This is a genomic window from Streptomyces albipurpureus (assembly GCF_023701525.1).
Lineage (GTDB): Bacteria > Actinomycetota > Actinomycetes > Streptomycetales > Streptomycetaceae > Streptomyces > Streptomyces albipurpureus.
Genome location: NZ_JAMQAW010000036.1, coordinates 225501 through 283171, shown reverse-complemented (window position 1 = coordinate 283171; position 57671 = coordinate 225501). Strand labels below are relative to the sequence as shown.

At 68.6% G+C, this 57671-nt stretch carries 41 protein-coding genes and 3 pseudogenes (1 of these 44 only partly in view); 30 read left to right on the top strand and 14 right to left on the bottom strand.

What is annotated here, in order from left to right:
- A protein-coding gene (locus NBG84_RS28270) for an ABC transporter ATP-binding protein (protein ID WP_250922449.1) crosses the window boundary here: on the top strand, nucleotides 1–661 show its 3' portion. 272 nt of this gene lie to the left of the window's left edge; the window shows 661 of its 933 coding nt (coding positions 273–933); its start codon lies off the left edge, out of view; it ends in the stop codon at nucleotides 659–661.
- A gap of 2 nt (nucleotides 662–663) precedes the next feature.
- The gene (locus tag NBG84_RS28265) at nucleotides 664–1443 is read left to right on the top strand and encodes an ABC transporter permease (protein WP_250922448.1); all 780 of its coding nucleotides are present in this window, start codon (nucleotides 664–666) and stop codon (nucleotides 1441–1443) included.
- A 70-nt stretch (nucleotides 1444–1513) separates the two neighbouring features.
- Here the strand turns inward: NBG84_RS28265 and NBG84_RS28260 are convergent, their stop codons facing one another.
- Nucleotides 1514–1705: a type II toxin-antitoxin system VapB family antitoxin gene (locus NBG84_RS28260; RefSeq protein WP_250922447.1), complete on the bottom strand. Its 192-nt coding sequence runs from the start codon at nucleotides 1703–1705 to the stop codon at nucleotides 1514–1516.
- A 42-nt stretch (nucleotides 1706–1747) separates the two neighbouring features.
- The gene (locus tag NBG84_RS28255; protein ID WP_250922446.1) at nucleotides 1748–2155 is read right to left on the bottom strand and encodes an ATP-binding protein; all 408 of its coding nucleotides are present in this window, start codon (nucleotides 2153–2155) and stop codon (nucleotides 1748–1750) included.
- Between the two features lie 176 nt (nucleotides 2156–2331).
- On the opposite strand from NBG84_RS28255, the gene NBG84_RS28250 reads away from it, so the two are divergent.
- From NBG84_RS28250 to NBG84_RS28225, 6 genes are all read left to right on the top strand, one after another.
- Entirely contained in the window at nucleotides 2332–3108 is a 777-nt protein-coding gene (locus NBG84_RS28250) for a GntR family transcriptional regulator (protein ID WP_250922445.1), read from the top strand.
- A gap of 128 nt (nucleotides 3109–3236) precedes the next feature.
- Nucleotides 3237–4091 (top strand): serine hydrolase, encoded by an 855-nt coding sequence (locus tag NBG84_RS28245; protein WP_250922444.1) that lies wholly within the window; start codon nucleotides 3237–3239, stop codon nucleotides 4089–4091.
- A 140-nt stretch (nucleotides 4092–4231) separates the two neighbouring features.
- Nucleotides 4232–5206, top strand: coding sequence for a serine hydrolase (locus NBG84_RS28240; protein ID WP_250922443.1), 975 nt, complete (start codon nucleotides 4232–4234; stop codon nucleotides 5204–5206).
- Between the two features lie 168 nt (nucleotides 5207–5374).
- On the top strand, nucleotides 5375–9127 hold the full coding sequence (locus NBG84_RS28235; RefSeq protein ID WP_250922442.1) for an ABC transporter ATP-binding protein: 3753 nt from the start codon (nucleotides 5375–5377) through the stop codon (nucleotides 9125–9127).
- A 390-nt stretch (nucleotides 9128–9517) separates the two neighbouring features.
- Nucleotides 9518–9862, top strand: a complete 345-nt coding sequence (locus NBG84_RS28230) for a hypothetical protein (RefSeq protein ID WP_250922645.1) — start codon at nucleotides 9518–9520, stop codon at nucleotides 9860–9862.
- A gap of 323 nt (nucleotides 9863–10185) precedes the next feature.
- On the top strand, nucleotides 10186–11640 hold the full coding sequence (locus NBG84_RS28225; RefSeq protein ID WP_250922441.1) for a S28 family serine protease: 1455 nt from the start codon (nucleotides 10186–10188) through the stop codon (nucleotides 11638–11640).
- 34 nt (nucleotides 11641–11674) lie between these two features.
- Here NBG84_RS28225 and NBG84_RS28220 read toward each other — a convergent pair whose 3' ends face one another.
- The 3 genes from NBG84_RS28220 to NBG84_RS28210 form a co-directional block, all read right to left on the bottom strand.
- Entirely contained in the window at nucleotides 11675–12307 is a 633-nt protein-coding gene (locus tag NBG84_RS28220) for a hypothetical protein (RefSeq protein WP_425608714.1), read from the bottom strand.
- 143 nt (nucleotides 12308–12450) lie between these two features.
- Nucleotides 12451–14292, bottom strand: a complete 1842-nt coding sequence (locus NBG84_RS28215; protein ID WP_250922439.1) for a glycoside hydrolase family 3 protein — start codon at nucleotides 14290–14292, stop codon at nucleotides 12451–12453.
- 566 nt (nucleotides 14293–14858) lie between these two features.
- Entirely contained in the window at nucleotides 14859–15761 is a 903-nt protein-coding gene (locus NBG84_RS28210; RefSeq protein ID WP_250922438.1) for a LysR family transcriptional regulator, read from the bottom strand.
- Between the two features lie 93 nt (nucleotides 15762–15854).
- Between NBG84_RS28210 and NBG84_RS28205 the strand changes: the two genes are divergently transcribed.
- Complete coding sequence (locus NBG84_RS28205) at nucleotides 15855–16838, top strand: EamA family transporter (RefSeq protein ID WP_285367834.1); 984 nt, start codon at nucleotides 15855–15857, stop codon at nucleotides 16836–16838.
- Here NBG84_RS28205 and NBG84_RS28200 read toward each other — a convergent pair.
- Together NBG84_RS28200 and NBG84_RS28195 are read right to left on the bottom strand one after the other, a co-directional pair.
- A pseudogene (locus tag NBG84_RS28200) lies at nucleotides 16741–17502 on the bottom strand (sugar phosphate isomerase/epimerase family protein); the annotation flags it as partial. The gene NBG84_RS28205 and the pseudogene NBG84_RS28200 overlap by 98 nt on opposite strands.
- A 507-nt stretch (nucleotides 17503–18009) precedes the next feature.
- Nucleotides 18010–19092, bottom strand: a complete 1083-nt coding sequence (locus NBG84_RS28195; RefSeq protein WP_250922436.1) for a LacI family DNA-binding transcriptional regulator — start codon at nucleotides 19090–19092, stop codon at nucleotides 18010–18012.
- Between the two features lie 355 nt (nucleotides 19093–19447).
- Between NBG84_RS28195 and NBG84_RS28190 the strand changes: the two genes are divergently transcribed.
- The 5 genes from NBG84_RS28190 to NBG84_RS28170 all read left to right on the top strand — a co-directional run bounded on the left by NBG84_RS28190 (nucleotide 19448) and on the right by NBG84_RS28170 (nucleotide 27005).
- Nucleotides 19448–20608: a Gfo/Idh/MocA family protein gene (locus tag NBG84_RS28190; protein WP_250922435.1), complete on the top strand. Its 1161-nt coding sequence runs from the start codon at nucleotides 19448–19450 to the stop codon at nucleotides 20606–20608.
- A complete protein-coding gene (locus NBG84_RS28185; protein WP_250922434.1) occupies nucleotides 20605–21828 on the top strand; it encodes a dihydrodipicolinate synthase family protein in 1224 nt (407 codons plus the stop codon). Before NBG84_RS28190 ends, NBG84_RS28185 begins: the two co-directional genes overlap by 4 nt.
- Nucleotides 21825–22670: a sugar phosphate isomerase/epimerase family protein gene (locus NBG84_RS28180; RefSeq protein ID WP_250922433.1), complete on the top strand. Its 846-nt coding sequence runs from the start codon at nucleotides 21825–21827 to the stop codon at nucleotides 22668–22670. The genes NBG84_RS28185 and NBG84_RS28180 overlap by 4 nt, the downstream gene beginning before the upstream one ends.
- Before the next feature lie 593 nt (nucleotides 22671–23263).
- Nucleotides 23264–25486 (top strand): SF1B family DNA helicase RecD2, encoded by a 2223-nt coding sequence (gene recD2, locus NBG84_RS28175; RefSeq protein ID WP_250922432.1) that lies wholly within the window; start codon nucleotides 23264–23266, stop codon nucleotides 25484–25486.
- 229 nt (nucleotides 25487–25715) lie between these two features.
- A complete protein-coding gene (locus NBG84_RS28170; RefSeq protein ID WP_250922431.1) occupies nucleotides 25716–27005 on the top strand; it encodes a citrate synthase in 1290 nt (429 codons plus the stop codon).
- A 1928-nt stretch (nucleotides 27006–28933) separates the two neighbouring features.
- Here NBG84_RS28170 and NBG84_RS41635 read toward each other — a convergent pair.
- The 4 genes and pseudogenes from NBG84_RS41635 to NBG84_RS28150 all read right to left on the bottom strand — a co-directional run.
- Nucleotides 28934–29535: pseudogene (locus tag NBG84_RS41635) on the bottom strand (heavy metal translocating P-type ATPase); the annotation flags it as partial.
- A gap of 28 nt (nucleotides 29536–29563) precedes the next feature.
- On the bottom strand, nucleotides 29564–30223 hold the full coding sequence (locus tag NBG84_RS28160; RefSeq protein WP_250922429.1) for a P-type ATPase actuator domain-containing protein: 660 nt from the start codon (nucleotides 30221–30223) through the stop codon (nucleotides 29564–29566).
- A 569-nt stretch (nucleotides 30224–30792) separates the two neighbouring features.
- Nucleotides 30793–31113: a heavy-metal-associated domain-containing protein gene (locus NBG84_RS28155; protein ID WP_250922428.1), complete on the bottom strand. Its 321-nt coding sequence runs from the start codon at nucleotides 31111–31113 to the stop codon at nucleotides 30793–30795.
- Between the two features lie 182 nt (nucleotides 31114–31295).
- A complete protein-coding gene (locus NBG84_RS28150) occupies nucleotides 31296–32162 on the bottom strand; it encodes a TetR family transcriptional regulator (RefSeq protein ID WP_250922427.1) in 867 nt (288 codons plus the stop codon).
- Between the two features lie 165 nt (nucleotides 32163–32327).
- On the opposite strand from NBG84_RS28150, the gene NBG84_RS28145 reads away from it, so the two are divergent.
- Nucleotides 32328–35009 (top strand): MMPL family transporter, encoded by a 2682-nt coding sequence (locus NBG84_RS28145; RefSeq protein WP_250922426.1) that lies wholly within the window; start codon nucleotides 32328–32330, stop codon nucleotides 35007–35009.
- 326 nt (nucleotides 35010–35335) lie between these two features.
- On the opposite strand, the gene NBG84_RS28140 is transcribed toward NBG84_RS28145, so the two are convergent.
- Both NBG84_RS28140 and NBG84_RS28135 read right to left on the bottom strand, forming a co-directional pair.
- Entirely contained in the window at nucleotides 35336–35533 is a 198-nt protein-coding gene (locus NBG84_RS28140; protein WP_250922425.1) for a helix-turn-helix transcriptional regulator, read from the bottom strand.
- A 208-nt stretch (nucleotides 35534–35741) separates the two neighbouring features.
- Nucleotides 35742–36653 (bottom strand): sugar phosphate isomerase/epimerase family protein, encoded by a 912-nt coding sequence (locus NBG84_RS28135; protein ID WP_250922424.1) that lies wholly within the window; start codon nucleotides 36651–36653, stop codon nucleotides 35742–35744.
- A gap of 100 nt (nucleotides 36654–36753) precedes the next feature.
- Here NBG84_RS28135 and iolC point away from each other — a divergent pair.
- The 12 genes and pseudogenes from iolC (at nucleotide 36754) to NBG84_RS28075 (ending at nucleotide 52475) form a co-directional block, all read left to right on the top strand.
- A pseudogene (gene iolC, locus NBG84_RS28130) lies at nucleotides 36754–37924 on the top strand (5-dehydro-2-deoxygluconokinase).
- A 298-nt stretch (nucleotides 37925–38222) separates the two neighbouring features.
- On the top strand, nucleotides 38223–39107 hold the full coding sequence (locus tag NBG84_RS28125) for a Cgl0159 family (beta/alpha)8-fold protein (protein ID WP_250922423.1): 885 nt from the start codon (nucleotides 38223–38225) through the stop codon (nucleotides 39105–39107).
- 16 nt (nucleotides 39108–39123) lie between these two features.
- Nucleotides 39124–40158, top strand: coding sequence for a 5-deoxy-glucuronate isomerase (gene iolB, locus NBG84_RS28120; RefSeq protein ID WP_250922422.1), 1035 nt, complete (start codon nucleotides 39124–39126; stop codon nucleotides 40156–40158).
- A 26-nt stretch (nucleotides 40159–40184) separates the two neighbouring features.
- On the top strand, nucleotides 40185–42179 hold the full coding sequence (gene iolD, locus NBG84_RS28115) for a 3D-(3,5/4)-trihydroxycyclohexane-1,2-dione acylhydrolase (decyclizing) (protein ID WP_425608713.1): 1995 nt from the start codon (nucleotides 40185–40187) through the stop codon (nucleotides 42177–42179).
- Nucleotides 42180–42222: 43 nt separating this feature from the next.
- Entirely contained in the window at nucleotides 42223–43725 is a 1503-nt protein-coding gene (locus NBG84_RS28110) for a CoA-acylating methylmalonate-semialdehyde dehydrogenase (protein ID WP_250922420.1), read from the top strand.
- Nucleotides 43726–43884: 159 nt separating this feature from the next.
- The gene (locus NBG84_RS28105) at nucleotides 43885–44484 is read left to right on the top strand and encodes a DUF4291 domain-containing protein (RefSeq protein ID WP_250922419.1); all 600 of its coding nucleotides are present in this window, start codon (nucleotides 43885–43887) and stop codon (nucleotides 44482–44484) included.
- Nucleotides 44485–44695: 211 nt separating this feature from the next.
- Nucleotides 44696–44944 carry a type II toxin-antitoxin system CcdA family antitoxin gene (locus NBG84_RS28100; RefSeq protein WP_250922418.1) on the top strand — a complete coding sequence of 83 codons (249 nt, stop codon included), beginning with the start codon at nucleotides 44696–44698 and terminating at the stop codon, nucleotides 44942–44944.
- Nucleotides 44941–45342: a PIN domain-containing protein gene (locus NBG84_RS28095; RefSeq protein WP_250922417.1), complete on the top strand. Its 402-nt coding sequence runs from the start codon at nucleotides 44941–44943 to the stop codon at nucleotides 45340–45342. Before NBG84_RS28100 ends, NBG84_RS28095 begins: the two co-directional genes overlap by 4 nt.
- Nucleotides 45343–45657: 315 nt before the next feature.
- Nucleotides 45658–48429, top strand: a complete 2772-nt coding sequence (locus tag NBG84_RS28090) for an alpha/beta fold hydrolase (RefSeq protein WP_250922416.1) — start codon at nucleotides 45658–45660, stop codon at nucleotides 48427–48429.
- Nucleotides 48426–49283: an ABC transporter permease gene (locus NBG84_RS28085; protein WP_250922415.1), complete on the top strand. Its 858-nt coding sequence runs from the start codon at nucleotides 48426–48428 to the stop codon at nucleotides 49281–49283. Before NBG84_RS28090 ends, NBG84_RS28085 begins: the two co-directional genes overlap by 4 nt.
- 362 nt (nucleotides 49284–49645) lie before the next feature.
- Nucleotides 49646–51301 (top strand): vWA domain-containing protein, encoded by a 1656-nt coding sequence (locus NBG84_RS28080; protein WP_425608712.1) that lies wholly within the window; start codon nucleotides 49646–49648, stop codon nucleotides 51299–51301.
- A gap of 298 nt (nucleotides 51302–51599) precedes the next feature.
- On the top strand, nucleotides 51600–52475 hold the full coding sequence (locus NBG84_RS28075) for a glycosyltransferase family 2 protein (RefSeq protein ID WP_250922414.1): 876 nt from the start codon (nucleotides 51600–51602) through the stop codon (nucleotides 52473–52475).
- Nucleotides 52476–52694: 219 nt separating this feature from the next.
- Here the strand turns inward: NBG84_RS28075 and NBG84_RS28070 are convergent, their stop codons facing one another.
- Complete coding sequence (locus tag NBG84_RS28070) at nucleotides 52695–54422, bottom strand: NAD-dependent epimerase/dehydratase family protein (RefSeq protein ID WP_250922413.1); 1728 nt, start codon at nucleotides 54420–54422, stop codon at nucleotides 52695–52697.
- Between the two features lie 249 nt (nucleotides 54423–54671).
- Between NBG84_RS28070 and NBG84_RS28065 the strand changes: the two genes are divergently transcribed.
- The 3 genes from NBG84_RS28065 (at nucleotide 54672) to NBG84_RS28055 (ending at nucleotide 57514) form a co-directional block, all read left to right on the top strand.
- On the top strand, nucleotides 54672–55754 hold the full coding sequence (locus NBG84_RS28065) for an NAD-dependent epimerase/dehydratase family protein (protein ID WP_250922412.1): 1083 nt from the start codon (nucleotides 54672–54674) through the stop codon (nucleotides 55752–55754).
- Between the two features lie 267 nt (nucleotides 55755–56021).
- Nucleotides 56022–56516 carry an NUDIX domain-containing protein gene (locus NBG84_RS28060; protein WP_250922411.1) on the top strand — a complete coding sequence of 165 codons (495 nt, stop codon included), beginning with the start codon at nucleotides 56022–56024 and terminating at the stop codon, nucleotides 56514–56516.
- Nucleotides 56513–57514: a mevalonate kinase family protein gene (locus tag NBG84_RS28055; protein WP_250922410.1), complete on the top strand. Its 1002-nt coding sequence runs from the start codon at nucleotides 56513–56515 to the stop codon at nucleotides 57512–57514. The genes NBG84_RS28060 and NBG84_RS28055 overlap by 4 nt, the downstream gene beginning before the upstream one ends.
- Nucleotides 57515–57671 lie beyond the last annotated feature (157 nt).

Sequence of the window (57671 nt, the reverse complement as noted above, 5' to 3'; positions counted from 1 at the left end):
CGCCCGGGACCATCTACGCGTTCTGGCGGCGGCCGGCCGACTGCCTACGAGTCGGGTGGATGAGGTGCTGGAGCAGACGGGGATCGCCTCCGTGGCGCGGCGCAGGATCAGCACCTTCTCCCTGGGGATGCGGCAGCGGCTGGGGATCGCGGCGGCGCTGCTGGGTGATCCGGCGGTGCTGATGCTCGACGAGCCCTCCAACGGGCTCGACCCCGAGGGGATCATCTGGATACGTGAGTTGATGCGGGAGTTCGCGGACGACGGCCGGGCGGTTCTGGTCTCCAGCCATCTGATGAGCGAGACGGCGGCCGTCGCCGATCACCTGGTGGTGCTCGGCAAGGGCCGGCTGCTCGCGGACACCGGGATACAGGACTTCCTCGACGAGTGGACGACACCGAGGGTGCGGCTGCGGACCACGGAGGGGGAGCGGCTGCGCGGGGTCCTCGTCCGCGAGGGATACCAGCCCGTCCAGGCCGATGACGGCCGCTGGACGGTGGAGAACGCCCGAGTGGAGGAGATCGGTCCGATCGCCGCCCGCGAGGGCATCCCGATCCTTGAACTCGCCGGTGAAGGAGCCTCGTTGGAGGCGGCCTATCTCGCGCTGACCTCGGGGGAAGCCGAGTTCACCACCACCACTTCGCCCCTGTCGCAGGAGGTCTGACCATGTCCACCATCCCTCTGACACCGATGAAGTCCCATGTCTCCCTCACCCCCTCGCTGCGCTCCGAGTGGTGGAAGATCGTGTCCGTCCGGGGCCAGTGGGTGGCGCTGGCGGCGGTGTTCCTGGCCACCCTTGGATTCTCGCTGCTGATGAGCGGCACCTTCACCGCCGAGCAGCTGGCTGCCCCGGAGTTCGACCCGCTGCGCTCGGCCTACTACGGCCTGAACTTCGGCGGGATAGGGGCGGTCTCGTTCGGCGCGATGGCGGCGGCGGGGGAGTACAAGTCCGGCGCCATCCGGCTCTCCCTGGCGGCGGTGCCCCATCGAGGGGTCTTCTACACGGCGAAACTCGCGGTCATCGGGGCGCTCGCGCTCGTGGTCGGACTGGCCACCAGTCTGACCTGCTTTCTGATCGGTCAGGCCCTGATGGACGAATACGGGGTGGGCCTGGGCGATCCGGGGGCGCTGCGGTCGGTGCTGGGGTGCGGGATCTATCTGGCGCTGATCACGCTGTTCGCGGCGGGGTTGACGATGGTGGCGCGCAGCGCGCCCGCGGTGATCGGCACCCTGATCCCGTTTCTGATGATGATGTCCTTCGTCATCGGCGACCTGGACGACGACGGCGGTATCGCGGAGTTCCTCCCGGACCGTGCCGGTCAGCAGATCCTCCTCCAGGACCCGACCGGACCGCTGAGCCCTTGGGCGGGGCTGGGAGTGCTGGCGCTCTGGACGGGGGCGGCGCTCTGGGCGGGGTGGGTGGCGCTGCGTCGCCGGGATGCCTGAGGGCCAGTGGCTCTGGGGCGGGGGTGCGGGGGTGGATCGCACGCCCTGCGCACCCGGGGCTCGTCGGGAGTCACTCACTCATGGCGGGCTGGGTGTCCAGCTCCAGCGGGGGCTGGACACCCAGCCGTCGCCGCCGTGCCACGACCGTTCGCAGGGCGAGGTTCACGGTGTCGGTCTTCGTCTTCGTCTTCGTCTTCGTCCCGAGCAGCGCGGCGGCCTCGCGCAACGCCTGGTCATCCATGGTCACCGCGATGTATGACATGTCTGAACTCCACCTGTGGTCAGTCTGGTTGGGCGCACCATCTCATATGATCTTGAGCTCGACCCATACGGTCTTACCCGCGCCATCGCGCCGGGGGCGGTAACCCCAACTCGTACCGAGGGCGCTGACGAGCATCAGCCCGCGCCCTCCCTGATCGTCGACCGCGGCTGATCGCCGCTCGGGAGGACGACTGCCGCTGTCGGTCACCTCCAGACGGAGTAGGCCTTGGCGGCGCGTGATCCGCACCCCGATTTCACCGGACGGCGCGGTCTTCGCGTGGTTGACGGCGTTGGTCACCAGTTCCGAGAGCAGTAGCTCGGCGGTGGCGATCACTTCGTCCTCGATCCGCCACTGTCTGAGCTGAGCGCGTAGGAGCGCGCGGGCACGGCTGGTACTGGACGGGTTGAGCGGGAGTCGCCAGGGATGCTCAGTGGGGTCGGTGATGGACATGAAGCCTCCGGCAGAAACGGCACGGGCAACATCTCTAGAGATGAGTAAGGTGGAGTCATGAGGTCGCGTCAATATGTCTCTAGAGATGTTCGAATGTCGTTCGTGAGCAGAGGCACCGGGCCCTGGCCGCCCGAAGGTGCCTAGGATGCCTAGGGATGATCAGAGGGGAAGCTTCCATGGTTAGCCAGGGCACCGGCCGACAGCCCAAGTACCAGCGCATCGCCAATGAGCTGAAGGCCGCTATCGCCGCTGGCCGGTACGGTCCCGGCGATCGGCTGCCCGGCGAGAACGACCTGATGGCCGCCCACGCGGTCGCCCGGATGACCGCTCGGCAGGCCCTGGGGGTGCTCCAGTCCGAAGGGCTCGTCGAGGCCCGCAAGGGAGCGGGGGTCTTCGTACGGGACTTCCGGCCGATTCGGCGCCGGGGCGTCGAGCGGCTCTCCGTACGGGAGTGGGGTGAGGGCCGTTCCGTGTGGGAAGCCGATATCGAAGGGCGTGAGCTGGCGGTCGAGCTGGTCTCAGTGACGGAGGAGCCCGCGCCGGAAGCGATCGCGAGGGTGCTCGGTCTGGCCGAGGGCGCGCCCACGTGCGTACGTCGTCGGCGCTTTGTGCTCGATGGGCGACCGGTACTGCTCGCGGCCTCCTACCTGGATGCCGTACTCGTGGCCGGAACCGCCATCACACTCCCGGACACCGGCCCCGGTGGCATCTACGCCCGGCTCGATGAGATCGGTCGCAAGCCGATCCGCTTCCGTGAGGAGATCCGCTCCCGGATGCCCACCTCCGAGGAGGCCGAGCAGCTGAAACTCGCGCCCGGCACGCCCGTACTCCGCATCTCCCGCACCGCCTACACCGATGACGACCAGGCGGTCGAGGTGAACGACATGGTGCTGGACGCCTCCGCCTATGTGCTGGAGTACGCGTTCAACGCCTCGGCGTCACAACACCCCTGAGCGGCGCAACGATGCCTCGGCGTCGTCCATGACACCGCGTCGCGGTGAACTACCCGCCCATCACCGTGAATTCGGCGGCGTTCACAGCTAGCCGTGTCTCAATGGTGCCTCCGACGAAGGGGGCAGTCATGGGCGCATCCGGATCACCTCGCCGTGGCCGGGCCGGTGCCGGGGTTGTGGTTCTCGCCGCGGGGGTGGCCATCGGGCCACTGGCCGCAGGGGCCGCGGAAGCCGCCGGAGCCGAGCCGGTCGTCGTCTGTGCGTCGTCGGATGTGCGACTCGCCTATGAGATGGCCCAAGGAGTGCTCGGTGCCGTGGAGGGGCGGTCGTCGACGGTGGCCGTCCAGTTCGACGACCGGCTTACCGACACCCAGTGTGAGCTGCGTGCCGATCGCTCCTTCGACTCCGCGAGTGTGATCAAGGTGGCCGTTCTCGGTGCGCTGCTGCGTACCGCGCAGAACGAGGGGCGCGCCCTGACGGCATCGGAGAAGTCCCAGGCCACCGCCATGATCACTGAGTCGGACAATGCCGCCACCACCGCTCTGTGGACCCAGCTCGGGATGACCCGGATCAAGCGGTTCCTGTCGTCGGCCGGGATGATGAACACCGTCCCCGGAGCCCATGGCTACTGGGGGCTCACCCAGACCACCGCTCGTGATCAGGGCACACTGCTCCGGCTGCTGAGTACGGAGAACAACGTGCTCAACCGCGCCTCGCGTACCTACGCGCTGCGGCTGATGGCCGAGGTGGTTCCGTCCCAACGCTGGGGCACCTCGGCCGGTGCGCCGTCCACGGCGACCGTGCGGTTGAAGAACGGTTGGCTGCCGCGGTCCACCCACGGTTGGCGGGTGCACAGTGTGGGTGCCTTCACCGGTGCGGAGTACGACTACACACTTGCCGTACTCACCGAGGACAACTCCGTTATGGCTGACGGAATTAGCACCATTGAGTCGGTTTCGCGCGCTATCCACCGGCAGCTGTGAAGACGGCTTTGTCACCAGTCGGCAACCGTTCGCGCCAGCAAGGATTTGTTGTACAACCATCCCGTCCCCCATGAGTCATCAGTGGCGGGTGCACCGACATAGACGCACCCCATCAGTTCAAGGGGACAGGGGAACCCTCCATGACTCAGCACCACATAGCCGGTCGTGCGCTGCGCAGATCGCGCGTTCTCGCTGCCGCACTGTCCATCGCGGCGCTCGCGCCCGCCCTCGTGGTCGGCACCGCCGCGCCCGCGGCGGCAGCCGCACCCGCGGTCTCCTGCACCGCGAAGACGGCCGGCCTCGCCGCCAAGCTCAAGAAGGACATCGACGCGGCCCTCAAGGGCCGCAAGGGCGCCGTCGCCATCTACTTCAACGACGTTGCCGGTAAGTCAAGTTGCACCCTGCGCCCGACCCAGAAGTTCGACTCGGCCAGTGTGGTCAAGGCGACCGTCCTCGGTGCGCTGCTGGTCGATGCGCAAAACGGTAAGCGCGCTCTCACCGCACGTGAGAAGACCCTGGCCACCGCCATGATCACCAAGTCGGACAACGCCTCCACCACCACTCTGTGGAAGCAACTCGGCATGACCAAGATCAAGCGGTTTCTGACGTCGGCCGGGATGAAGGAAACCACCGCCGGAGCCAATGGCTACTGGGGGCTCACCCAGATCACCGCCCGTGATCAGCAGATCCTGCTCTCGCGCCTCACCACCAAGAACACACTGCTCACCGATGCTTCCCGCACCTATGCGCTGAAACTGATGCGTGATGTGGTCTCGTCCCAGCGGTGGGGGACGCCGGCGGGTGCGCCGACGACGGCGACCGTGCAGTTGAAGAACGGTTGGCTGTCGCGGTCCACCCACGCCTGGCGGGTGCACAGCATCGGTGCCTTCACCGGCAAGGGCCACGACTACACCATCACCGTCCTCACCCATGGCAACAAGACCATGAACGACGGTGTGAACACCATCCAGGCCGTCTCGCGCGCCATTCACAAGGCGGTCAACCCGACGGCCAAGAGGTCGTTCGCACCGCCCGCAGTGCCGCATGAGGCCGTCCCCGCGACCCCCGAGCGGGCCGCCAAGGAAGCCATTCCGGCCAGTCCATCCCTGCGCTGACATCCCACGGTCATCAGTCGACACCTCCGTCCCGGCCACTGGAACCCCGGTGGCCGGGACGTTGTGTCCCACCCGGCTCCGGTGATGGTCCTTTTGTTACAGCGGGATGAAAAACGGCCTGCTCGGCGTTGGTGAGTTCCGGCGGAGCTCAATCAACGGGAGGCACCAGTGGCGGCGGCTGAGCAGGGCTGGGTACGGCGGCTAAGCGGTTACGCATGGCGCTATCGGCGCAATGTGGTGCTGGCGCTCGGCTCCTCGCTCGGGGGCATGGCGGTGATGGCCCTGGTCCCGTTGATCACCAAGGTCGTCATCGACGACGTCATCGGCGACCAGACCCGTTCCCTCGCCGTCTGGACCGGACTGCTCATAGCCGCGGCCGTCGTCGTCTACGTCCTCACCTACATACGCCGCTACTACGGCGGCCGACTAGCCCTCGACGTCCAGCACGATCTGCGGACCGAGATGTACGCGACCATCACCCGCCTCGACGGTCGCCGTCAGGACGAACTCTCCACCGGACAGGTCGTCGGCCGTGCCACCAGCGACCTCCAGCTCATCCAGAGCCTGCTCTTCATGCTCCCGATGACCATCGGGAACGTTCTGCTCTTTCTGATCTCCCTCGTGATCATGGCCTGGCTCTCACTGCCGCTCACCCTGATCGCGCTCGCCGTCGGCCCCGCCCTGTGGTGGATCGCCGGCCGCAGCCGCGTCCGCCTCCACCCCGCCACCTGGTACTCCCAGAGCCAGGCCGCCGCCGTCGCCGGAGTGGTGGACGGCGCGGTCTCCGGCGTACGCGTGGTCAAGGGCTTCGGCCAGGAGGACCAGGAGACCGGCAAACTGCGCGAGGCGAGCCGCAAGCTCTTCGCCGGCCGGTTGCGCACCATCCGGTTGAACTCCCGCTACACCCCCGCCCTCCAGTCCGTGCCCGCCCTCGGCCAGGTCGCCATGCTCGCCGTCGGCGGCTGGCTCGCCACCCGCGGACAGATATCGCTGGGCACGTTCGTCGCCTTCTCGGCCTACCTCGCCCAGCTGGTCGGTCCGGTGCGGATGCTCGCTGTCGTCCTCACCGTCGGCCAGCAGGCCCGCGCCGGTGTCGAACGCGTACTGGAACTCATCGACACCGAGCCCACCCTCCAGGACGGCACCAAGGAACTCCCCGCCGACGCCCCCGCCACCGTCGAGTTCGACGCCGTCACCTTCGGCTACGACCCTGACCGGCCCGTACTCGACGGCTTCTCCCTGGAGATCCGCGAGGGCGAGACGGTCGCCGTCGTCGGCGCTTCCGGCAGCGGGAAGTCCACCGTCTCCCTGCTGCTGCCCCGCTTCTACGACGTCTCCCACGGCGCGGTCCTCGTCGGCGGCCACGATGTGCGCGAGCTGACCCTGGAATCCCTGCGCGCCGCCATCGGACTCGTCCCCGAGGACAGCTTCCTCTTCTCCGACACCGTCCGCGCCAACATCGTCTACGGCAAGCCGGACGCCACCGACGAAGAAGTCGAGACCGCGGTCCGGGCGGCCCAGGCGGAGGGCTTCATCACCGCACTGCCCGACGGCTACGCGACCAAGGTCGGCGAACACGGCCTCACCCTCTCCGGCGGCCAGCGCCAGCGCATCGCACTCGCCCGAGCCATCCTCACCGACCCCCGACTGCTCCTCCTCGACGACGCCACCTCCGCCATCGACGCCCGCGTCGAACATGAGATCCATGAGGCCCTGCGGACGGTGATGGCCGGCCGCACCACCCTGCTGATCGCCCACCGCCGCTCCACCCTCAACCTGGCCGATCGCATCGCCGTACTCGACGGCGGACGCCTGGCGGACATCGGCACCCACGACGAGCTGACCGAGCGCTCCGCCCTCTACCGCAGGCTGCTCACCGACCCGGATGAGCTGGGCGGGGTCTCACCCGGCCACATCCCGGCGCTGGACGCGGAGCCGGTGCAGGACCTGACCGTACGGGAGGAACTCGACGCCGAGTTCGACGCCGAGCGGGGCATCACCCCCAGACTGTGGATACGCGACGAGAACGCGGGTGCGGGTCAGCCCGCCGTCGCGCTCGACGCCACCCCCGAACTGCTGGCGCAGGTCGCCGCCCTCCCGCCGGCCGATGACACCCCCGACATCGACGAGGCACACGCCGTGCGCGTCGAGCACACCCACGGCGAGCGCAAGGGGCTGCGGATGCTGCTCAGGGGCTTCGGCAGGCCCCTGCTGCTGAGCCTGCTCCTGGTCGCCATCGACGCCGGCATGGGGCTGCTGCTGCCCGTACTGATCCGCCATGGCATCGACCAGGGCGTGGAGCAGGTCGCACTGGGCGCGGTCTGGGTCGCCTCCGGTCTCGCCCTGCTGACCGTGCTGGTGCAGTGGGCCGCCCAGATCGGTGAGACCCGGATGACCGGCCGTACCGGTGAGCGGGTGCTGTACTCCGTACGGCTGCGGATCTTCGCCCAGCTCCAACGGCTGGGGCTGGACTACTACGAGCGCGAGCTGACCGGCCGGATCATGACGCGGATGACGACCGATGTCGACGCGCTCTCCACCTTCCTCCAGACCGGTCTGGTCACCGCCTTCGTTTCGGTGGTCACCTTCTTCGGGATCATGGGCGCGCTGGTCGTCATCGACGTGGAACTGGCGCTCGTGGTCTTCGCGACCCTGCCAGTGCTGATCTTCGGCACCTACTTCTTCCGCAAGCAGAGCGTGAAGGCGTACGAACTCGCCCGTGAGCGGGTCAGCGTGGTGAACTCCGACCTCCAGGAGTCCGTCTCCGGGCTGCGGATCGTGCAGGCGTTCCGCCGTGAGCGCCACGGCAATGAGCGTTACGTCGCCGGCAGCGACAGCTACCGGCAGGCGCGAGTACGCGGCCAGTGGCTGATATCGATCTACTTCCCGTTCGTTCAGCTCCTGGCGTCCATCGCCGCCGCCGCCGTACTGATCATCGGCGCCAACCGCATCGGCGCCGGCACCCTCACCACCGGTGCCCTGGTCGCCTATCTCCTCTACATCGACCTGTTCTTCGCCCCGGTCCAGCAGCTCTCCCAGGTCTTCGACGGCTACCAGCAGGCCGCCGTCTCGCTGAAGCGCATCCAGGAACTGCTGGACGAACCCACCTCCACCGTCCGCGCCGCCGAGCCCGCCGATGTCACCGCGCTGCGGGGCGAGATCGCCTTCGAGGACGTCGACTTCGCCTACGGGGACGAGGAGGAAGCGCTCGCCGGTATCAATCTGCGCATACCCGCGGGTCAGACCGTTGCCTTCGTGGGCGAGACCGGTGCCGGGAAGTCCACCCTGGTCAAACTGGTCGCCCGGTTCTATGACCCCACCAGCGGCCGGGTGACCGCGGACGGCACCGATCTGCGACAGCTGGATCTCACCGCCTACCGGCACCGGCTGGGAGTCGTACCGCAGGAGGCCTATCTCTTCGAGGGCACCCTCCGGGACGCCATTTCCTACGGCCGTCCCGGCGCGAGCGATGCCGAGGTGGAGGCCGCCGCCCGAGCGGTCGGTGCCCACGAAATGATCGCCACCCTCGACGGCGGCTATCTCCATGAGGTCTCCGAACGCGGCCGCAATCTCTCCGCAGGACAGCGGCAGTTGATCGCCCTCGCCCGCGCGGAACTTGTCGATCCGGACATACTGCTGCTCGACGAGGCAACCGCCGCCCTTGACCTGGCCACCGAGGCGCAGGTCAACCAGGCCACCGACCGGATCGCCGGCCGTCGCACCACCCTGGTCGTCGCCCACCGGCTCACCACGGCCGCCCGCGCCGATCGGGTGGTCGTCCTGGCCGACGGCCGGGTGGCGGAAGACGGCACCCACGATGAACTCCTCGCCCACAACGGTCGCTACGCCCGGCTGTGGCGCACCTTCATCGGCGCGGACGACCCCGATGACCTGGCGGCCGTCGGGTCGGTGGTGAGCTGACGGCGGCGACCAGCACGGCGGCGCCCCAGAGCCGTGTGGTCGCCTTGACCGGTCGACAGGGCGGTTGGGTCCGCCGCCCTTGCCGCACCCACGCATGTCCCTTTACCGCACTCCACCCATGTCTCGCGCAGTGGCCGGGTGAAGCGGGCGCGGAACCGACAACCTTTCGGCACCCCCAGGCGTCGTACGGGAGTACGGCATTAACAGCGAGGGGGAGTCATGGCGCTCAGCGGCATGGGAACAGGCACGAGCCGATCCACTCGAATACCGAGCACGTCCCGCGGGACCAGACCGGTGCGGCCAGTCCTGGCGCAGTTTCTCGCCGTGCTGATGACCCTGGTCGGGTTGAGCGCGTTCGGACCAGGCGGTCAGCGGGCCCACGCCGCCCCGATGCACTCCACGGCAGCGCTCGCCGCCCTCACCGCTCCCGGCGGTGTGACCGCCTTTGCCTCCGGCTGCTCCGGACGTCCGGCGAAGACCATTAGGTTCGCCACCGGTGAGCTGCGGGTCTACAAGAACCACCGCTACGCGTGCGCGGTAACGATCGCCAAGAGACCGGGCGTTCGGCGCATGATGTCCGTGTCCATCCAGCCGCGTGGTGGCCGTCCGGTGGTGGATCAGGGCAACTACCAGCGCAAGGCCGGACCGGTCACCGTGCATGCCCTGAACCGCTGCATCCGGGCCAGCGGCAAGGTCGCCGGAGTCGGCCGTTCCACGGGGTGGATCCTGTGCTGAGTCGCTGAGTCGCTGAGTCGCTGAGTCGGTGAGTCGGTGAGTCGGTGAGTCGGTGCGTTGCTTAGTTGGTGCGTTGCTGAGTGTTGCCGGGTTCGTCGTTCCGTGGCCTATGGGGGCCTCTGGGCGGGTGGCGTACCGTCGGCGCCCGTTGGTCATGCCTACTGATGTTCCATCACCTTTCGCCCGTAAGTTCACCGTCCACCGGTGGGCATACCGGCCGAATTTCCTGTTCAGGGCCCCTGGCGTCGCAAATTGGGTCTGGCGGGTCGGGTGTGACCAACGCTAGGTTCACGGCGACCCACAGATAAATCAGGGGAGGGTTAATGCGCAAGGCGCGCAAGGCGCTTACAGGTCTGGTGTCGCTCGGGGTGCTCATCGGCACCGTGGGCGCGGCGGAGGCGACTTCAGGGGCGGCGAGAGCCGCGGAGTCTTCGTCCACCACGACCGTGAGCACCGACATCAAGGATCGGATTCTGGCCATACCCGGCATGAGTCTGATCGAGGAGAAGCCGTATCCCGGCTACCGGTTCTTCGTCCTGAACTACACGCAGCCGGTGGACCACCGGAATCCGCGTAAGGGCACCTTCCAGCAACGGCTCACATTCCTCCACAAGGACACCACCCGTCCCACGGTGTTCTTCACCTCCGGCTATGGGCTGAACACCGTTCCGCGCCGCAGTGAGCCGACCGCGATCGTCGACGGCAACCAGGTCTCCCTGGAGTATCGATTCTTCACACCGTCGCGTCCCAACCCGGCCGACTGGTCCAAGCTGGACATCTGGCAGGCGGCCAGCGACCAGCACCGGGTCTTCACCGCACTGAAGAAGATCTACGACAAGAAGTGGCTCGCCACCGGTGGCTCCAAGGGAGGCATGACCGCCACCTACTTCGAGCGCTTCTACCCGCGTGACATGGACGGTGTCGTCGCCTACGTCGCACCCAACGACGTGGTGAACGACGAGGACAAGGCGTATGACCGCTTCCTCGACAACGTCGGGACCAAGGAGTGCCGCGACAAGCTGAACGCCGTCCAGCGCGAGGCTCTGGTCCGTCGCGGGTCGCTCTCCGCGCTCTACAGCAAGTACGCGGCGGACAACGGCTACACCTTCAAGACGGTCGGCTCCCTCGACCGTGCCTTCGAGGCCGTCGTCCTCGACTACACCTGGGCGTTCTGGCAGTACAGCCTGGTCGCTGACTGCGGCGCGATCCCGGCCGCCAAGACCGCGACCGACGACGAGTTGTGGAAGTCGATCGATGCGATCGCCGGCTTCTCCTTCTACACGGACCAGGGCCTTGAGCCGTACACGCCGTACTACTACCAGGCGGGTACGGAGCTCGGTTCACCGGACATCAAGCAGGCCCACCTCAAGGGCCTGAGCCGGTACAACTACCAGCCGCCGCGCCAGTTCGTGCCGCGGGACATCCCGATGCGGTTCAAGCCGTACGCGATGAAGGACATCGACCGGTGGGTGCGGAACAACGCCGACCAGATGATGTTCGTCAACGGCGAGAACGACCCGTGGAGCGCCGAGCCGTTCCGGCTGGGTCGGGGCAGCAGCGACAGCCATGTGTATGTCGTCCCCGGCGGCAACCACGGTGCCAATGTGGCCCGACTCGCGCCCGACGACAAGGTCGCCGCTACCGCGGCCATCCTGAAGTGGGCGGGCGTCGCTCCGGCCGCCGTCCAGCAGGATGAGTCAAAGGCCAAGCCGCTGGCGAGGTTTGACGCCACTCTCGACAAGAAGGACATCGAGCGCGAGCCCACCTTGCGACCGTGAGTTCCTGAGAGTCCTGGGGCTGTGCCCACCGCGGTCATACGCGGTGGGCACAGCCCACTGGCTTGTCCCCGCGCAACCGCACATAGAGATCCGTCCAGGAGGGGCACTGTGGACGTGTCGCCACGGCCGACTCGATCTTGAACTGTGGCTTCCGCTTACCGGAGCCATCGCAGGCGGTCTCTTTCACCCGACCACCGCCCGCCTTGTAGACGCAGTCAGCAACCAGGGTGTGCGGTCCTCCACCACCGCCCGGATCGCCCGGGTGCGGCGCTTGCAGATTGCGCATACAGGCGTAGCCCTGGCCCACATCGCCATCGCCGTCCTCATCGACGGGGGAGTAGCCCTGGGAGATGTGCACCACGAAATCCGTGACCGGAGGGCACGCGGGGCCGGTCGACGGTCGGCCGCCATGCCGGCCGATCACCCGTGCCACCGCCTTCTCGCTGGTACAGGGAACCTCCCGAAACTGCTCGTCACGGGAGCCGCAGTCACCGGGGCCGAGGAAGACCGTGCCATGGTGGGGGGCGGGTGAGGTGGGCGCGGCCGAACCCCTCGCCCGGTCGGCACCGTCGGCCGACTGCTGGCAACCCACAATGAGCGCCACTGGTATCAGTACCAGGGCGCTCAATGTGGACCTACGTCGGCCGGACCGCGGTCGCCTTGCCATGCGGAGCCCCGCCCCTTCACCCATGCGACCGTGCGGCCGTCGGATCAAGGGTGGCCCGTCCGGGCGGGCGATGCCAGCAGCACCGGCAGCCATAAGGCTTTCCGAGGATGACGCGTCTATGGCAACCTCGGAATCCTTCTACGTCAGTCGTCGTATGACAGTCCATAGCCGACGGGGTAGAGCGCCTGCGCCGGATTGTCCGCGCGCGGGATGGCCGCCGGAAGGCGCCCACCAGGCTCTCCACGACCCGCGAGCACTCGTGCGAGTGTCGGCAGTTCGGCATCCGCTCCACCGTAGGTGGCGAGCGAGGCCTTCACTCCGCTCAGATGCGCGATGTCATACGGATTGCCGATGGCGACGGTGACCACCGGGACCCCGGTGGCTACCAGCTGCTGCACCAGGACACGCTGGCGACTGGTGGCCCCCACGTTCGAGGTGAGCACCACGACGACGTCCTGGCCCGCGGCCCCCGCGACCGCCCTGGCGATGTTGGCGTCATCCCAGGTCTGGTTGCGGTGGTCGATGGTGACGGTCGACGGCGTGAAGCCCTGCGCCGTCAACTGCTCCGAGAGCAGCGCGACACTCGTACGGCTGGCGTTGTAAGGGAAGCCCGGGTTCTGGCCGGTGACCAGCACCTTGCGCTGCTTACGACGGGACAGCGGCAGGAAGTCGCCCTTGTTCACCAGCAGGGTCACCGTGCGCTCGGCGATCCGCTCCGCGGTGTCGAGGTGCTTGCGGATGCCGACCGTCCGGTCCACTCCGCGGTGAGTGACATAGGGGTTGCCGTCGAGCAGCCCGACCTTGTCCTTCATCCGCAGGATGCGGAGGATGGACTCGTCCAGCCGCGCCTCGGTCAGCTCACCGCTGCGTACCGCGTTGAGGACCGAGTTCCACGCCAGGTCCAGGTTGGGTACGAAGAGCAGCTGGTCCACGCCCGCCTTGAGGGCGAGGACGGGGACGCGGTCGTCGCCGTACTTGGTCCGGACGCCCCGCATATTGAGCGCGTCGGTCACGATGACCCCGTCGTAGCCGAGTTCTCCACGGAGAACACCGGTGATGATGGGGCGCGAGAGCGTGGCCGGGTCGTTGCTCGGGTCGAGCGCCGGGACCTGGAGATGTGCCGTCATGATCGACGACACCCCCGCGTCGATCGCGGCCCGGAACGGCGGAGCGTCGATCCGCTCCCATTCCTCACGGGTGTGGGTGATCACCGGCAGTTCGGTGTGACTGTCGGTTCCCGTGTCGCCGTGCCCCGGGAAGTGCTTGGCGGAGGTGGCGATGCCCTTGCGCTCGTAGCCGCGCACCTGAGCGGCGGTCAACCGGCTGACGTGTCGTGCGTCGGAGCCGAAGGACCGGATGTTGATGATCGGGTTGGCCGGGTTCACATTGACGTCGGCGACCGGGGCGAAGTTCTGGTGAATGCCCATGGCAGCCAGCTCGACGCCGGCGATCTCCGCTGCTGTGCGGGCATCGGAGACCGAACCGTTCGCGCCGAGCGCCATCGGACCGGGCAGCTGGGTGGCAGGCGGACCGACCCGGGTGTTCGGGCCGTGCTCCTGGTCGATCGAGATCACGATCGGCAGGGTGCCGTTGTCCTTGGCGATCTTCTGGATGTCGTTGGAGAGATCGACCAGCTGGTGCGGGTTGGTGATGTTGCCCGACCAGCCGAAGTAGATCAAGCCACCGAGGTGGTACTTCTGGATCATCTCGGCGACATTGCGGACGCCGATCTCACGGAGGTTGCTGTCGACGTGGTTCTGCGCGGGCGCCGTGGCGGACGACCCGTAGAAATACGGCACGAACAGCTGGCCGACCTTCTCCTCCAGGCTCATCCGGGCGATGAGCTGGTTGAGCCGCTTGGTCTGAGTGGCGCGGCCTTCGGCGGCTGCGGCGGGCATGGTCATGCCCGTCACGGCGCCGACAGTGGCCGCACCGACGGCGGCTGACGCGATGAGCGTGCGTCTGGAGAGGCTTCGGTCCTGCATAGGTGCTCCTTCCGGCCTTGCTTACAAGGGAGTTGAAGGAAACTTCCAGGGGAAACGGTCAGCCGGAAGATAACTGTCAGGACAAGAGTTCGGCAAGGGAAAGAAAAAGTGTGGTGTTACAGGTCCCTGATGTCTGATTTCTTCGTGGGGTTCACCGGGATGGGTGAGCCGTCCCCGGCATGGGCCCGCCACCGGTGCCGTCGGGAGGGGACGCACCGGTGGCGGCTGACCCTGCCGACCGCAGACGGCGGGAGAGGGGTGGACCGGACCCGCTCGCGCCGAGGCGAAGCGAACCGGAACCGTGCTGCGGACCCACCCGGCAGGGCTGGCTGAGTAGACGGCAAAGCGCGGGGGAGGGTTGCCTGCCGCACACGAAGACTCATCTGATGTCGGGGGAGAGATCCTGGTGAGTCGTGAGTCGTGTTGTGGGTGCGGGGTACGGGGTGCGGGGTGCGGGGTGCCGGGCGTTGGGTTTTGGGTTCTGGGTTTTTGGGCACGGGAGGGTGGCGGCGGCGGACCCTGGGGCGGTGTTGAGACGCGGTAGGTGGTCAGGGGTGCCCCGGGGGTCACTCCACCCCGGTGAAGCACTCGCGCAGCATCCCCACCGTCGCCGTGATGGCCGGCCGCCTCGCCGCCCCCACCCGCCACAGTGCGTACAGCCGCCGTCTCGGCAGTGGATCGAGGCTCACCGCCACCACGCCCGGCGGGAGCTCCCCACGCCCCAGACGAGGGATCATCGCCACTCCCAACCCCGCCGCCACCAGGGCCAGTTGGGTGTGGTTCTCCTCCGCCTGGTGCACCAGGTCCGGCTCGCGGCCGGATGCCCGTAGCGTCCGTACCAGCCAGTCGTGGCACACCGTCCCCGGCGGCTGGCAGATCCAGCGCTCACCCGCCAGATCCTCCCGCCGCGCCTTGCCCGCCGCCGCCAGTGGATGTCCCGTGGGTACCAGCAGATCGCAGAGGTCCTCGCCGAGGAACACCTGCTCCACCCCGTCCGGTGCCGGCAGCGGAGCGATGTCCCAGTCGTGGGCCACGGCGAGATCCGTCATCCCCCTGGCGACGAGGTCTATCGAGAGATGCGGGTCGACCTCCGTCAGCCGGGCGTCCAGGCCCGGGTGGCCCTCGGCGAGTCGGGCAAGCACCTCCGGAAGGAGTCCCCGGGCCGCGGAGGGGAAGGCGGCGATCGTCAGTCGGCCGGTCGGCGTGCCGCGGCGCTCCTCCAGGGTGGTCTCGGCGCGCTCGACTATGGCCAGCAACTCCTGGGCGGTCGCGGCCAGATGGCGGGCCTCGTCGGTGAGTACGACACCCCGACCCTGTCGTTCCAGCAGGGTCGTACGAGTCTCCCGCTCCAACTTGGTGATCTGTTGCGACACCGCCGAAGGCGTATACCCGAGTGCGGTCGCCGCGGCCGCGACCGAACCGTGCACGGAGACCGCGTGCAGGGCCCGCAGCCGTCCCAGGTCAAGCATGACGGCGCTCCCTCCCATTCGTAAGCAAAGCTCAATTCCACCATGAAGAAATGTGTGCTGGTGCTACATGGTTCGGTCCCTGATGCTCGATCTATGCGTCCCGCACACATCTGCCTGGCTGTGCTGATCACCGCGATTCTGGGAGTGAACTTCGTCGTCATCGAGATCGGGCTCGACCACTTCCCGCCGCTGCTCTTCACCGCCCTGCGGTTTCTGGTGGCGGCTGTTCCCGCTGTCTTCCTCGTCGGTCGCCCCACGGTCGCCTGGCGGTGGATCGTAGGGGTGGGATTTGCGCTCGGTGTGGGGAAGTTTGGCCTTCTCTTTATCGGAATGGACCAGGGGATGCCGCCCGGGCTCTCCTCGCTGGTGCTCCAGATCCAGGCCGTCTTCACGATCGTGTTCGCCGCCTCCTTCCTCGCGGAGCGCCCCGGGCGTGGCCGGATCATCGGCATGGCGGTGGCTCTCGCGGGGATAGCGGTCGCGGCCGTCGACGAGGGAGCGTCGGGCTCGATGGCGGCCTTCGCCCTGGTGATCGCGGCCGCGGCCTGCTGGGGCGTGTCCAATGTGCTGACCCGCAAGGCGTCCCCACCGGAAGCGTTCAACTTCATGGTCTGGGTCAGTGTCGTCCCGGTACTGCCACTGCTCATGCTCTCGCTGGTCTTCGAGGGGCCGAGCGAGGGGGCGGCCGCCCTGCGCGCCCTGGACTGGACCGGCGCCGGAACCGTGCTGTTCGTCGCCTGGATCTCGACCGTGCTCGGTTTCGGAGCCTGGAACTGGCTGCTGCGGCGCCACCCCGCCTCAGCAGTCGCCCCCTTCTCACTCCTCGTACCGGTCTTCGGCATGTCATCGGCCGCGCTACTGCTGGACGAGGCGATCAGCCCGCTGCGCTGGTGCGCTGCGGTGCTCCTGGTCGGTGGAGTCGCGCTTACTTCGCTGTCGGGAAGGTCGGCTGCACGGGCAGTGCCGACAGCAGGCCCTCCAGATACTCACGTCCCTGGACCAGCAGCCCTGGCAGCTCCGCCGCCTGGGGGTACCAGCGCTTCTCGTACTCCCAGCTCAACCACGTCTGCGGAGTAAGCGTGGACAGGCACTCGGCGAGCGGAACGACTCCGTTGCCCAGCGGCAACGGCATCAGGTCGTCAACTGCCGCCACATCCTTGACCTGCACATAGCCAAGGAAAGGAGCGAGATAGCCATGGGTGGTGAGCGGGTCCTCACCGGCCAGCCAGGGGTGCAGCACATCCCAGAGGGCGCCCGCGTTCAGATGCCCCACCGGCCCCAGGACCCCGGAGATCGCCTCCCCGGTGCGGTGTGAGTCATGGGTCTCCAGGAGCAGTCGCACACCCGCTCCCGCCGCGGTCTCGGCCGCCGCACCGAGCCTACGAGCGGCAGTTGCGTCCGCAACGGCGGGGTCCTGATCTGCGGCCCCGGGGAAGATGCGTACATAGGGTGCGCCCAGGTCCCGGGCCAACCACAGCAGCTCCCCGAGCTCCCGCAGGACCACCGCCTCATCGGCTTCGGCGGCGAGGTTGGTGTATCCGCAAACGGCCAGGACCTCCACGCCCGCGCGGCGGAACTCCTTGGCGACCGCCGCCCGCTCCGGCATCTCCAATCCGGGGTGCACCGGTTCGTCGGGGGCGACTCGGAGCTCCACCCCCTGGTAGCCGGTGTCGGCGGCGAGGGCTGCCACATCTGCCATGGCCATGCCCGGTACCCCGAGCGTGGAGAAGGCGAACTTCATGGCACTGGTCCTTCCGTCGGGGGCTCTGTTCGGCCCGGTGGGCTCCCAGCCGTGTACGGCCGGGAGGCGTTCGGCGATACGGCTGGGTCGGCGACCGCCTCGCCGGGGTGGCGACCGCGCGGCACTCGTCGTACCAGCGACGCGGCTCCACGGCGCCCAGCGGTACGTCTCCACCGGGCGGCTCTTGGACCGCGTACCCCGCATCCCGCCCGGCATCCGTCACCATCTGTGACATCTCGCCTGAGGGGCGGGGCCTTGCCACCATGATCAGCCCAGGAGCCCAGGAGCCCAGGAGCCCAGGAGCCCAGGAGCTGCGGTGAGGTGCGGGGGAGGTGTGCGGCGAGGCGAGGGGCGAGATGGAGAGGCCGGGCCGGTAGGCCGAGACGGTCGGTCTGACCGGGCCGGGTCAGACCGACGAGATCGCCGAGGCCGGGGCCTACCGGTCGACCACTCGCCGAGGCTCAACAATTCCCCCGCTCGGCCCCAGCGAGGGAACCGCCCCGCTCCTCACCCGTTCGGCCGTGCCGTCGACCCCCGAACCATCAACTCCGCCTCGACCGTCGCTATCCCACCCGGCGGCGGGGCCTCCTTGCCCATGGCCAACCGTCCGGCCCGGGCCGCCGCCTCGAAGAGCGGCAGCCGTACCGTCGTCAGCGCGGGGGCGGCATCCACCGAGAAGGGCAGATCGTCGAAGCCCGCCACCGAGATGTCCTCGGGGACGCGTCGTCCCTGATCGCGTAGGGCCGCACACACCCCGAGCGCCACGGTGTCGTTCGCGGCCACGATCGCCGTCAGTTCGGGGTCCCGGCGCAGTAGCTCGCGGGCCGCGTCAAAGCCTGAGCCCCGGCTGTATGTGCCGTGCACGGTCAGCCGTTCCTGGGCGCTCGTCGCCAGCCCCACCGCTGCCAGCGCCTCCCGATGGCCTTCGAGTCGGTCTCTGGTGGTGGTACGCCCCGGCGGCCCAGCCACATAGCCCACCCTGCGGTGGCCAAGGGCAAGCAGATGCTCGGTGAGTCGCCGCGCCCCGCCCCGGTTGTCGAAGGCGAGTACGGCGGGCGCCGGATGGTCGTCCGCGGCGCCGTCCGGGCCGGGCATCGGCGGGCGGCCGCAGAGCACCACCCTGGTCCCGGCCCTGGTGAGTTTCGCCAGCTTCGCGGACATCGCCGCGGTGTGTTCCGGGTCCTCCAGCGCGCCACCGGTCAGCACCACCGCCGCCGCGCGCTGTCGCTGCAACAGGGTGAGATAGGTCAGCTCGCGCTCGGCCAGGCCTCCCGTGTTGCAGACCACGGCGAGTTTCTCGCCGCCGGCCCTCCCCATGCCCTCCGGGCCCCCGATCTCGCTCTGCACGGCCCCGGCCATGATCCCGAAGAACGGGTCGGAGATGTCGTTCACCAGGATGCCGACGAGGTCGGAGGTCGCCGCGGCAAGGGAGCTCGCCGGGCCGTTCAGTACGTAGTCCAGTTCGTCCACCGCCCGCAGTACCCGCTCCCGGGTCGAGGCCGCGACCGGGTAGTTGCCGTTGAGTACGCGGGAAACGGTGGCCGGGGAAACCCGGGCCCGCGCCGCGACATCCGCAAGCGTGACTGTCATCGCTTCCCTCCGCGGGAGATGGGCCCGGGGCGCTTGTCCGGGCCGCTGTCGGCAGGCTAGCGTCATATCCGATAGAAAGCGCTTGCTGTCATCGCTTCGCGGGAAGTCGCTCCAGGAGGATTCCCAGGGGCCCCACCAGAGGAGCCGGCCTGAGGCAGGAAGGGGCGTCCTGAGCGAAAGGCTCCCGAAGCCCAGCGTCAGCGGAGCTCGGCACAGGCGGCCCGCGCTCGGCGCCTGGGAGCTCGTAACGACCGTTGAACAGGTGCCGCAAGCGCGCTGAGAGGCCTTGAGAGAACGCGGACCGAGCCCGGACCAGACCCGGCCGGGCGCGCCCGAGTGACCCGGAGGCTAGGTCGTGACACGCAGGACCGTGCGGATCGCCATGAACGGCGTCACCGGCCGGATGGGATACCGCCAGCATCTGGTGCGCTCCCTCCTCGCCATCCGAGAGCAGGGCGGGCTCGACCTCGGCGGCGGCGAGACGGTGTGGCCGGAGCCCGTCCTCGTCGGCCGTCGCGAAGACGCGCTCCGCGACATCGCGCGACGCCATGGCCTCACCGAATGGAGCACCGACCTCGACTCGGTGCTCGACGCCACCGGCTCGGGCCGCGTGGACATCTACTTCGATGCCCAGGTGACCCCCGCCCGCCCGGCGGCCCTCAAACGGGCCATCGCCGCGGGCAAGCACATCTACGCCGAGAAACCGACCGCCACCGATCTCGCCGGAGCCCTGGAACTCGCCCGGCTCGCCGATGAGGCCGGCGTACGGCACGGCGTCGTCCAGGACAAGATCTTCCTGCCGGGGCTTCGCAAGCTCAAACGGCTCGTCGACAGCGGCTTCTTCGGCCGGGTCCTCTCCGTGCGCGGCGAGTTCGGCTACTGGGTCTTCGAGGGCGACTGGCAGGAGGCGCAGCGTCCGTCCTGGAACTACCGGGCCGAGGACGGCGGCGGTATCACCGTCGATATGTTCCCCCACTGGGACTATCTGCTCCATGAGCTGTTCGGCCGGGTGACCAGCGTGTTCGCACAGACGGCCACCCATGTCCCGCAGCGTTGGGACGAACGGGGCGCGCCCTACCGGGCCACCGCCGATGACGCCGCCTACGCCGTCTTCCAACTCGACGGTGGGATCGTGGCCCAGATCAACTCCTCCTGGGCGGTTCGAGTGGCACGTCAGGAGCTGGTGGAGTTCCAGGTCGACGGGGTGCTGGGCTCCGCGGTCGCCGGACTGCGCCACTGCCGCGCCCAACACCGCTCGGCCACCCCCAGACCCGTGTGGAACCCCGATCAGCCGACCACGGAGCCCTTTGGCGACCAGTGGCAGGAGATCCCGGACAACGACGAGTTCGACAACGGCTTCAAAGCGCAGTGGGAACTGTTCCTGCGCCATGTCGCGCTGGGGGAGCCCTACCGCTGGGACCTACTGGCGGGAGCGCGCGGTGTTCAACTGGCCGAACTAGCCTTGAGGTCGTCGGCCGAGGGGCGCCGCTTGAACGTTCCGGAGCTGACGCTGTGAGCCTTGTGCTGCCCGACGCGAAGGGTCGGCTGCGCACCTATGTCCCGCGTCCCGAGCCCGCCGACTTCACCCGACCGGCTCGCCCCGACCCGCCGACCTCCGCCCCGGCGCCCGCCACCAGCCGTCTCCCTGCCGGCACCCCCGCTCCCTTCGCCTCCCGTACCGTCTTCGCCGCCGCGCATGTGGTCGCCGCTCCCTACGCCGACAACGGCCCCGGCGCCCCCGCAGTGGTGGACTGGGACGCGACCCTCGCCTTCCGCCGCCATCTCTGGTCGTACGGTCTCGGGGTGGCGGAAGCCATGGACACGGCGCAGCGCGGAGCAGGTCTTGACTGGCCGGCCGCCGCGGAGCTGATTCGGCGTTCGGCCGCTGAGGCCAGCGCGGTCGGCGGGCGAATCGTGTGCGGTGTCGGCACCGATCAGCTCCCTCCGGGGCCCGCATCGCTGGACGCCGTAAGAGCCGCGTACGAGGAACAGCTCACGGCGGTCGAGGAGGTCGGTGCGCAGGCCGTTCTGATGGCGTCCCGAGCGCTGGCCGCGGCGGCCCGTGGCCCTGAGGACTATCTCGCCCTCTATACGGAGCTGCTGCGGCAAGCCCGCGAGCCGGTGGTTCTGCACTGGCTCGGCCCCATGTTCGACCCGGCGCTACGCGGCTACTGGGGCAGTGACGACCTGGACGCGGCCAGCGCCGTCCTCCTGGAGATCATCGCTGCGGATCCCGCGCAGGTGGACGGCGTCAAGGTCTCGCTACTCGACGCTGGTCGGGAGATCGCCCTCCGGCGCGCGCTTCCGCGCGGTGTGCGGTGCTACACCGGCGATGACTTTCACTATCCGGAACTGATCGCCGGAGATGAGCAGGGTTTCAGCCATGCCCTGCTGGGAGTTCTCGACCCACTGGGGCCATTGGCGGCCGATGCCGTACGGAGGTTGGACCAGGGGGACACGGCCGGCTTCCGCACCCGTCTCGATCCGGCACGCCCCCTCTCTCGACATCTCTTTGAGCCACCGACGCACTGCTACAAGACGGGCGTGGTGCTGCTGGCCTGGCTCGCCGGCCATCAGACCCACTTCACGATGGTGGGTGGAACGCAGTCCGCCCGCTCGCTGCCACATCTGGCGCGCGCCTATGAACTCGCCGATGGACTCGGTCTCTTCCCTGACCCGGAGCTTGCCGAGACCCGGATGAGATCACTGCTCGGTGTGTACGGGATCGACGGATGAACGGCGACCACCGGGCGGGCCTCGACCGGTTCAGCATCAACCAGATGACCGTACGCCAGCTATCGCTGCCCGATCTCGCCGCTGTCTGCGGGCGGCTCGGTGTCACCGGCGTCGGCCTCTGGCGCGAACCGGTGCGCTCCTACGGGGTGCGGGCAGCGGCCGACCTGATGCGGGACGCCGGTCTGACCGTCACCAGTCTCTGTCGCGGCGGCTTCTTCACGGCCGGGGACCAAGCCGGGCGAACGCGTGCCCTGGAGGACAACCGCAGGGCCGTCGATGAGGCCGCCGCCCTCGGTACGGACACCCTGGTCCTGGTCAGCGGTGGTCTACCGGCGGGCAGCCGCGACCTCATCGGCGCACGGGAACAGGTGGCCGATTCACTGGCCGTACTCGCCCCCCATGCGGCGGAACGGGGCGTTCGGTTGGCGATCGAGCCGCTTCACCCGATGTACGCGGCGGACCGGTGCGTGATCTCCACCATGCATCAGGCCCTGGAACTCGCCGGCCGGTTTCCGCCGTCCTCGGTGGGGGTGGTGGTGGACACGTACCACATCTGGTGGGACGAGACGGCCCCTGACGCGGTGGCCAGGGCGGGGGCGCAGGGGCGTATTCACTCCTTCCAACTGGCCGACTGGACCGTTCCGCTGCCGGCGGGGGTCCTCACCGGGCGTGGGCAGCTGGGCGAAGGCTCCATCGAGCTGCGGCGCTGGCGTGAACGGGTGGACCAGGCCGGTTACCGGGGTCCGATGGAGGTGGAACTCTTCAATGAGGAGCTCTGGGCGAGGGAGGGGGCCGAGGTCCTGGCCGAGAGCCTCAGCCGATTCGTCGCGCATGTCCTCTGACGGCGCCCGCGCGCTGGCCGCAGTGCTGCGGTGGGGCGTGCTGCCCCGGTTTCGGTGCCGTAGATCTCCGGGCTGCGGGAGACGGGCATACCAGGCTGCCCTTCGAGCACGGCCGAGGCGGAGCCGCGTCGGCTCGGCGTCCGGGTTGTCGGCGGCCGGGTCATTCTGCGTGGCCAGGTGGCGGCGAGGGGAGTCGGTTGAGGGACGGAAAGAAAATAGTTCCGTTCTCATGCAACCCTTTCCGGCTCCTGGCAGTCGTAACTGTCATCAAGGCTCTCGGGGGGAATCCGGGGGGATTCGAGGGCCTGGACGGAGGGGAAACGGAGGGGCCCGGCTGTTGACGGCCGGGTCTCCTCAATTTTCCGGGACCTCCTCGGGTCTTCGGGACATCCTCAATTTTCCCGGACCTCCTCGGGTTTCCCGGACCTCCTCGGGTCTTCGGCCGCGCGAGGTGTCGGCCTTTGGTGCGCTCCTTCCCCGCACATGGATGTCTGCTTCCGGCGGCTTCGCCGCAGAAGCCTGAGACCGGTCGCGGTGTTCCCGGTTATCCACAGGTGCGGCGTGATGTCGGACCTCAGCGGTAGCGTCGGGGCATGTCCAATACGACAGGGCCTCAGCTGGCGGTCGTCGAAGGTGTTCTGGAGCGGATCACCTACGCCAACGAGGAGAACGGGTACACGGTGGCGCGCGTCGACACCGGCCGTGGCGCAGGCGATCTCCTCACGGTCGTCGGCTCGCTGCTCGGTGCTCAACCGGGCGAATCCCTGCGCCTGGAAGGCCGCTGGGGTTCCCACCAGCAGTACGGCAAACAGTTCACGGTGGAGAACTACACCACGATTCTCCCCGCCACCATCCAAGGCATCCGCCGCTATCTCGGCTCAGGGCTCATCAAGGGCATCGGCCCGAAGATCGCCGAGCGGATCGTGGAGCACTTCGGCGTCGACACCCTCGATGTCATCGAGCAGGAGCCCAAGCGCCTCGTGGAAGTCCCCGGGCTCGGCCCCAAGCGGACCAAGCTGATCGGTGTCGCCTGGGAGGAACAGAAGGCCATCAAGGAAGTGATGGTCTTCCTCCAGGGCGTCGGTGTCTCCACGTCCATCGCCGTCCGCATCTACAAGAAGTACGAGGACGCCTCGATCTCCGTGGTGAAGAACCAGCCCTACCGGCTTGCGGCCGATGTCTGGGGCATCGGGTTCCTCACCGCGGACAAAATCGCCCAGTCGGTGGGTATTCCTCATGACAGCCCCGAGCGGGTCAAGGCCGGCCTTCAGTACGCGCTGTCCCAATCCACCGACCAGGGGCACTGCTTTCTGCCCGAAGACCAGTTGATCTCCGACGCTGTGAAGCTGCTCCAGGTGGATACCGGCCTCGTTATCGAGTGCCTCGCGGAGTTGGCGGCGGACGAGGAAGGCGTGGTCAGGGAGCAGGTGCCGGCGCCGAACGGCGGTGATCCACTGACCGCGGTCTATCTGGTGCCGTTCCATCGGGCGGAGATATCTCTGGCGGCCCAGCTGAAACGGTTGCTGCGGGCACCGGACGACCGGCTCCCCGCCTTCCAGGATGTCGACTGGGACAAGGCCCTGGCCTGGCTCGCCGAACGGACGGGCGCCGAGCTGGCCCCGGAGCAGCAGGCGGCTGTCCGGCTCACCCTCACCAGTCGGGTCGCGGTGCTCACCGGGGGTCCTGGGTGCGGAAAGTCATTCACCGTGCGGTCGGTGGTGGAGCTGGCCCGTGCCAAGAAGGCGAAGGTGCTCTTGGCGGCCCCGACGGGCCGGGCGGCCAAGCGTCTGTCCGAGCTGACCGGAGCGGAGGCGTCCACGGTGCATCGGCTGCTGGAGCTCAAGCCGGGCGGGGACGCGGCATATGACCGGGACCGACCCCTGGACGCGGACCTGGTGGTGGTGGACGAAGCCTCCATGCTGGATCTGCTGCTCGCCAACAAGCTGGTCAAGGCGGTCGCCCCCGGAGCCCATCTCCTGCTGGTCGGAGACGTGGACCAGTTGCCGAGCGTGGGCGCGGGAGAGGTGCTGCGAGACCTCCTCGCAGAGGAGGGGCCGGTGCCCAGGGTGCGACTCACCCAGATCTTCCGGCAGGCCCAGCAGTCGGGTGTGGTCACCAACGCCCATCGCATCAATTCGGGTATACAACCCATCACTTCCGGGCTGACGGACTTCTTTCACTTCGTCGAAGAGGAGACGGAAGACGCGGGCAGGCTCACTGTCGATGTAGCCGCGCGAAGAATTCCAGCCAAATTCGGCCTCGATCCCCGGCGGGATGTTCAGGTTCTTGCCCCTATGCACCGGGGTCCTGCGGGCGCTGGCACGCTCAATGGACTGCTTCAGCAGGCGATTACGCCCGCGCGCCCGGATGTGGCCGAGAAGCGCTTTGGCGGAAGAATTTTCCGTGTCGGCGACAAGGTCACGCAGATTCGCAACAATTATGAGAAGGGGAAGAACGGTGTCTTCAACGGCACGGTCGGCGTGGTCACCTCGCTTCACCTGGACGATCAGCGGCTCATGGTGCTGACGGACGAGGACGAAGAGATTCCGTATGAGTTCGATGAGCTCGATGAGCTGGCCCATGCCTATGCAGTCACCATCCATCGCTCGCAAGGCAGCGAGTATCCGGCGGTGGTGATCCCGGTCACCACGGGCGCTTGGATGATGCTCCAGCGCAATCTCCTCTACACGGCGGTCACCCGGGCCAAGAAGCTTGTGGTCCTCGTCGGCTCCCGCAAAGCGATCGGGCAAGCGGTCCGCACGGTTTCCGCAGGCAGACGGTTCACCGCCCTGGACCACCGACTAACCCGGGTTTGAGAGGTGCACACTCGCCCGCCCGGGGGAAGCAGTTCGGTCCCAGGGTGGGAAATGCCACCCCGACTTCCGGATTCGGGGCGCACGGGGCAGGATGAGCAGGTTGGCGGCACTCAGTGCCGCCAAAGGGTCAATCGGGTCGACCCCGAGTGCACTCTGCTGAGCCAAGTGGGGGATGGTAGAGACAGTCAGGGCACCTCGAAGAAGAGGCACTACGTCGGTGAGGGATGACGTGAGCGACAACTCTGTAGTACTGCGGTACGACGACAGCGAGTACATCTACCCGGTGGCTGAGAGCACCGTCGGTGACAAGGGCTTCGACATCGGGAAGCTCCGAGCCCAGACCGGTCTGGTGACCCTGGACAGCGGCTATGGCAACACAGCCGCCTACAAATCCGCGGTCACCTACCTCGACGGTGAGCAGGGAATCCTCCGCTACCGCGGCTACCCCATCGAGCAGCTGGCTGAGCGTTCCAGCTTCCTTGAGGTGGCGTACCTCCTGATCAACGGCGAGCTTCCGACCGTTGACGAGCTCGCCGAGTTCCGGGGCGAGATCACCCAGCACACCCTGCTGCACGAGGACGTCAAGCGGTTCTTCGACGGCTTCCCTCGTGACGCCCACCCCATGGCCATGCTCTCCTCGGTGGTCAGTGCGCTGTCGACGTTCTACCAGGACAGCCACAATCCGTTCGACGAGAAGCAGCGCCACCTCTCCACGATCCGGCTGCTCGCCAAGCTGCCCACGATCGCGGCGTACGCGTACAAGAAGTCGATCGGTCACCCGTTCGTCTACCCGCGCAACGACCTCGGGTACGTCGAGAACTTCCTGCGGATGACCTTCTCGGTCCCCGCACAGGAGTACGACCTCGACCCGGTCGTGGTGGCGGCTCTCGACAAGCTCCTGATCCTGCACGCGGACCACGAGCAGAACTGCTCCACCTCCACGGTCCGCCTGGTCGGCTCCTCGCAGGCGAACATGTTCGCCTCGATCTCCGCCGGCATCTCGGCGCTCTGGGGCCCGCTGCACGGCGGCGCCAACCAGTCCGTGCTGGAGATGCTGGAAGGCATCCAGGCGGCCGGCGGCGATGTCGACTCCTTCATCCGCAAGGTGAAGAACAAGGAGGACGGCGTCCGGCTGATGGGCTTCGGCCACCGGGTGTACAAGAACTTCGACCCCCGGGCCCAGATCATCAAGGCGGCGGCGCACGACGTCCTCTCGGCGCTCGGCAAGTCCGACGAACTGCTCGACATCGCGCTGAAGCTGGAAGAGCACGCGCTCTCCGACGACTACTTCGTCGAGCGCAAGCTCTACCCGAACGTGGACTTCTACACCGGTCTGATCTACCGGGCCATGGGCTTCCCGACCGAGATGTTCACCGTGCTCTTCGCGCTCGGCCGGCTGCCCGGCTGGATCGCCCAGTGGCACGAGATGATCAAGGAGCCGGGTTCCCGCATCGGCCGTCCGCGCCAGATCTACACGGGTGTCGTCGAGCGCGACTTCATCCCCGTCGAGGCCCGCTGAGGCCACTGAGGCCATCGCAGGGTCATCGAATGCCCCCTGGGGCAGCGAGCTCAACCGAGCTTCCGTGGCTCAACCACCGGGGTCGCTGCCCGCTCGGCCCTGCGTCCCCGGTTCCGTACGGCTGCCCAGTGGACGGGCGTCCGGGCAGCCGTACGGTTGAATGACATGCCCGCGCGGCGAGCGCGTTCGGAGCCGTTCCGCGGACGCGCTGTCCCGGGTCAGTGCGGCAGTCGCGACAGCGCTCCAGCGCGACAGGGGCACAGCAACCTCTCGCGCATGCGACGACACTCCGTGCCGCGGTCCTGTGCCGGTCTCCTCGGGCTCGCTGGCGCCACGGTGGCAGCCGCCTCAGGCGCTGCCTCAAGCTTGCCGCGCAAGGCCCTCCGGTCCCGAGGTCCCGTGGTGCCGAGGTGCCCCAGCCCCCGTGCAGCCGCGCCCCTGAGCCCGGACCGAGCCGCCGAGCCTCAGGGCTCAGGCACCAACCCCGCGCGGTCGAGGGCGCGTCCCTGGGCCTGCCCGTCCCCACCGCCGCCAGCACCTCGCCGGGGGCGGCTTTCCGCTGTCCTGGGGGCAGACCCTCGGCCCGCCCTTCCTGGGCCTTGGGAGCGGCTCTCCTTGGGGACGCCCACCTCTTGGGGATCTCGACGTGAGGTCCGGATGACGTGACCCGCGTACGCCTGCCGTCGTGGCCTGCGTACGCCCCTGCCGTGCGAACGATTCCCGCTGTGGTGCCACCCGAGTCGGCTCCTGGCTCCCGTTGTCTGAGGCTCCCGTTGTCTGACTCGTGGGCGAAGGACCGGGCCCGGACGGACAGGTGACAGTTGCCGGGACGGACCCGTATGGGGCTGACCACAGGGGGCTGGCACGGTCTGCCCGCGATCCGGAGCCGGTTGCTGCGGAGGTGGGGTTCAACGGTTGCTCTGGGGTGGTTCGGCGGGCTTCGCTGGCCTTCTGGGGGTCTTTTGCGGCGGGTGGCACAGGTCGACCAGCCTGCCGCTCGAAGGCGGGTTTCGGCCGTACGCACGAGTCGCGCAGCGACAGCCCTGGTGGTCACTGTCTGTAGCTGACCGTCTCCGACCGCGTCGCTCGTCGACGCCCGCCCGCGCGGCCGCCCACCGGTCCGGGTGAGCTCATTCGGCGCCCTCGCGGGGAGCCCATGGCCCGGCGAGGTCCACGTTCCTGGCGGCGTCCACCTGGGGTGGGTGCGGGCCGCTGGCCGTGGTTCGCGCGGAGGTGGTTCGTTGGGTGTGGCGGGGGCCGTGGGCCATGGTCCACGAGGTGGGCGCGGGTTACCGGCGCCCAGGCCGCGTCGAGCCGGGTCCCATCGCGGTTGTCGTCAGCGCAGCCACTGCGCGGGTCGGCGCGGACCCCGGGTTCTGGGCCCGTCCAGCGGGCTCGGGGCATGGGTCGTCCGCCGAACCCGCCCGGTTCGGCTGTGATGAGCTCCCTCTCGGCGCTGTGCGGCCGTATGAGCCCCCCGCAGTGAGCGATGGGCCCCGGGGCCACCTGGAGGCCCGATAGGCCCGCAGATGACGAAAGCGCCCCGCTGCCGATCCCCCCACGGGTCGACGAGCGGGGCGCTTCCCATATCCCCGGAGCGGATTCCCCCCACGGGATCCGGCCGGGTGTCTCCTGCCTCAGAAGACTTCTGAACCGAATTCCCCCCACGGGATCCGGTCGTCGGTCTCTGCTGCAGCAGAAGCTCCACACGCGGTCTGCCGGGGTACGTACGCACGGGAGGGCCGCTCAAAGCTCCCCGGGCACGTGCCCCGGCCAACGCTTGCCTGGAATGTCCCCCAAGACATCCCGTGAACGTCCCCCAAGACGTTCCTGGCACCGCCCATTTAGACTCATGCGGAGCCTCAATGGTTACCCCTCAATATCTGTGATCTAGGTCTCTTTGTGAAGGACTTGTGCCTCACGCGCGCTCAGGGGAGCGACCGTAGACGCGGGCTGTTCGTCCCCGCGAAGATGGATGAACCGGCCCCGGTGAACCCGGTGATCATGGGGTTGATCAGGTCGAATGCCGCTAGAGGCGGTGTGGCGGCGTTGTAGCCGAAGGCCCAGAAAAGACTCCCTTTGATGGTTTTTAGCGTCCGGTGTGCGAGACGGACGGCGTCCGCGGGCACCCTCGATTCGCCCCGGATGAGAGTGAGATCACTCGCCTGGATCGCGGCATTCAGTGCCCGTGCCCATCGCCGGACCCGGATCCGCGGTGGCGAGCGCCGCCGCGTCGTTGACGCCGGCACCCACCATCGCCACGCTGGGCCTTCCCGCTGGAGTCGTCGTCGGCCTCGACCTCGTTCTGGACCTGATCGACTGCTCCGAGCGCCGCACGCACCTCCCCGATGCCTGCTCCCGCCGCGACCGCCTCGGCCACCGACCGGCCGTCGCGGGTCAGGGGAATGGGCGTCAGCCCTCAGGGTAGGCGGCCGGCCGATGGCCTCGGGGCTGGTCCCTTCGCCATGTCGGCGACGGTCAGTACGCCGAGTGGCTTGCCATCCCAAGCCCCGTAGACGGCCATACGCCCTCTGGATGGGGAAGATTCATCATCCGTCTCATCGTTCATGGCTGCAGGCGCCAGGAGGCTCTCCGGCAGCGGTATGCCCGCGTCTGTGAGCAGCCGGGCTCACCCGATCAGTACCCCAGGGCCGGTCGGCCACTGCCCGTACCCCGGGCCCCGGCGCTTTCCCGGAAGCCGGCGGGAAGCCAACGCGCTCCTTGGTCCCGGGGGAAGGAGCGCGACAGGGGGTGCCCGGTGTGTGCTCCAGCGCATCCGCGACGGGCGGTAGTTCCTGGTCATCGACGCCATCGGTCTCGTACACCCCGTGCCGGACGACGGGAACGGAGATCACCGAAATGCGGTCGACCAGTCGCTGGATTTCGGTGCTCCCGGCTCTGGGCGTCCTCGACGAGCCCGGCCATCCGGGCGAGTTGGCGCTCCGCGGCGACCGGGCGGCCCGGACGGCCAGCCGGTCAGAGGCGTTGACCGTGCCGCGGGTGACGGTCTCGTCGCTTGGCATATCCACGGGCTCGGACTCGGCACCGAGCATGGAGATACCAATGGGAAGGTCACCCTCAGTAACGGTGCCGTCCGTTGTGGTCCTCTCGCCCGGGCGCACGGCAAAGCGGTCACGCGTGGATAGTTGCCCCACCGGGATAAGCGCTTCTGAGCCGTCGCGCAGTACGGAGACGGCGTCCCTGGTGCCCAGCTCCATCAAGGCACGCAGTGCCTTGCCCGCCTTCCGCTGGGCACGGGCCTTCGGTCAGCGGCCGAGGAGGAGGCACGTCACCACCTCGGCGGCGGCGTCCAGATGGATCGGCGGTGAGGCATCGGAGCGCGAGGACGTGCGGTCGACACCATGGCGCGTTCCGGTCATGACGGCATCGCGGAAGCGCTGCCCCCTGAGCGAGCAGCCGAAGTCGGCGAGGGGTCCGACGGGGCGGTGCCAGGGTGACCGTTGGGAACCTCAAGCGCGCCGACAAAGAAGCCGGGCCGTATCCGGTCAGCGTGGGCTGATCGGATACGGCCCGGCGGGGTGGGGGCCACTGGCATGGCCCCGGACGACGCACTGGCACGGGTCGCAATCGGTGGATGAGGGGTGTCGGCGATATGCGATGTGCGCCGACGCTCCACGCACTCGATGTGACCGCAGGCTGGGAGTGGGGGCGTCGGTGGGTTGATGGGTGCGTGGGACTACGTCGCCGCAGCCCTTCGACGCTCCGTCCCCCGAAGTCAGAACTCCGAGTGCCCTTCCCGTTCGGGCTTTCTCCGCCCGGGTTCTGCTCAGGCGGCCTTGCCGACCAGCTCGTAGCCGGCCTCGTCCACGGCCGCGCGCACGGCCTCCTCGTCGAGGGCGGCTTCGGAGACGACGGTCACCTGGCCGGTCGCGGCAACGGCCTTGACCGAGGTGACGCCGACGATCGCGGAGATCTCGGCCGAAATCGAACCCTCGCAGTGGCCGCAGGTCATTCCGGAGACCTGGTAGACGGTGGTCACGCCGGTTTCGGCGCCGCTGGTCGAGTCCGTGCCGCAGGAGCTGCCGCCGCAGCAGCCGGAGGCCGGAGCGTTCTCATCAGTGATCTCGATCTCGGTCTTCGCGGTCATGTCGTTCTCCTCGCAGGGCATGTGAGATGCGCCCATCGCGGCGCATCAGAGGCGTACCAAGGGCTCCCGGAGCTGCCGGGACCCTGTGACACTCAATATACTATACCCCTAGGGGGTATCAAAATCGCGTAAGGATTCAAGCACCCTCCCCTGTGTTCCGCCCATGCCTCAACGCGCGCCCGTCAGGGCTGCGTTCGGTGGACGCAGTCATCGGTGTCCGGGAAGAGCGGGTCGAGATAGCGGAACAGGACCCTCTTGATCTCCAGCATGTACGCGTGTCGCTCCTCGCCCTCATGGGTGAGGACCAGGTCGAGGCCCGCCTTGAAGATGGTGAAGGCCGTGTTGGCGATGCGCGCCAGTTCTGTTGGCGGTGTGTCGGGGAGGTAGGCCGTGAGCACCTCCTCGATCCGGGTGAGCAGGCTCAGATGGATCGCGTTGAACTCCTGGGCGATCTGGCCGGGCGAGTCGGGGCCGTGGATGAGGACCGCGAAGGCCGGGTTGTCGTAGTTGAAGGCGAAGAGCGGGTCGAGTACCTCGTCCAGTAGCGCGTCGAGGGGGAGCGGCTGGCCGGCGGCGACAAGCGCCGTGCCGTGGGACTCGCGCCAGCGTTCCAGCAATCGCCCGCCGAGCTCGATGGCGATGGCCTCTTTGTTCGGGAAGAACTGGTAGAGCGTGCCGGGGGAGACCCCGGCTTCGCGGGCGATGGCGTTGGTGGTGGCCGCGGAGTAGCCGGACGAGGTGAAAACGGTTGCGGCGGCGTCGAGGAGTTGGGCTATCCGGCGCTCGCCGCGCGCTTGGCGGCGGCGCGGTTTGACGCTCGGGGCTTCCGTCCCGGCATCGGCTGCGGTCGCGGTGGTCGCTGCGCTGCTGGAGCGGGAAGCGGGCTCCGGGCGGGAAGCGGGCTCCGGGCTGGACGCTGGGGCCGGGGTGGGCTCGGTCGCCGATGTCGGGGCGGCCCCGGAAGGGGGCTCTGGAGCCGGGGCGGCTCTGGGCTCCGGATCGGGTGCGATTTCCGGAGCGGGAGGCTCCGGTTTTGTCGTCTCCGGCACTGGTATCCCTGGCTTCCTCACACGGTTGACAAACGCGAGTGGTCGCTCGCATTCTTTATCAATGCGAGTGATTGCTCGTATTTGCCAAGTCTATGGCAATGGTCACCCCATGCTGCCTGCTCGGATGCTGCTTGCGCATGGGCCACGGTGAAGGGGACACCCACCATGTCCGATTTCAACGATCCGCCCCCAGCCCAGGGACGGATCGGAGGGTGGACCCGATTCGTCACCGCGAGGCCCACGCTCTCGCTGCTCGCCGCGCTGGTCCTCACCGTGCTTGCGGTGTTCGCGGGTAGCGGAGTCGCGGACCGCATGGGTAGCGGGGGCTGGACGGACCCGGCCGCTGAATCGACGTACGCGACCAAGGCGCTGGAGCGGGAGTTCCCTGGGTCGCAGCCGAATCTGCTGCTGCTCGTGGACAGCGGGCGGGCTGATGTGGACAGCCCGCGGGTCGCGGCCGAGGGCCGCCGACTGGCGGAGCGTCTGGCCGCGGAGGAGGGCGTGACAGGAGTCGGGTCGTACTGGGGGACCTCGTCGCCCGCCCTGCGGGCCAAGGACGGAGGGCAGGCGCTCATCGCGGCCAGGGTCCTGGGCGATGAGAAGACGAAGTCTGAGGTTCTTCAGCGCATCGCCCCGGAGTACCGAGGGACACACGGCCCGGTGGAGGTCTCCCTCGGAGGCCCGGTCGCCGTTGAGCACGAGATGACGACGATCATCCAGGAGGACCTCCTCCTGGCCGAGGCGATCGCGTTGCCGGTGACCCTGATCTTGTTGATCATGGTCTTTGGCAGTGCGGTCGCGGCGGTGCTGCCGCTGCTCATCGGCATTGTCGCGATCCTGGGGACCAACGCGGTGCTGCGCGGTCTTACGGAGTTCACGGATGTCTCCGTCTTCGCGATGAACCTCACCACCGCGCTCGGGCTTGGACTGGCCATCGACTACGCCCTCTTCATCGTGCGCCGCTTCCGGGAGGAACTCGCCGCCGGCGCGGAGGTTCGGGACGCGGTCGGCACGACCCTGCGCACCGCGGGTCGCACCGTTCTGTTCTCGGCACTGACAGTCGCGGTGTCACTCGCCGCCATGCTCGTCTTTCCTCAGTACTTCCTGCGCTCATTCGCCTATGCAGGGGTCGCCGTCGTCCTTCTGGCTGCTGCTGCGGCGCTGGTTCTGCTGCCCGCCGCGCTGATGCTTCTCGGCCATCGGATCAATGCGCTCGATCTACGCCGGGCCTTCCGGCGAAGGCGCGGGCAGGACGGTCGTGTGCCCGGGGGGCGGGCGGCGGCGACCGTGGGGCGCGATCGAACGATGGACGGCGGGACGGATACGGATCAGGGCCCGGCCTCGGAGCGGGCGCCGGCGGCAGAACCGACTCATGGACCCGGGGCGGGATTGGTCGGAGCGTTGAAGGGGGCGCCGGCCCAGGCCAGGTCAGGAGCGGTTGCCGCCGATGCGGAACGGGGAGCACGAAGCGCGGGCTCGGGGGGCTCGGACTCCGGGGGGAGCGGGCCCGTACCGGGTGAGGAGCACGGAGGCTGGGCTCGGCTCGCCGATCTGGTGATGCGCAGGGCCCCGCTCTTCGCCTTTACGACCATCGCAGCGCTGTTGCTGCTCGGGCTGCCCTTCTTGGACGTCAAGTTCGGTACGCCGGATGACCGCCAGTTGCCGGCGTCCGCCGAATCCCATGTCGTCCAGCAGGAGATACGGGATGGGTTCCCCGGGAGCCCCGACGGGGCCATCGAGATATTCGCGGAGGAGACCGGAGCCGGACGGGGAGACAAGGGCGCGTCAGCCACGGCTCCGACTGACTATGCGGAATACCGCAATCGCATCGCCGCCCTTCCCGGAGTGCTCAGGGTCGATGGTCCCGTTGTTTCGGGCAGCGCCGCCTACTTCACGGTGCAGCCGGGGGGCGAAGCGGTCGGCGAGGGCGCCCAGCGTCTGGTTCATGATCTGCGCGAGATACCGGCCCCGTTTGAGACCTCGGTGACGGGGCGGGCAGCGGTGCTGGAGGATTCCAAATCCGCGATCGCGGACAAGCTACTGCTGGCGCTCGGGATCATCGCCGTGGCCACCTTGCTGCTGGTCTTCCTGCTCACCGGGAGTCTGTTGATCCCCCTTCAGGCAGTGGTGCTCAATGCGCTGAGTCTGACGGCCATGTTCGGCGCGGTCGTCTGGGTCTTCCAAGACGGCAATCTCTCGGAGCTCTTGGGGTTCACCCCCACCGGAGACATCGAGACCAATCTGCCGGTGCTGATGTTCTGCATCGCCTTCGGGCTCTCCATGGACTACGGAGTCTTCCTGCTCTCCCGTATCAAGGAAGAGTACGACCGTACGCATGATCATGAGCATGCGGTCCGCTTCGGGCTTCAGCGCACCGGTGGGCTCATCACCGCGGCGGCCGTGATCCTCGCGGTGGTGATGGTCGCCATCGGCACCTCGCGGGTCACCAATACCAAGATGCTCGGTCTGGGGATCGCACTGGCTGTGCTGATGGACGCCATGGTGGTGCGCAGTCTGTTGGTGCCATCGGTGATGAAGCTCATGGGGGCGCGGAGTTGGTGGGCCCCCGGTCCGCTCCGAAGGTTCCATCAGCGGTTCGGCCTGAGCGAAGGCGAGACAACGAGCCCCGTCTCTGCGCGGGGCGGCGGCTCAGGGCGCGGGGATGGGCCGAACGAAGGATCAGGCCCTGGTCCGGATCGCGGCCCGGGTCACGGTCCAGACCACGGCCCCGGCAGCGGCCCGGATCGCGGCTCTGATGGTGGCCCCGATGGTGGGGCGGGCGGTGGCTCTGGACCAGGGGCGGGGCGCAGGCCGGGCTCTGCCTCGTGGGACCGGGCCGGGGTTTGACGGCCAGCCCGAACCCGAAGTAGCCGCCCTGGCATCCGCCGCACGAGCTGAACGAGCTGGACGGGCGGCACCTGCCACACCAGCCAAGCCAGCCGGATGAGCCAGGCCAGCCGGACGGGCTGGGCGCGGGTGACCAACCGAGCAAGGGGAGTAGGGCTCGTGCGGCTGGAAGCCAGAGAACAGCGGGTGGGAGTGGGAAGCCAGGGAAGTGAAGGGAAGGGCAGGCGGGGGGGGCAGGTAGGGGCAGGGGCGGGCAGGGGGCTGGAAGTCAGAAAAGGCGGAGTCCCGCACCCCCGGTCGGGGTGCGGGACTGCCGTTGAGGAGGTTCAGTTAGGGCGTCCCCGGTTCCCGGGACGGTTCGCCACCCATACGCGAATGGTCTCGGCGTACCAGTAGGGCTTTCCGGCCTCCACTAGATCAGGTGGTGGTAGCAGCCCGTGCTTCCGATAGGAGCGGACCGTGTCGGGCTGTACCCGGATGTGAGCAGCGATCTCCTTGTAGGACCAGAGCCTTTTGTCCGTCATGTGGCACCTCCCTGCGTGCGCGACAACGGCGGCCGGGGGGCCGTCGGGGGAGCCATCGCGCGTTCGCTGGCGATCATGAGCGTGCGCCTGTTGAGCGGCGAACAGTGCAGGTAAGGCAGGTCTGTCGACTGCCCGTGACGGAAAACCCGCGTAATGGAGATATGTGTGATCAGAGGGCGACAACGGTGACAGATGTGATGAGTGAGCCTCAGGCGCCGCAAGTGCGAAGGAATTGGCGAGTCCGCTGAGCGATGGGGAGCGGTTTGTCCGCCGCACAGGGGTACATGTCCTGCTCGACGATGGCGAAAAGATCCACCCCCAGGGCCTGAGCTGCCGTCAGCACGGGCTCCAGCGCGGGGACCCCGGAGGGGGGCTCACACATCACCCCTCGGGCGACCGCGGGCCCGAAAGCCACCCGATCGGCGATGACACCCGCGAGGATCTCGGGGTCCACCTGCTTGAGATGGAGATAGCCGATCCGTTCCCCGTAGGTCTCGATCAGCTTGACGCTGTCGCCGCCGCAGTACGCGTAGTGCCCGGTGTCCAGGCAGAGCGAGACCAGATCCGAGTCGGTGGCGTCAAGGAAGCGGCTGACATTGGCTTCACTGTCGATATGGGTGTCCGCATGGGGGTGGACCACGACCCTCAGCCCGTAGCGCTCGCGCACCTCGCGGCCGAGCCGCTCGGTCTGGGCGGCTAGATCTCGCCATTGACGAGCGGTCAGCGTGCTGTCCTCCACCAGTTGGCCCGTCTTGTCGTCGCGCCAGAAAGAGGGGATGACGACCAGATGCTCAGCGCCCGTCGCCTGAGTGAGTGCAGCGACGTTCGACACCTGCGCCCAGGTCTTCTCCCAGACAACCGGGCCGTGATGCAGTCCCGTGAAGACGGTCCCGGCGGACACCTTTAGCCCGCGGCGACCGGTCTCCTCGCCCAGGACCACGGGATCGGTGGGGAGATAGCCATAGGGGCCGAGTTCAATCCACTGGTAGCCGGCTTGGGTGACCTCATCGAGGAAGCGGGGCCAGGGCACCTGAAGGGGGTCGTCGGGGAACCACACGCCCCAGGAGTCTGGGGCCGAGCCGACCCGGATGCGGTTGAGGGCGGGGGCGGGGGAGCTCATGCGGCCGAGCTTTACGGCCCCCGCAAAACGGTGTCAAGGCTACGTCCGAATGTCAGGACAAAATGTTGACAGCGTTCGGCGGACGGCGTTAGACCTGGAGATGCCCGAGCAGCGAAGCGGAGGGATGCGCATGTCGCAGCGGTCTGAGCCGGAGCCCTATGACGTCATCACCATGGGACGCATCGGGGTGGATCTCTATCCGTTGCGGACCGGGGTGCCGTTGGCGAAGGTCGATGTGTTCGGCAAGTTCCTCGGCGGCTCGGCCACCAATGTGGCCGTGGGCGCCGCCAGGCTCGGACGACGTTCTGCCGTGATCACTCGCACGGGAGCAGACGCCTTCGGCGACTATCTCCACGACGCGCTCCGCGATTTCGGGGTGGACGACCGCTGGGTGACCCCGGTTCATGGCCTCCCCACTCCGGTCACCTTCTGCGAGATCTTCCCACCGGACGATTTTCCGCTGTGGTTCTACCGGCAACCCAAGGCCCCCGACCTGGAACTACATCAGCACGAGCTCGATCTACCGGCGATCCGTTCGGCACGGGTCTTCTGGGTGACCGGCACCGGGCTGAGCGAGGAACCCAGCCGATCCACCACCCTTGCCGCGCTCGCTCACCGCGACCGCGCGGGCATCACCGTCTTCGACCTCGACTGGCGGCCCATGTTCTGGCGCGATCCCGATGCGGCCCGGTCGTACTACCACCAGGCCCTCACCGCCGCCACGGTCGCCGTGGGCAATCTCGACGAGTGCGAGATCGCCACCGGTGAGCGCGATCCGCTCACCGCTGCCAGGGCGCTGCTCGAAGCGGGCGCGGAGCTCGCCGTGGTCAAGCAGGGCCCGAAGGGGGTCCTGGCGCTCCACCGCGACGGCACCCGTGCGGACGTCCCACCCGTGCCCGTCGCCGTGGTCAATGGGCTAGGCGCCGGAGATGCCTTCGGTGGAGCGCTCTGCCACGGGTTGCTCGCCGGCTGGGACCTGGAGCGGGTGATGCGGTACGCGAACGCCGCGGGGGCCATCGTCGCCGCGCGTCTCGCCTGCTCCACCGCGATGCCCTACCCGGCAGAGGTCGACCAGGTCCTCTCCGGCGGCCCGGTCCCGCGCTCGCCCACCCCTCCGCCCCAAGCCCCCGCACCCCAGCCAGACCCCTTCGCGCCCACCGCCCAGCTGGGCGAAACCTCCCGCGGAGTCGTCGACCCAGCCGACTCGGCCCATACAGCGGATCCAGCCGGTACAGCCCACCTGGCCCAGCCGGCAGATCCGCCCCAGCTGAGCCCGTCCGCCACCCCGCAGGCCAAAGCCCCGCCGCCCAAAGCCACTCCAGCCACCCCCGCCGTACCGGCTGGACCCGCCGCGTCAGCCACCCCCGTCGCACCAGCAGCTGCGACCGGAACTGAAGCCCCAACCGGAGACCGCCCGTCCAGGGCGTCATCGGCCCCTGTCCCACCGTCCCAAGACTCTCCGGGGGATGAGGACTACACAGGTGATCAGAACCGCTCGGGTGATCAGGACTGCCCGGGTGGCCCCCGGGCGCCGTCGACCGAACGCCCCGAGGGTCCCGGAGGCCGCCCATGAGCCGCGTGGACATCACCGAGCTGATCGGCATTCGTACCCAGCACCCCGAAGCCGTCGCCGAGGCCGCCTCCCACCGCCGTAGACGCCCCCGGCTGATGGGGGAGAGCGGCCGCCTGATGATCATCGCGGCGGATCATCCGGCCCGTGGGGCGCTCGCCGTCGGCGAGCGCCCGCTCGCCATGGCCAATCGCCTCGACCTCCTGGAGCGCCTCTGCCTCGCCCTCTCCCGGCCCGGCGTTGACGGTGTCCTCGCCACCGCCGACATCCTCGATGATCTACTGCTGCTCGGGGCGCTCGACGACAAGGTCGTCATGGGTTCGATGAACCGCGGTGGACTCGCCGGCGCGTCCTTTGAACTGGACGACCGCTTTACCGGCCATCGTCCGCAAGACCTCTCCCGCCTTCGTTTCGACGCGGGCAAGCTCTTGCTCCGTATCCACTACCAGGACCCGGCGTCCCTCGACACCCTCCACACCGCCGCCCGAGTCATCGACGAGATGGCGGAACGTCAGCTGCCGGTCTTCGTAGAGCCGTTCATCTGTCACCGGACCGAGGGGCGACTGCGCAATGATCTGAGCGCTGGGGCGGTCACCCGATCCATCGCCATAGCCTCCGGTCTCGCCGGGACCTCCGCGTACACCTGGCTGAAAGTGCCGGTCACCGATGACCCTGACGATATGGCGGCGGTGATGCAGACCTCCACCCTGCCGGCGGTGATCCTCGGCGGTGACATCGGCAGGGATCAGGACGGCGCCTTTGAGAAGTGGCGCGGCGCCCTGGGCCTGCCCACTGTTCAGGGGTTGGTCGTGGGGCGTTCACTGCTCTATCCAGCCGACGGCGATGTCACCGGCGCGGTCGATACTGCGGTAGGGCTTCTCTAGGGGGTACGCAGAGGACATGAGCGCCGATCACATCCCCACCACCACCCAGGAGCCGTACGTCCCGGCTGGTAGCGCCGCCAGTGGGCCGTACGCACTGCGGGTCGACCCCGAGCGCGCGGGCTGGACGTACTCCAGTCTGCGCGTACTGGAACTGGCGCCCGGTGCGTGCCACACCTTGACCACCGGCGACAGCGAGTGGATCGTGCTGCCACTGAGCGGCGGTTGCACCGTACACACAGAAGAGGAGTTCTTTGAACTCCACGGAAGGGAAGGGGTATTTGGCGGAGTGACGGACTTCGCCTATGTGCCGCGTGATGCCCACGCACAGATCGCCTCCGGTGCGGGAGGCCGCTTCGCCCTGGCAGGAGCGAAGTGCGAGCGACGACTCCCCGCTCGCTATGTCCCCGCGCCGGAGGTACTGGTAGAGCTGCGCGGCTCTGGGACGTGTTCCCGCCAGGTCAACAACTTCGCCGCCGCCGGGGTCTTCGAGTGCGATCGACTGATTGCGGTGGAGGTCCTCACCCCCGGTGGGAACTGGTCCTCCTATCCGCCGCACAAGCACGATGAGCACCGACCCGGCGCCGAGTCCGAGCTGGAAGAGATCTACTACTTCGAGATCGATCAGGGTGGCAGCGGCTTTCACCAGGTCTCCCCCTCCCGTCCAGGGGGTACGGAGTTGATCGCCGAGGTCCGCAGCGGGGACGCCGTTCTCATTCCCGACGGTTGGCACGGCCCGTCCATCGCGGCTCCCGGACGGACCATGTACTACCTCAATGTCATGGCAGGGCCCGGTGCCCGAGAGTGGCTGATCCAGGACCATCCGGAGCATGGCTGGATTCGCGACACCTGGCCGAACCAGCCCAGGGACACCAGATTGCCCCTCTACCCGGCCGAGCCCGCCCAGTGCGAACGGACCGTACCCGACTCCGCTCCCGCCCGGGACGGGCATGCCGCACCCGAGCCCGCACCCGAGCCCGCCGAGGTCGAGCAGGCCGCCGCACGCGAAGGAGGTCAGGAGTGGGGAGGTCAGACGTGGGGAGGTCAGACGTGAGCGGGGCAGACCTGAGGAGGTCAGGCATGAGTGGGGCAGACGTGAGGAGGCCAGGAGTGAAGAGTTCAGGCGTGGCTACCCGTCGGCTCACCGTCGCCCAAGCCCTCATCACCTTCCTCACCCGCCAGTACACCGAGCGGGATGGGCATCGCCAACGCCTGATCACGGCCACCTGGGGCATCTTTGGCCACGGCAATGTGGCCGGAATCGGTCAGGCCCTGCTGGAGTCCGGCACCGGCCCGTTCCCCCTCAGCCCCCCGGGCAGGCGCCTGCCCGGAACGGACACCCCGACCGGGCCCGATACGCCGTACACGTCGTGCATGCCGTACTTCCAGGGCCGCAACGAGCAGGCCATGGTGCATGCGGCAGTCGGCTATGCCCGCCAGTCCCGCCGGCTCTCCGCGCACGCGGTCACCACGTCCATCGGTCCGGGCGCCACCAACCTCGTCACGGGCGCCGCGCTGGCCACCATCAACCGACTGCCCGTCCTGCTGCTGCCCGGTGACACCTTCGCCACCCGCCCGGCCGATCCCGTACTGCAACAACTCGAAGTCCCCTACGCGGGCGATCTGTCGGTCAACGACGCCCTGCGCCCGGTCTCCCGCTTCTTCGACCGCATCACCCGCCCCGAAGCGCTGATCCCGTCCGCGCTCCAGGCCATGCGGGTCCTCGCGGACCCGGCGGAGACCGGGGCGGTGACCCTCGCGCTGCCTCAGGACGTACAGGTCGAGGCATACGACTGGCCCGAGGAGTTCTTCGCCGAGCGCGACTGGCGGGTGGGCCGTCCATGTGCCGACCGGGCGGCACTGGCGTCGGCCCGCCGTGCGCTGGCCGACGCACAGCGACCGCTGGTCGTCGTCGGTGGCGGTGTCCACCACAGCGAGGCCGAAGCGGCGCTCGGAGCGTTCGCCGATGCCACCGGCATTCCCGTCGCCTCCACCCAGGCCGGCAAGGGCTCACTCCCGTACGACCACCCCGCTGACATCGGCGGTATCGGCCACACCGGAACCGCCGTCGCGGCCGAGCTGGCCCGCACCGCCGATCTGGTGATCGGTGTGGGTACCCGCTGGTCGGACTTCACCACGGCGTCCTCCACGCTGTTCCAGAACCCGTCCGTCCGGTTCCTCAACATCAATGTCACCTCGTTCGACGCCCACAAGATGGCCGGTCTCACCCTCATCGCCGACGCCCGAGAGGCACTCACCAGCCTCACCTCATCGCCGGTGCGGGTCCAGCCCTCATACGAGAGGGAGTACCGCGAGGCCAAGGTGGGCTGGGAACAGCGGGTGGACACCGCCTTCCGCGCGGAGGACCCGCACGCCGTACCCACCCAGACCCAGGTGCTCGGCGTTCTCGACAGCCTCGTCGACCAGGACGACATCGTCATCAACGCGGCCGGATCACTCCCGGGGGACCTCCACAGACTGTGGCGCGCCCGGTCCGTGGACCAGTACCACGTGGAGTACGGCTACTCCTGCATGGGATATGAGATCCCCGCCGCCATCGGCGTCTGTCTCGCGGCACCCGGTCGGCCGGTCTGGGCGCTCGTCGGCGACGGCACCTATCTGATGAACCCCACCGAGATCGTCACCGCCGTTCAGGAGGGCATCCCCATCAAGGTGGTGATCCTCCAGAACCACGGGTACGCGTCGATCGGCGGGCTCTCCGAGTCGGTCGGCGGCGAACGGTTCGGCACCGCCTACCGACACCGTGCCCCTGACGGCACGTACACGGGCGCACCACTGCCCGTCGACCTCGCCGCCAACGCCGAGTCCCTCGGGCTACGGATGATCCGCGCCAGGACCGTGGATGACCTGCGGCAGGCCCTCATCGACGCCCGTGGCGCGGACGTTCCAACAGGTGTCTATGTCGAGACCGAAACGGCAGACACTGTGTCGAGCGCTCCGCCAGCACAGGCGTGGTGGGATGTTCCCGTGGCAGAGATCGCGACCCGGCCGTCGGCGGTCAAGGCCCGGGAGGAGTACGAGCGGCATTTCGCCGAGCGGCGCCGCCAGCTGTGAGACATCCCCGAGACGTGCCGGCATTTGTGAAGGAGCCTTTCTCATGACGAAGCACATCCACCACTGGATCGGTGGAAAGACCGTCGAGGGCGCGTCCGGTAACTGGAGCCCGGTGACTGACCCGGCGACCGGCGCAGTCACCGCCGAGGTGGCGCTGGCATCGACCGAAGAGGTCGGCGCCGCCGTGGCCGCGGCCAAGGAGGCCTTCACCACCTGGGGTACCTCGTCGCTCGCCCAGCGGACCGCCATCCTCTTCCGCTACCGCGCGCTGCTTGACGCCCGTCGCGACGACATCGCCGCGCTGATCACCGCCGAGCACGGCAAGGTCCACTCCGACGCGCTGGGTGAGGTCGCCCGCGGTCTTGAGGTCGTCGAACTGGCCTGTGGCATCACCACCCAGATCAAGGGCGAGCTGTCCACCCAGGTATCCAACCGGATCGATGTGGCCTCGATCCGGCAGCCGCTCGGTGTCGTCGCCGGCATCACCCCGTTCAACTTCCCGGCGATGGTCCCGATGTGGATGTTCCCGCTGGCGATCGCCTGTGGAAACACCTTCATCCTCAAGCCCAGCGAGAAGGACCCCTCGTCGGCCAACCTCCTCGCCGAGCTGGCCAGCGAGGCCGGACTCCCCGACGGTGTGCTCAATGTGGTCCACGGTGACAAGGTCGCGGTGGACGCGCTGCTGGAGCACCCGGACGTGTCAGCCGTGTCCTTCGTCGGCTCCACGCCGATCGCCCGCTACATCCACACCACCGCATCCGCCAACGGCAAGCGTGTCCAGGCACTCGGCGGTGCGAAGAACCACATGCTGGTCCTTCCCGACGCCGACCTGGACGCGGCGGCCGACGCCGCCGTCTCCGCGGCCTACGGCTCCGCAGGCGAGCGCTGCATGGCCATCTCCGCGGTCGTCGCCCTCGACTCCATCGCCGACGAGCTGGTGGAGAAGATCCGTGAGCGCGCCGAGAAGATCAAGATCGGCCCCGGCACCGACCCCACGTCCGAGATGGGCCCCCTGATCACCAAGGTCCACCGCGACAAGGTGGCCTCCTACGTCACCGGCGCCGCCGCCCAGGGCGCCGAGGTCGTGCTCGACGGCACCGGCTTCACCGTAGACGGCTTCGAAGACGGCCACTGGATCGGTATCTCCCTCCTGGACAAGGTCTCCACCGACTCCGACGCCTACCGCGACGAGATCTTCGGCCCGGTGCTCTGCGTCCTGCGCGCCGAGACCTATGAAGAGGGCATGGCGCTCATCAACGCCTCGCAGTACGGCAACGGCACCGCGGTCTTCACCCGTGACGGCGGCGCGGCCCGCCGCTTCCAGCTGGAGGTCCAGGCCGGCATGGTCGGCGTGAACGTGCCGGTCCCCGTCCCCGTCGGCTACCACTCCTTCGGCGGTTGGAAGGACTCGCTCTTCGGCGACCACCACATCTACGGCAACGACGGCGTGCACTTCTACACCCGCGGCAAGGTCGTCACCACCCGCTGGCCCGACCCGGCTGACACCCCCACCGGTGTGGACCTCGGCTTCCCGCAGAACCACTGACACCAGCCACACGCCGGACGGTCCTCGCGCTGGCTGCCGCTTCCTAGCAGCACCCCGCGAGGCCCCTTCCCACCCAGCGGCTGACACCACTTCCGAACGCGGGGTCGGAGCCAGAAAACCACTGGCTCCGACCCCGCTTCCGCACGCACCCTGATCCTCATGCGGGACACACCCCAGCGCGCCATCCGCGATCTCCACACCGACTCGACGATCACCGTCTACCAGGCGTACCGCCCGGAGATCGGCCTCCCCGCAGCCCGCGACGGCCGGTTCCCTGCCGCCTGGAAGCGGGAGCGGATGACATGGATCAAGCCTTCCTTCCTGTGGATGATGTACCGCTGCGGCTGGGGCCTGAAGGCGGGCCAGGAGACGGTGCTCGCCGTGGAGATCACCCGCGAGGGCTTTGACTGGGCGTTGCGCAACTCCTGTCTGTCGCACTACGACCGTCAGACGCACACCCACCGTGCCGAGTGGCAGCGCGAGCTGAAACAGTCCCTTGCCCGGGTGCAGTGGGACCCCGAACGCGATCCGCACCTCCAGCCGCTGCCGTATCGATCGCTCCAACTGGGCCTGGCGGGCGAGGCCTCGCGCCGTTACACGGACGAGTGGACGGTCTCGATCCGCGATATCACCGCTCTGGCGCACCAGGTCCACGCGCTGGTGAAAGACGACGAGCTGGACGCGGCAGCTGAAATGCTGCCGGCAGAGCGGTCGTCCCGGGCTTTGGCCTTCAATGCTGCATACCGCGAAACCAGATGAGCTAATGGCTGAGGTAAGGGCTGGCCTTCCGTTGGCGTGCTTGGCAGAAGCCTGGTCTGACGCCCTTCACCGCACCCGTCGCGCCCTCGCCTGCTCTGTGTGTCCGGGCGACCTTGGCGCTGCCTACTGATGCACAGCGTCCTGCGCAGCACTGCGCAGGGCATCACGACTATCACCCTGCTCTACGCGCATACTCCAGTATGCTTGCGGTATGTCCTCAACGACTCGCATCACCGTCACGCTGCCCAGCGACCAGGTCGCGGAGCTTCGCAAGCTCACGGACAACGTCTCCGGCTACGTGGCGGAAGCGGTGGCCCGCCAGATCCGGCACCAGCTACTGGGGGACGACCTGCGGCGTCATGAGGAAGAGTACGGACGCTTCACCGACGAGGAGCTGGCCGAGGCCCGCTCGAAGATCTTCGGTACCGCTGCTCCCTCCAAGGCTGCGGACGCCGCATGAGCGAGCGCATCGAAACCGTCGTCCTGGACTCGCAGGGGCTCTCCGCCTGGGTTGCGCGGGACCGTAAGTTCCTCACACTGCTCCAGGTGTTCCACGAGATGGGGGCCGATCTTGTCATTGGGGCGAACACCATCGTGGAAGTCAGCCACTCCCGTACCAACATGCCACGCCTGAACTGGGCTCTGTCGCGCATCAAGGTGGAGCCGGTCACCGAACAGTCGGCGAAGGCAGCCGCGGAGCTTCTCAAAGAGGCAGGATTACACGGGCACAAGTACGCCATCGACGCCACCGTGGCGGAGGTCGCGCTGCGCCAGCCGAAGCCAGTCGCACTGCTGACGTCCGACAGCGACGACATGACCAAACTCTGCGGCAGTCAGGTCCGCATCATCCCTCTCTGACTCACCAGCCCGCCATAAACGCCATAAAGAAGCCCCCTGGGGGCCTCGTGGGGCATGAGGCTCGGCGGGCACCGCTGCCTCACCACCACCCGTGCCTGCCCTCCACGTCCCTCTCTGTCCGGTGCCCAGCCCCGGGCGGCCCGCTTCTCCAGGGCGTGTCACCTCTTTCACGGAACCCGGCACCCCTGATGTCTCCCCGGGTCGGGCATACCGCGCCTGGTGTACGGCCGTGCCGACGTCTACTCCTCAGGGAGACCGTCCGCTCCCCCTGGCGGCAGCCGAGAGCTCACAGTTATTCCGTTTAGGGTTTCAACCATGCAGATCCGACTACCCTGGCCCCGCCCGCGCGGCCGATGGCTCGCAGGCGTCGCCGCCTTCGCCGTCCTTGCCGGAGCGGGCACCTGGACCGCGGTCGCCGACGACAGCGCCCCGACCGTGCGCCGTGAGGACCGGGTGCACACCATGCCCGGGGCGAAGATCGACACCTCGTACTTCACCGCGGGCAATACCAAGGACCGCCGACCCGCCGTGCTCCTCGGGCATGGATTCGGCGGCAGCAAGGACGACGTACGTACCCAGGCCGAGAAACTCGCCCGGGACGGGTACGCCGTACTGACCTGGTCCGCGCGTGGTTTCGGTGAGTCCACCGGACGGATCGGGCTCAACGACCCCGACTTCGAGGTCAAGGACGTCACCCGGCTGATCGACTGGCTGGCCAAGCGCCCCGAGGTCCGGCTGGACGCCAAGGACGACCCGCGGGTCGGTGTCACCGGTGCCTCCTACGGCGGTGCCGTTTCGCTCCTGGCGGCCGGACACGATCGCCGGGTCGATGCCATCGCGCCCTCGATCACCTACTGGAACCTTGCCGACGCCCTCTTCCCCAACGGGGTCTTCAAGAAGCTCTGGGCCGGCATCTTCTTCTCCACCGGCTCGGCCAGCGCACTGGGTCCCGCCCGGACACCGTCCGACCCGCCCGCCGACACGCCACCCGGCGACCGCCCCTCCACGGGCTCCCGGGGCACCGCCGCACCAGGGACCGGCACGGCACCACTGAATCCGGCGGGCTGCGGACGGTTCCAGCCGGAGATCTGCGCGATGTACGAACGGGTCGCCGTCGCAGGACAACCCGACGCCGCCGCCCGAGGGCTCCTCGAAGGCCGTAGCCCCTCCGCCGTCGGCGACCGCATCAAAGTCCCGACGTTGATCATGCAAGGGCAGTCTGACTCGCTCTTCCCCCTCTCCCACGCCGACGCCATGGCCCGCCAGATCCGTGCCAATGGCGCGCCGGTCGCCGTGGACTGGATCTCGGGCGGCCATGACGGCGGCGACGGCGAAGCCGACCGTCTCCATGGACGGATCACCTCCTGGTTCGATCGCCACCTCCAGCAGGACCAGGGCGCCGACACCGGGCCCGCCTTCCGGGTCAGCCGCACCGGCGGCGTCGACTCGACCGATGGGCAGGCCCTGCTGCGCGGGGCGACGGGCGACCGCTATCCGGGCCTGGAGAACGGAATCAGGTCCATCGCGCTCACCGGCCGGGAGCAGACCTTCGCCAACCCGGCGGGGGCCAGTCCGCCCGCCATCTCCGCGGTGCCCGGCCTCAGCGGCGGGCTCGGCCAGTTCTCGTCCTTCGGCGTCGGACTCTCCCTGGACTTCCCCGGTCAGCACGCGCGCTTCGAATCCCAGCCCCTCCAGCACTCGCTGCGGATCACGGGCTCACCCACCGTCCGCGTCAAGGTCGCCTCCTCCACCGGCAGCGCCGTCCTCTTCGGAAAGGTCTACGACGTCGGACCCGACGGCCGCCAGCAGGTGCTTCCCTCCCAACTCGTCGCCCCCGTCCGGGTCGATGAAGCCCGGCAGGGCATGGAAGTGGAGCTGACCCTGCCCGCCGTGGACCACGAGGTCGACGCCGGACACCGACTGCGCCTGGTCCTCTCCGCGACCGACCTCGGCTATGCCTCCCCTGCCACTCCCGCCTCCTACACGGTCGGTCTCGCGGACGGCGGCACAAGCGCCCTGGCGGTGCCCACCGCGCCCGCCGTGGAGACCCAGGCCGCCGGACTGCCCTGGTGGACCTGGGGGCTGCCGATCGCTGGCGTGGTCATCGCGGCGGCACTGCTGTTCACCGCCCGCCGCAGGGCGGTGGCCCCCGCGCCCGACCCCGTACTCGCCGACGTACCGCTGGAGATCACCGGGCTGAGCAAGCGGTACGCCAAGTCGACCGATCGCTACGCCGTCCGAGAGCTCTCCTTCCGGGTGGAGAAGGGGCAGGTCCTGGGCCTCCTCGGCCCCAATGGCGCCGGCAAGACCACCACCCTGCGGATGCTGATGGGGCTCATCCGGCCCGATGAAGGCGAGATCCGGGTCTTTGGGCACGCCATTCGCCCGGGCGCACCCGTACTCTCCCGAGTCGGTGCGTTCGTCGAGGGCGCGGGCTTCCTGCCGCATCTGTCGGGCCGCGACAACCTGGAGCTGTACTGGCAGGCCACCGGCCGCCCCGCCGAGGACGCACACCTGGAAGAGGCCCTGGAGATCGCCGGCCTCGGTGACGCACTCGCGCGCGCTGTGCGCACCTACTCCCAGGGCATGCGGCAGCGGCTCGCCATCGCGCAGGCCATGTTGGGGATGCCGGATCTACTGATCCTCGACGAGCCGACGAACGGACTCGACCCACCGCAGATCCGCGAGATGCGGGAAGTGATGATCCGGTACGCGGCCGGTGGCCGAACCGTCATCGTCTCCAGCCACCTGCTCTCCGAGGTCGAACAGTCCTGTACGCATCTGGTCGTGATGGATCGCGGCCGGCTGGTGCAGGCCGGGCCGGTCGCGGAGATCACCGGCGAGAGCGACACCCTGCTCGTCACCACCGCCGCCCCGCTGTCCGAGCCGGTCGTCGAGAAGATCGGGACGCTCCCGGGCATCGCGTCGGCCGCCCGGGTCGAGGAGGGTCTGCTGGTGCGGCTCGATGGAGCAACCGCCACCGACATGATCGGCGAACTCGTCCGGTTGGACGTGCCACTCACCGGCGTTGGTCCCCATCGCCGCCTGGAGGACGCGTTCCTCACCCTGATCGGAGGTTCCGCATGAGCACGCTGGTCGATTCGGCTCCCGGCTACCGAGCCCGGCACACCCTGCCGCTGCGGGTGGAGGCGGTACGCCAACTGAAGCGTCGGCGGACCATGCTGATGGCCGGGATACTGGCCGCACTACCCCTGATCCTGATCGCCGCCTTCGCCATCGGCGGCTCACCGGACGGCGGTGAGAACGACCGCATCACCCTGATGGACACGGCCACCGCATCGGGTGCCAACTTCGCCGCCACCTGCCTCTTCGCCTCGGCGGGGTTCCTCCTGGTCGTCCCGGTCGCACTCTTCCACGGGGACACGGTGGCCTCCGAGGCCAACTGGTCATCGCTGCGCTACCTGCTGGCGGCTCCCGTCCCGCGTACCCGTCTGCTCTGGTCCAAGCTGGCGGTGGCGCTCGGCTTCAGCGCGGCAGCGATGGTGATGCTGCCGGTGATCGCCCTGGCGGCGGGCACCATCGCCTACGGATGGGGACCGCTCAAGCTACCCACCGGGGGCTCTCTCGCCACTGCGGAGACCCTGCCCCGGCTGGCACTCGTGGTGGGCTTCATCTTCGTCTCCCAACTGGTCACCGCGGGGCTCGCGTTCTGGCTCTCCACCAAGACCGACGCCCCACTGGGCGCGGTCGGTGGAGCGGTGGGGCTGACCATCGTCGGCAATGTGCTGGATGCCGTCACCGCACTCGGTTCCTGGCGCGAAGTGCTGCCCGCCCACTGGCAGTTCGCCTGGATAGACGCACTCCAACCCCAGTTGGAGTGGAGTGGGATGGTGAAGGGCGCGGCTGTTTCGGTGAGCTACGCCCTGGTGCTCTTCGCACTCGCCTTCCGTAACTTCTCACGGAAGGACATCGTGTCCTAGGGCCCTGCCGCCCCCGGCGCACACCTTCTGCGCCCCACGACAGCGGCTAGCCCAACGATCCACCGCCGACGAGCCGCCTCCACAACCCTGTTGGAGGCGGCTCGTCGGGTGGCGCCCGTGCCCCTGTCCGTACGGTTTCCCTCCCGTTGCCTCGTACGGGAGGGGAGCTGAGGCGGCGAGTGGTCGGCCCCGGGGAGGACTTCACCCCTGGTCACCGTCCGACCGGCAGCGGCGTCGATACAACCGGAATGGCCATTTCCGTCCGTTGCTTCATCGAGACAGTTCCGCAACACCCCTGCCGAGTCCCAACGGCCCACCCGTACGTCAGATCCACAAGTGCTGACGACCTAGGGGAGATTCGGATGAAGCTCGGCACGGGGATGCGCTCCGGCGTAAGGACGGGCATGGGCGCACGGGCCTGTAGAGGGGCGATGGCAGCGCTGTTGGCCGGCGGAGTGCTGCTGGTCAGCGCCTGTAGCGGAGAGGGCGAGAGCAGCCGTGACTCGACTTATGACGCCTCCGAAAAGCGGGACGGCGGCTCCGGCTCAAGCCAGCGGGAGCCCACGGTCGCGCCCCCCGGCGCGCCGGCACCGGGGGCAGCCGCAGAAGGCGCCCCGGAGGGGATACAGCGGGACGACACGTACAAGAGGTCCCAGCAGCCCCCCGACTACCTCTCGACGTTCGCACTCGATGTGGACACCGCTTCCTACGGATACGCCCGCCGCACTCTGAAGAACGGCGGCCGACCCCAACCAGCGAACGTTCGACCGGAGGAGTTCATCAACAGCTTCCGGCAGGACTATCCGCAGCCCAGGGGCGATGGATTCTCGGTGACCGTCGACGGTGCGCGACCGGGCGCTTCCGAAGGCGAGATCAGGGGAGAGGTCGGTGGTCAGGAGGCAAGCGCCGACGACTGGTCCCTGGTACGGGTCGGGCTCGCCACCCGCGCCTCGGACCGCAAGGCCGAACGGCCGCCTGCCGCGCTCACCTTCGTCATCGACATCTCCGGTTCGATGGCAGGGGAGGGGCGACTCGACCTGGTCAGGGAGTCACTGGGCGTCCTCACCGACGAGCTGCGCGACGATGACTCGATTGCCGTGGTGACCTTCAGCGGCCGGGCCGAGACCCGACTGCCCATGACCCGGCTCGCCGGCAAACGCGATCGAATCCACGAGGTGATCGATGAGCTGAGGCCAGCCGACTCCACCCATGTGGAGGCGGGTATCCGCACCGGATACGACGAGGCGGTGGAAGGGTGGCGACGCGGCGCCACCAACCGGGTCGTCCTCCTCTCGGACGCCCTCGCCAATACGGGGGAGACCAACGCCGACCGGATCCTCGACCGTATCGCCGATGCCCGAAGCAAGCACGGCATCACCCTCTTCGGCGTCGGGGTCGGCAGCCAGTACGGAGACGCCCTGATGGAGCGACTCACCAACAGGGGCGATGGACACACCACCTATGTCTCCACCGGCGAGGAGGCGCGGAAGGTCTTCCGCGAGCAGCTCCCCTCCCATGTGGAACTGCGGGCCCGGGACGCCAAGGCGCAGGTCGTCTTCGACCAGAGGAACGTTCAGCGGTTTCGGCTGATCGGATATGAGAACCGGGCGGTCGCGGACGAGGACTTCCGCGACGATCGGGTCGATGGTGGTGAGGTGGGGCCAGGTCACACGGTGACCGCGCTCTACGCGGTCAAGCTCCGGGCAGGCGCGAGCGGGCACCTGGCCACCGCGACGGTTCGCTGGCTCGACCCGAAGACCCGCGCTCCGCACGAGAGGTCCGGCTCGATCGAGACGAGTGCGGTGGACGGCTCACTCTGGCAGGGGGCTTCCAACCGCTTCCAGATCACCGCGGTCGCGGCCTACTTCGCCGAGTCATTGCGCGGTGGGTGGCTGCCGGGTGCTCCAGGACTGGGCGAACTCGCCTCGCAAGCACGTGAGTTGGCTCGGAAGACGGAAGATCCAGCGGTTGAGGAGCTCGCGGAGTCGATCAGCGCGGCTCAACGCCTCTCCGACTAGCCCGGAGGCGATCAGCGCGGCCCAGCGCCTCTCCGACCAGCCCGGAGTCGCTGGCGGGGGAGTACCCGGCGGTGCAGGGGCATGGGCGCACCAGGCCCCTCGACCGCCGGGGAGCTGCCCCGGTTCCGGTGTGATCGCTTTCGCTCGCGCACACGGGCCAGGAGATACGGACGGCGGGTGGACTTCCCAGGCCGGCGCGGCCGGACTCACGCGGTCGCGGCGGCCCGGGACGGGCGGCGCAGAGGGGTCGGTGACAGCGGCTAGCATCGTGGCCAGCAATCAGGATCGGAGATCAACTGTGCGTCAGTCGCGCGTGGGTGTCGCCATTTTGACCATGGGAAACAGGCCCGAGGAGCTGACGGCGCTACTGGACTCCGTCGCGGCCCAGGATCTGCTGGCCACCCGGATCGTGGTAGTCGCCAACGGCGCCCCGGCGCCCCCGCTGCCCGACGGGGTCACGGTCGTCGAACTGGCCGAGAACGCGGGGGTCACCGGCGGCCGGAACGTCGCGCTGGCTCGGCTGAGGGAGTTCGGCGATGTGGATGTGGTCGTCGACCTCGACGATGACGGACTTCTCATCAGCCAGGACGTGTTCAGCCGCCTGGTGGCGGCGTTCGAGCAGGACCCCAAGCTGGGGATCGTGAGCTTCCGCATCGCCGACGAGCTCAATCGCACCCAGCGCCGTCATGTCCCCCGGCTGCGCGCGTCGGACCCGATGCGCGGCGGGTATGTGACCACCTTCCTCGGCGGCGGTCATGGCCTGTCCATGAAGATGCTGGACCAGGTCGGCGGCTGGCCGGATGAGTTCTTCTACGCCCATGAGGAGACCGACCTGGCCTGGCGGGCCTTGGACGCCGGATGGCAGGTGCTCTATGAACCGCGGCTCGTCCTCCAGCACCCGTGGACCGCGCCGACGCGCCACGCCTTCTACCATCGGATGATCGCCAGGAATCGGGTGTGGCTGGCCAAGCGCCATCTGCCCGCCGTCCTGGTTCCCACCTACCTGGGGGTCTGGACAGCCCTGACGATCCTGCGTAGCCGTTCGCTGTCCGGGCTGCGCTCCTGGTTCGCCGGGTTCGCCGAGGGGGTCAGGACGCCTTGCGGCCCCCGGCGGCCCATGCGCTGGCGCACAGTGTGGCGCATGACCACCCTCGGCCGGCCCCCGGTCATCTAGCTAGGGCCCCTGGGCTTGGATCTCGCCGATTCGCTGATCACTGCGCCTGACCGGCCTGACCGGTATGCGGTCGAGACGGCCGAGTCAGCCACCGCACCCGTGCTCTGTGCCTTGTCGCCCACGCCGTCGAAGGCCCCCCGCCCCGGGGTGCCGGGCGCATCGCAGCGCCCGATACCCCGGGTGTCGTACCGGCTCGGGGTGGGAACCCGACCCCGTCCATCAGTCCGGCATCAGCGCGATCCCCTCATACGCCAGCCACTGAGCGAAACCATGCAGCCCCCGGGGTAGTTCGGTCTTCGGCCCCCACCCGGAGAGAGGTACTCCGTCCACCAGCACCCGGCTCTTGGCCGCCGTACCGATCGCCGACGAAGCAGGGGCATGCTCGATCGGGACCGGGCGTACGGCGCGATGTACCGCCTGAGCCACTTCAGCGGCGGTACGGGAAGCGGGACCCGCGAGCGTCAGCACGGTCTCGGTCGGCGGGGTGCGCAGCACCACGGAGAGGGCATCGGCCAGATCGTGCACATAGAGCGGGTGCAGTGGATCATCCGGTGACCCTTCGATGACCACGCTCTGGCTGCGCAGCGCGTTCCACACCATGCGGCCGATGGGGGTGTGCCGGGAGCAGCCGGGGCCGTAGAGGTCGCCCGCGCGCAGGGTGTAACTGACCGCGCGCAGGAGGGGGGTGCCATCGGGTGCGCTGCTGAGCCGGATCGTCGCGGTCGCCTCGGTGTCACGAAGGCCCCGGAGGTCGACGATGGCGTCGAAGCGGGTGTGGTCCTCGGTGGGCCCCACCGCCGTCACCGCGTGTCTACGGTCCGCCAGCCCCCGAAGGATGTGCTCGCCCACCGGTGTGGACGAACCCACCACCCCCACGGCCACCACCGCCGGGCCGTCCCCCTCGACACCGGGCGGCCGCTCCTTGGCGGCCGAGGTGGTGCGGCGACGGCTGCGGGACTTGGCGCGGATGAGTTCCCGCGCCGTCTCCCGGCCCGCTTCGAGGCCGTCGGCCGCGGCCCGGGCGAGTTCATCGCGGCGTTCGGCGATCCGTTCCTCGGACGAGGTGTGGCTGATGCCGCCGGGTCCGATGGTCGCGAGCGACTCCGCGAGCACCGCGGGATCGGGTCGGCCGGGTGCCTGCGGGGTCAGGCCGGCCCGTTGCTCCGGACCGTGGAGGCCCAGGGTGAACCCCGTCAGCCAGGTCCCCCGTACATCCGGGTCCGAGGATGTGCGCCCCGCCCCGCGCAGTTGAGCGGCGGACACCCCGCGCCCCTCCAGATAGGTCTCGCACTCCAGGTGCAGCCACCGTCTTGGGCCGGGCGCGGAGATGCGCACCGCGCACTGGGCCACACCGTTCTTGAAGAAGGGGACCAGGCCCAATCCGGTCAGCCGGACGTTCTCATCGCCGATCGGGTCCGACGGGACGAAGCAGACCGAGCGCCGCGGTCCCCGAAACGCATTGCCCGAGATGCTTCCCCGGTCCTCGTGTTCGGCGAGGTTGGGCACCGATACATAGCGGGGGACTCCGTGCTCCCGTAAGTAGCGATACATCAGGATGTCATCGGGCCAGGCTCCCAACCGGGTCCGCCCGTAGTCGACGAACCCATCGGCGATCTTCCGGGGCAGCACGATGGCCACACAGGGGAAGTACTCGTTGACCGCTCCGACCCAGCGCGCACCCGTCATCGCCCCGAAGCGGACCGCCGCCCCATTGCGCGAGTCCCAGAGCGCGAAGAGTGCCAGCGCCGCGTCGGGCATCGCCTCGATCGCCAGTCGTACACGCTCGAAGAAGTTTTCGGACAACATCATGTCGTCCTGGATCACCAACTGATGAGTAGCCCCTTCTTCGATGGAGGACCACGCGGCTAACGCCGTACGCAGTACGGAAGGTGTGCCGGTGGGGTCCGGATCCATCACCACCCGCAGTGCCCCTTCAGGTGCTGTCAAGGCCAGTTTCTCTGCGGCTTCACGGCGTTTGGGGTGGGTCATCACCACACCGCTCAACCGATGTGACGTCACAAGCCCTCCAGATGTCCGCTCATCGTCAATGGCGGCCCGGTGGCTGCCGAATCCGGACAGTACGGCCGGGGTTTCCGGGCCGCAAGGGTGCCGAAAAGGCACTCTGGCACGCCGTGCCCGGTGAACTGATGCTGATCACACGCACTTAGTCCGATAGTCGACCCCGGAGGCCAGTACATGACCGCAGGAGTGAACGGAGCCGGAGCCGGTCAGGCTACGGCGGCTGCCGAGCCCGCCCTGTCCCGACTGGAGAAGCTGCGCGACGCGCGGGTGGTCGTGACCGGTGGCGGAGGCCTTGTCGGCAGCCGTCTGACGGCCCTGTTACACCGGGCGGGCGCCCATGTCACCGTGCTGGACAGGATGGACGCCTACCCCGACTCCGCCCATGAGTTGTTCGGTACCGCCGGCACCGGAGCCGAACTCGTCATCGGTGACATCACCGACCGCACCGCGGTCCGAAGACTCTTCCGGGGGGCGGACCATGTGGTGCACGCCGCCGCCTACGCGGATGTCGCCGCCTGCACCAGACGGCCCGATATCGCCTTCCAGGCCAATGTCCGGGGCACCGAGATCGTGCTGGAGGAGGCCGCGGCCTCCAGGGTGCGCCGACTGGTGCTGGTCTCGTCGGCGTCGGTCTACGGCGATGGAGACCCCGGTATCCAAGGGCCGCAGATGTTCAGCGAGGACCAGACGCTCTTCCCGCTCTCCGTCTACGCCAACTCCAAGCTCTGGGCGGAGCACCAGACCCGTCTGCTCCTCGGCGGGGAGAGCGCGACCGAGTACGCGATCGTGCGCTACTTCTCCGTCTACGGCGATCCGCAGGTGCCCAAGCCGGGTAGCCACTCCTGGATGGTGGCCTGGCTCGCCATGCACGCCCGACTCGGTCTCCCCATGAGGCTCAACGGCGGCGGAGTCCAGGTCCGCGACCTCGTCCATGTCGATGACATCGCCGAGGCCACGGCCCTGGCCCTCATCGAGGAGCAGATGGCCGGCCAGACCGTGAACGTGGGCACGGGCATCCCCACCTCGGTCCGCGATGTCGCCGAACTGATCGCCCCGCACTTCCCCGGGTCCGAGTGCGTCGTCACCCCCCGCCCCGACGGCGATCCGCTCGGCGGGTACGCCTGCACCGAACGCTCCCGTGAACTGCTGCGCTGGCAGGCGCGCATCCCGGTGAGCGAAGGCGTCAACCGGTATGTGCGGTGGCTGACCGCCACGCCGTACGCGGTGCCGCGCTGGCTCTCCGAGTCCGTCGCGTGACAGCCTGCTGCCCGGTGGCAGCGGTCAGCGGCGCGTTCGCCGCCCCGAGCACCAGACCCAGAGCACCAGACCCACCAGGGCACCACCACCCGAACCAGCAGGACCGACAGCGAGACCACCGTCAGCCGAGCAGTCCGCCCCAGCGGTCGATCCCACCCCTTGACGAGGAGGCAGCGCGCTGGCGAGCCGTACACCGGGAAGGCAGCCGGTGGACCCGGTGGGAGGCACGGCGGGAGTCCCGGCCGCGGTCCGGAAGGCGATGCGCGGATGAGTTACGTCGGCTCCTACATCTGGTCACTGCGCCAGAAGGTCGGCAGCAGAACCCTTCTTGTGCCCGGCGCACAGGTGCTGCTGCTGAACGAGTCCGGACAAGGGCTGTTCCAGCAGCGCGCCGACACCGGGGTGTGGGAACTCCCGGCGGGCGCCTGTGAAGAGGGCGGCGACTTCGCCGACGCAGCCGTACGCGAGGTGGCCGAGGAGACCGGACTGAGCGTTGACCGCGATGACCTGGTCGCCTTCGGTTCGCTCTCCGACCCCCAGATCCATACGCTCACCTATCCCAACGGGGACGTCACCCACTGCTTCGCGCTCTGTTTCGTCACCCGCACCTGGTCCGGGGCGTTGAACCCCGGCCGGGACGAGGTCCGGCGCGCGGAGTTCCGGGACCTCGCCGATGTGCCCGCGCCGATCCACCCGCCGACGGCGGTGGTGCTCGGTATGTATGACTCATTCCGCACCACAGGAAGGTTCCAGGCTCGGTGAAGGAACAGGACATACCCGGTTCGACTGATGGGGTCCGGGCCGGTGTGCCGTGCCGGGCCTGTCTGTCGGGTGAGGATCTGGACTGGCTGGGCGGCCGGTCGGTGAGTGTGGCGCTGGATCTGCTGACCAGCGTGGAGATACCACCGACGGGACGGTCCGCCAACCCGTCACCAACGTCCACGGGAGGCTGGCCGAAGGAGGTCTGGGGGTTCCTCCGGGAGCGGCTGCCCGGGCTCCCCGCGAGCCCGCCGACCGTCATCTCCCAGAGCGACGCCCCCGCCGCCAGCGGTCTCTCCTCATCGACAGCGCTGATCGTGGCGCTCTTTCGGGCCTTCACCGATGCCCACGGCCCGACTGAGCGAATAGCCGACCGGGTACTGACCCAGTGGGCGTACGAGTTCGAGTTCGCGGTCTTCAACGGCGGGGGGATGGACCACATCGCCGTGGTGGAGGGTGGGGCACTGCTCCTTGAGGGCCGTCCGACCGGGCTTCCGGAGGTCAGGGAGCGGGCCGAGTTCCCCGCGGACTGGTCGGTGATCGTGGTGGATTCCGGCACCGTGAAGCACACGGGTGGCCATATCCGTACCGTGCGGGCCCAACTCGCCGCCCAGGACGGGGACCTCGCCGCCTATATGGCCAAGGCGGACCAGGCATCCCAGGACGTCTGGGAGGCGTTGGGGGCTCATGACCTCGCGGCACTCGGTGCCGCGATGAACCGGGCCCATGAGGCGATGCGCGACCACCAGCGGATGTCCACCCCGCTGCTGGAGGAACTGCGCACCCGGGCCGCGCGTACCACCGCACTCCCACTGAAGGTGAGTGGGGCCGGCGGTGGCGGAGCGTTGGTCGGGGTGTGTTCGGCGATGGACACGGAGGAGGTGGTGGGTGCCCTGCGCCGCGCTCTGGCGGTCGACTACCCGACCGCCCGGGTGATCCCCACCCGGGCTGCTCCGGGGCGTGGGGAGAGCACCCCGCCGCGATCGACCGAATCCACCTAGCGCACGTCGCGTCGGGTGTAACCACCCCACCTGGTGCACGGATCCGTTGGGCGTACGGATTCGTCTCGTGCACACATCTGGTGGGGGTACGGATTCGCCCGGGGTCGGTCTCCGCCCCGGGGTACGGATCGAAGCCGGCCGACCGCGAGACGCGGTC

Excerpts from the sequence above, each read along its gene's own strand:
- recD2 (WP_250922432.1), top strand. The coding sequence starts at position 23,264 with ATGTCCAATACGACAGGGCCTCAGCTGGCGGTCGTCGAAGGTGTTCTG.
- NBG84_RS28245 (WP_250922444.1), top strand. The coding sequence starts at position 3,237 with ATGGGCGCATCCGGATCACCTCGCCGTGGCCGGGCCGGTGCCGGGGTT.
- iolD (WP_425608713.1), top strand. The coding sequence starts at position 40,185 with ATGAGTGGGGCAGACGTGAGGAGGCCAGGAGTGAAGAGTTCAGGCGTG.
- iolB (WP_250922422.1), top strand. The coding sequence starts at position 39,124 with ATGAGCGCCGATCACATCCCCACCACCACCCAGGAGCCGTACGTCCCG.
- NBG84_RS28065 (WP_250922412.1), top strand. The coding sequence starts at position 54,672 with ATGACCGCAGGAGTGAACGGAGCCGGAGCCGGTCAGGCTACGGCGGCT.
- NBG84_RS28230 (WP_250922645.1), top strand. The coding sequence starts at position 9,518 with ATGCACTCCACGGCAGCGCTCGCCGCCCTCACCGCTCCCGGCGGTGTG.
- NBG84_RS28210 (WP_250922438.1), bottom strand. The coding sequence starts at position 15,761 with ATGCTTGACCTGGGACGGCTGCGGGCCCTGCACGCGGTCTCCGTGCAC.
- NBG84_RS28195 (WP_250922436.1), bottom strand. The coding sequence starts at position 19,092 with ATGACAGTCACGCTTGCGGATGTCGCGGCGCGGGCCCGGGTTTCCCCG.
- NBG84_RS28145 (WP_250922426.1), top strand. The coding sequence starts at position 32,328 with ATGTCCGATTTCAACGATCCGCCCCCAGCCCAGGGACGGATCGGAGGG.
- NBG84_RS28100 (WP_250922418.1), top strand. The coding sequence starts at position 44,696 with ATGTCCTCAACGACTCGCATCACCGTCACGCTGCCCAGCGACCAGGTC.
- NBG84_RS28140 (WP_250922425.1), bottom strand. The coding sequence starts at position 35,533 with ATGACGGACAAAAGGCTCTGGTCCTACAAGGAGATCGCTGCTCACATC.
- NBG84_RS28080 (WP_425608712.1), top strand. The coding sequence starts at position 49,646 with ATGAAGCTCGGCACGGGGATGCGCTCCGGCGTAAGGACGGGCATGGGC.
- NBG84_RS28265 (WP_250922448.1), top strand. The coding sequence starts at position 664 with ATGTCCACCATCCCTCTGACACCGATGAAGTCCCATGTCTCCCTCACC.
- NBG84_RS28105 (WP_250922419.1), top strand. The coding sequence starts at position 43,885 with ATGCGGGACACACCCCAGCGCGCCATCCGCGATCTCCACACCGACTCG.
- NBG84_RS28260 (WP_250922447.1), bottom strand. The coding sequence starts at position 1,705 with ATGTCATACATCGCGGTGACCATGGATGACCAGGCGTTGCGCGAGGCC.
- NBG84_RS28215 (WP_250922439.1), bottom strand. The coding sequence starts at position 14,292 with ATGCAGGACCGAAGCCTCTCCAGACGCACGCTCATCGCGTCAGCCGCC.
- NBG84_RS28255 (WP_250922446.1), bottom strand. The coding sequence starts at position 2,155 with ATGTCCATCACCGACCCCACTGAGCATCCCTGGCGACTCCCGCTCAAC.
- NBG84_RS28060 (WP_250922411.1), top strand. The coding sequence starts at position 56,022 with ATGAGTTACGTCGGCTCCTACATCTGGTCACTGCGCCAGAAGGTCGGC.
- NBG84_RS28135 (WP_250922424.1), bottom strand. The coding sequence starts at position 36,653 with ATGAGCTCCCCCGCCCCCGCCCTCAACCGCATCCGGGTCGGCTCGGCC.
- NBG84_RS28205 (WP_285367834.1), top strand. The coding sequence starts at position 15,855 with ATGCGTCCCGCACACATCTGCCTGGCTGTGCTGATCACCGCGATTCTG.
- NBG84_RS28085 (WP_250922415.1), top strand. The coding sequence starts at position 48,426 with ATGAGCACGCTGGTCGATTCGGCTCCCGGCTACCGAGCCCGGCACACC.
- NBG84_RS28220 (WP_425608714.1), bottom strand. The coding sequence starts at position 12,307 with ATGGCAAGGCGACCGCGGTCCGGCCGACGTAGGTCCACATTGAGCGCC.
- NBG84_RS28250 (WP_250922445.1), top strand. The coding sequence starts at position 2,332 with ATGGTTAGCCAGGGCACCGGCCGACAGCCCAAGTACCAGCGCATCGCC.
- NBG84_RS28090 (WP_250922416.1), top strand. The coding sequence starts at position 45,658 with ATGCAGATCCGACTACCCTGGCCCCGCCCGCGCGGCCGATGGCTCGCA.
- NBG84_RS28225 (WP_250922441.1), top strand. The coding sequence starts at position 10,186 with ATGCGCAAGGCGCGCAAGGCGCTTACAGGTCTGGTGTCGCTCGGGGTG.
- NBG84_RS28125 (WP_250922423.1), top strand. The coding sequence starts at position 38,223 with ATGAGCCGCGTGGACATCACCGAGCTGATCGGCATTCGTACCCAGCAC.
- NBG84_RS28110 (WP_250922420.1), top strand. The coding sequence starts at position 42,223 with ATGACGAAGCACATCCACCACTGGATCGGTGGAAAGACCGTCGAGGGC.
- NBG84_RS28155 (WP_250922428.1), bottom strand. The coding sequence starts at position 31,113 with ATGACCGCGAAGACCGAGATCGAGATCACTGATGAGAACGCTCCGGCC.
- NBG84_RS28095 (WP_250922417.1), top strand. The coding sequence starts at position 44,941 with ATGAGCGAGCGCATCGAAACCGTCGTCCTGGACTCGCAGGGGCTCTCC.
- NBG84_RS28240 (WP_250922443.1), top strand. The coding sequence starts at position 4,232 with ATGACTCAGCACCACATAGCCGGTCGTGCGCTGCGCAGATCGCGCGTT.
- NBG84_RS28180 (WP_250922433.1), top strand. The coding sequence starts at position 21,825 with ATGAACGGCGACCACCGGGCGGGCCTCGACCGGTTCAGCATCAACCAG.
- NBG84_RS28160 (WP_250922429.1), bottom strand. The coding sequence starts at position 30,223 with ATGGAGCTGGGCACCAGGGACGCCGTCTCCGTACTGCGCGACGGCTCA.